Annotated in this window: 43 protein-coding genes and 5 pseudogenes; 25 read left to right on the forward strand and 23 right to left on the reverse strand. The window is 69.2% G+C overall.

The features are described from left to right. Together ABTY98_RS37860 and ABTY98_RS37865 are read left to right on the forward strand one after the other, a co-directional pair. Window positions 1-300, forward strand: a 300-nt coding sequence (locus tag ABTY98_RS37860; RefSeq protein ID WP_352225683.1) for a hypothetical protein, incomplete at its 5' end; no start/stop codon positions are given. A 77-nt stretch (window positions 301-377) separates the two neighbouring features. After that, window positions 378-551 (forward strand): IS1096 element passenger TnpR family protein, encoded by a 174-nt coding sequence (locus tag ABTY98_RS37865; RefSeq protein ID WP_352225684.1) that lies wholly within the window; start codon window positions 378-380, stop codon window positions 549-551. A 105-nt stretch (window positions 552-656) separates the two neighbouring features. On the opposite strand, the pseudogene ABTY98_RS37870 reads toward ABTY98_RS37865, so the two are convergent. Beyond that, window positions 657-1,046 (reverse strand): annotated as a pseudogene (locus ABTY98_RS37870) (single-stranded DNA-binding protein); the annotation flags it as partial. Between the two features lie 463 nt (window positions 1,047-1,509). Between ABTY98_RS37870 and ABTY98_RS37875 the strand changes: the two are divergent. The 3 genes from ABTY98_RS37875 to ABTY98_RS37885 all read left to right on the forward strand — a co-directional run bounded on the left by ABTY98_RS37875 (window position 1,510) and on the right by ABTY98_RS37885 (window position 5,427). After that, complete coding sequence (locus ABTY98_RS37875; RefSeq protein WP_352225686.1) at window positions 1,510-1,725, forward strand: helix-turn-helix domain-containing protein; 216 nt, start codon at window positions 1,510-1,512, stop codon at window positions 1,723-1,725. A gap of 439 nt (window positions 1,726-2,164) precedes the next feature. Continuing rightward, on the forward strand, window positions 2,165-2,476 hold the full coding sequence (locus ABTY98_RS37880; protein ID WP_352225687.1) for a trypco2 family protein: 312 nt from the start codon (window positions 2,165-2,167) through the stop codon (window positions 2,474-2,476). A 71-nt stretch (window positions 2,477-2,547) separates the two neighbouring features. Next, a complete protein-coding gene (locus ABTY98_RS37885; protein WP_352225726.1) occupies window positions 2,548-5,427 on the forward strand; it encodes a trypsin-like serine protease in 2,880 nt (959 codons plus the stop codon). A 130-nt stretch (window positions 5,428-5,557) separates the two neighbouring features. Here the strand turns inward: ABTY98_RS37885 and ABTY98_RS37890 are convergent, their stop codons facing one another. The 4 genes from ABTY98_RS37890 to ABTY98_RS37905 all read right to left on the reverse strand — a co-directional run bounded on the left by ABTY98_RS37890 (window position 5,558) and on the right by ABTY98_RS37905 (window position 10,499). Next, window positions 5,558-5,740, reverse strand: a complete 183-nt coding sequence (locus tag ABTY98_RS37890) for a hypothetical protein (RefSeq protein ID WP_352225688.1) — start codon at window positions 5,738-5,740, stop codon at window positions 5,558-5,560. Window positions 5,741-6,019: 279 nt separating this feature from the next. After that, the gene (locus ABTY98_RS37895) at window positions 6,020-7,588 is read right to left on the reverse strand and encodes an FAD-dependent monooxygenase (protein WP_352225689.1); all 1,569 of its coding nucleotides are present in this window, start codon (window positions 7,586-7,588) and stop codon (window positions 6,020-6,022) included. Between the two features lie 191 nt (window positions 7,589-7,779). Further along, window positions 7,780-10,224, reverse strand: a complete 2,445-nt coding sequence (locus ABTY98_RS37900) for a substrate-binding domain-containing protein (RefSeq protein ID WP_352225690.1) — start codon at window positions 10,222-10,224, stop codon at window positions 7,780-7,782. Between the two features lie 50 nt (window positions 10,225-10,274). Continuing rightward, window positions 10,275-10,499: a hypothetical protein gene (locus tag ABTY98_RS37905; protein ID WP_352225691.1), complete on the reverse strand. Its 225-nt coding sequence runs from the start codon at window positions 10,497-10,499 to the stop codon at window positions 10,275-10,277. 1,011 nt (window positions 10,500-11,510) lie between these two features. Between ABTY98_RS37905 and ABTY98_RS37915 the strand changes: the two are divergent. Beyond that, a pseudogene (locus tag ABTY98_RS37915) lies at window positions 11,511-13,211 on the forward strand (IS1182 family transposase). Between the two features lie 158 nt (window positions 13,212-13,369). Here the strand turns inward: ABTY98_RS37915 and ABTY98_RS37920 are convergent. Next, entirely contained in the window at window positions 13,370-13,951 is a 582-nt protein-coding gene (locus ABTY98_RS37920; protein WP_352225694.1) for a TetR/AcrR family transcriptional regulator, read from the reverse strand. Between the two features lie 121 nt (window positions 13,952-14,072). Between ABTY98_RS37920 and ABTY98_RS37925 the strand changes: the two genes are divergently transcribed. Both ABTY98_RS37925 and ABTY98_RS37930 read left to right on the forward strand, forming a co-directional pair. After that, complete coding sequence (locus ABTY98_RS37925) at window positions 14,073-14,861, forward strand: SDR family oxidoreductase (protein WP_352225695.1); 789 nt, start codon at window positions 14,073-14,075, stop codon at window positions 14,859-14,861. A gap of 202 nt (window positions 14,862-15,063) precedes the next feature. Next, a complete protein-coding gene (locus tag ABTY98_RS37930; RefSeq protein ID WP_352225696.1) occupies window positions 15,064-15,552 on the forward strand; it encodes a hypothetical protein in 489 nt (162 codons plus the stop codon). 74 nt (window positions 15,553-15,626) lie between these two features. On the opposite strand, the gene ABTY98_RS37935 is transcribed toward ABTY98_RS37930, so the two are convergent. From ABTY98_RS37935 to ABTY98_RS37960, 6 genes and pseudogenes are all read right to left on the reverse strand, one after another. Continuing rightward, entirely contained in the window at window positions 15,627-18,767 is a 3,141-nt protein-coding gene (locus ABTY98_RS37935) for a hypothetical protein (protein ID WP_352225697.1), read from the reverse strand. Then, window positions 18,749-20,092 carry a S1 family peptidase gene (locus ABTY98_RS37940; protein WP_352225698.1) on the reverse strand — a complete coding sequence of 448 codons (1,344 nt, stop codon included), beginning with the start codon at window positions 20,090-20,092 and terminating at the stop codon, window positions 18,749-18,751. The genes ABTY98_RS37935 and ABTY98_RS37940 overlap by 19 nt, the downstream gene beginning before the upstream one ends. Window positions 20,093-20,104: 12 nt before the next feature. Further along, window positions 20,105-20,416, reverse strand: coding sequence for a trypco2 family protein (locus tag ABTY98_RS37945; protein WP_352225699.1), 312 nt, complete (start codon window positions 20,414-20,416; stop codon window positions 20,105-20,107). A 393-nt stretch (window positions 20,417-20,809) separates the two neighbouring features. Beyond that, window positions 20,810-21,412, reverse strand: a complete 603-nt coding sequence (locus ABTY98_RS37950) for a recombinase family protein (protein ID WP_352225700.1) — start codon at window positions 21,410-21,412, stop codon at window positions 20,810-20,812. 151 nt (window positions 21,413-21,563) lie between these two features. Further along, complete coding sequence (locus tag ABTY98_RS37955; RefSeq protein ID WP_352225701.1) at window positions 21,564-22,967, reverse strand: FAD-dependent oxidoreductase; 1,404 nt, start codon at window positions 22,965-22,967, stop codon at window positions 21,564-21,566. A 10-nt stretch (window positions 22,968-22,977) separates the two neighbouring features. Then, window positions 22,978-25,958: pseudogene (locus tag ABTY98_RS37960) on the reverse strand (Tn3 family transposase). A 152-nt stretch (window positions 25,959-26,110) separates the two neighbouring features. Here ABTY98_RS37960 and ABTY98_RS42425 point away from each other — a divergent pair. The 3 genes and pseudogenes from ABTY98_RS42425 to ABTY98_RS37970 form a co-directional block, all read left to right on the forward strand. Continuing rightward, a pseudogene (locus ABTY98_RS42425) lies at window positions 26,111-26,296 on the forward strand (IS110 family transposase); the annotation flags it as partial. A 49-nt stretch (window positions 26,297-26,345) separates the two neighbouring features. Beyond that, on the forward strand, window positions 26,346-26,753 hold the full coding sequence (locus tag ABTY98_RS37965) for a hypothetical protein (protein ID WP_352225702.1): 408 nt from the start codon (window positions 26,346-26,348) through the stop codon (window positions 26,751-26,753). 856 nt (window positions 26,754-27,609) lie between these two features. Then, window positions 27,610-27,948, forward strand: coding sequence for a hypothetical protein (locus tag ABTY98_RS37970; protein WP_352225703.1), 339 nt, complete (start codon window positions 27,610-27,612; stop codon window positions 27,946-27,948). 9 nt (window positions 27,949-27,957) lie between these two features. On the opposite strand, the gene ABTY98_RS37975 is transcribed toward ABTY98_RS37970, so the two are convergent. From ABTY98_RS37975 to ABTY98_RS37990, 4 genes are read right to left on the reverse strand one after another with little or no spacing between them, the layout of a single operon-like run. Beyond that, a complete protein-coding gene (locus ABTY98_RS37975) occupies window positions 27,958-28,494 on the reverse strand; it encodes a DinB/UmuC family translesion DNA polymerase (protein ID WP_352225704.1) in 537 nt (178 codons plus the stop codon). 53 nt (window positions 28,495-28,547) lie between these two features. Beyond that, complete coding sequence (locus tag ABTY98_RS37980) at window positions 28,548-28,961, reverse strand: hypothetical protein (protein WP_352225705.1); 414 nt, start codon at window positions 28,959-28,961, stop codon at window positions 28,548-28,550. Continuing rightward, window positions 28,958-29,143 (reverse strand): helix-turn-helix domain-containing protein, encoded by a 186-nt coding sequence (locus ABTY98_RS37985; protein ID WP_352225706.1) that lies wholly within the window; start codon window positions 29,141-29,143, stop codon window positions 28,958-28,960. Before ABTY98_RS37985 ends, ABTY98_RS37980 begins: the two co-directional genes overlap by 4 nt. A 9-nt stretch (window positions 29,144-29,152) precedes the next feature. Continuing rightward, the gene (locus tag ABTY98_RS37990; RefSeq protein WP_352225707.1) at window positions 29,153-29,788 is read right to left on the reverse strand and encodes a TetR/AcrR family transcriptional regulator; all 636 of its coding nucleotides are present in this window, start codon (window positions 29,786-29,788) and stop codon (window positions 29,153-29,155) included. A gap of 329 nt (window positions 29,789-30,117) precedes the next feature. On the opposite strand from ABTY98_RS37990, the gene ABTY98_RS37995 reads away from it, so the two are divergent. The 4 genes from ABTY98_RS37995 (at window position 30,118) to ABTY98_RS38010 (ending at window position 36,725) form a co-directional block, all read left to right on the forward strand. Continuing rightward, window positions 30,118-32,580: a SpoIIE family protein phosphatase gene (locus ABTY98_RS37995; RefSeq protein WP_352225708.1), complete on the forward strand. Its 2,463-nt coding sequence runs from the start codon at window positions 30,118-30,120 to the stop codon at window positions 32,578-32,580. Window positions 32,581-32,616: 36 nt separating this feature from the next. Further along, on the forward strand, window positions 32,617-35,049 hold the full coding sequence (locus tag ABTY98_RS38000; RefSeq protein ID WP_352225709.1) for an ATP-binding SpoIIE family protein phosphatase: 2,433 nt from the start codon (window positions 32,617-32,619) through the stop codon (window positions 35,047-35,049). Window positions 35,050-35,068: 19 nt separating this feature from the next. Next, window positions 35,069-35,503 (forward strand): DUF6207 family protein, encoded by a 435-nt coding sequence (locus ABTY98_RS38005; protein WP_352225710.1) that lies wholly within the window; start codon window positions 35,069-35,071, stop codon window positions 35,501-35,503. Between the two features lie 415 nt (window positions 35,504-35,918). Then, complete coding sequence (locus ABTY98_RS38010) at window positions 35,919-36,725, forward strand: hypothetical protein (protein ID WP_352225711.1); 807 nt, start codon at window positions 35,919-35,921, stop codon at window positions 36,723-36,725. 41 nt (window positions 36,726-36,766) lie between these two features. Here ABTY98_RS38010 and ABTY98_RS38015 read toward each other — a convergent pair whose 3' ends face one another. Then, entirely contained in the window at window positions 36,767-37,093 is a 327-nt protein-coding gene (locus tag ABTY98_RS38015) for a helix-turn-helix domain-containing protein (RefSeq protein ID WP_352225727.1), read from the reverse strand. 440 nt (window positions 37,094-37,533) lie between these two features. Between ABTY98_RS38015 and ABTY98_RS38020 the strand changes: the two genes are divergently transcribed. The 4 genes from ABTY98_RS38020 to ABTY98_RS38035 all read left to right on the forward strand — a co-directional run bounded on the left by ABTY98_RS38020 (window position 37,534) and on the right by ABTY98_RS38035 (window position 39,831). Beyond that, window positions 37,534-37,962: a DUF6233 domain-containing protein gene (locus ABTY98_RS38020; protein ID WP_352225712.1), complete on the forward strand. Its 429-nt coding sequence runs from the start codon at window positions 37,534-37,536 to the stop codon at window positions 37,960-37,962. Next, complete coding sequence (locus tag ABTY98_RS38025; protein WP_352225713.1) at window positions 37,959-38,147, forward strand: hypothetical protein; 189 nt, start codon at window positions 37,959-37,961, stop codon at window positions 38,145-38,147. Before ABTY98_RS38020 ends, ABTY98_RS38025 begins: the two co-directional genes overlap by 4 nt. A gap of 187 nt (window positions 38,148-38,334) precedes the next feature. After that, on the forward strand, window positions 38,335-38,469 hold the full coding sequence (locus ABTY98_RS38030) for a hypothetical protein (RefSeq protein WP_352225714.1): 135 nt from the start codon (window positions 38,335-38,337) through the stop codon (window positions 38,467-38,469). A 1,089-nt stretch (window positions 38,470-39,558) separates the two neighbouring features. Next, complete coding sequence (locus ABTY98_RS38035) at window positions 39,559-39,831, forward strand: hypothetical protein (protein WP_352225715.1); 273 nt, start codon at window positions 39,559-39,561, stop codon at window positions 39,829-39,831. A gap of 77 nt (window positions 39,832-39,908) precedes the next feature. Here the strand turns inward: ABTY98_RS38035 and ABTY98_RS38040 are convergent, their stop codons facing one another. The 3 genes from ABTY98_RS38040 to ABTY98_RS38050 all read right to left on the reverse strand — a co-directional run bounded on the left by ABTY98_RS38040 (window position 39,909) and on the right by ABTY98_RS38050 (window position 42,541). Then, window positions 39,909-40,331 carry a hypothetical protein gene (locus ABTY98_RS38040; protein WP_352225716.1) on the reverse strand — a complete coding sequence of 141 codons (423 nt, stop codon included), beginning with the start codon at window positions 40,329-40,331 and terminating at the stop codon, window positions 39,909-39,911. 714 nt (window positions 40,332-41,045) lie between these two features. Continuing rightward, window positions 41,046-41,690: an NADPH-dependent F420 reductase gene (locus tag ABTY98_RS38045; RefSeq protein WP_352225717.1), complete on the reverse strand. Its 645-nt coding sequence runs from the start codon at window positions 41,688-41,690 to the stop codon at window positions 41,046-41,048. Continuing rightward, complete coding sequence (locus ABTY98_RS38050; RefSeq protein ID WP_352225718.1) at window positions 41,687-42,541, reverse strand: MBL fold metallo-hydrolase; 855 nt, start codon at window positions 42,539-42,541, stop codon at window positions 41,687-41,689. The genes ABTY98_RS38045 and ABTY98_RS38050 overlap by 4 nt, the downstream gene beginning before the upstream one ends. Before the next feature lie 109 nt (window positions 42,542-42,650). Here ABTY98_RS38050 and ABTY98_RS38055 point away from each other — a divergent pair, with 109 nt between their 5' ends. Continuing rightward, window positions 42,651-42,977, forward strand: a complete 327-nt coding sequence (locus tag ABTY98_RS38055; RefSeq protein WP_352225719.1) for a winged helix-turn-helix transcriptional regulator — start codon at window positions 42,651-42,653, stop codon at window positions 42,975-42,977. An 88-nt stretch (window positions 42,978-43,065) separates the two neighbouring features. Next, a pseudogene (locus tag ABTY98_RS38065) lies at window positions 43,066-43,352 on the forward strand (NF041680 family putative transposase); the annotation flags it as partial. A gap of 206 nt (window positions 43,353-43,558) precedes the next feature. Here the strand turns inward: ABTY98_RS38065 and ABTY98_RS38070 are convergent. Then, window positions 43,559-44,194 (reverse strand): IS4 family transposase, encoded by a 636-nt coding sequence (locus ABTY98_RS38070; RefSeq protein ID WP_352225728.1) that lies wholly within the window; start codon window positions 44,192-44,194, stop codon window positions 43,559-43,561. Window positions 44,195-44,404: 210 nt separating this feature from the next. Between ABTY98_RS38070 and ABTY98_RS38075 the strand changes: the two genes are divergently transcribed. Together ABTY98_RS38075 and ABTY98_RS38080 are read left to right on the forward strand one after the other, a co-directional pair. After that, window positions 44,405-44,722, forward strand: a complete 318-nt coding sequence (locus ABTY98_RS38075; RefSeq protein WP_352225720.1) for an FCD domain-containing protein — start codon at window positions 44,405-44,407, stop codon at window positions 44,720-44,722. A 175-nt stretch (window positions 44,723-44,897) separates the two neighbouring features. After that, a complete protein-coding gene (locus ABTY98_RS38080) occupies window positions 44,898-46,265 on the forward strand; it encodes a PucR family transcriptional regulator (protein WP_352225721.1) in 1,368 nt (455 codons plus the stop codon). Here the strand turns inward: ABTY98_RS38080 and ABTY98_RS38085 are convergent. Further along, a complete protein-coding gene (locus tag ABTY98_RS38085) occupies window positions 46,249-47,457 on the reverse strand; it encodes an acyl-CoA dehydrogenase family protein (RefSeq protein WP_352225722.1) in 1,209 nt (402 codons plus the stop codon). The two genes, ABTY98_RS38080 and ABTY98_RS38085, sit on opposite strands and share 17 nt — an antisense overlap. 307 nt (window positions 47,458-47,764) lie before the next feature. Between ABTY98_RS38085 and ABTY98_RS38090 the strand changes: the two genes are divergently transcribed. Both ABTY98_RS38090 and ABTY98_RS38095 read left to right on the forward strand, forming a co-directional pair. Further along, entirely contained in the window at window positions 47,765-48,331 is a 567-nt protein-coding gene (locus ABTY98_RS38090; protein ID WP_352225723.1) for a flavin reductase family protein, read from the forward strand. 321 nt (window positions 48,332-48,652) lie between these two features. Beyond that, window positions 48,653-49,480, forward strand: coding sequence for a transposase (locus ABTY98_RS38095; protein WP_352225724.1), 828 nt, complete (start codon window positions 48,653-48,655; stop codon window positions 49,478-49,480). A gap of 395 nt (window positions 49,481-49,875) precedes the next feature. On the opposite strand, the gene ABTY98_RS38100 is transcribed toward ABTY98_RS38095, so the two are convergent. Beyond that, window positions 49,876-52,401 (reverse strand): DEAD/DEAH box helicase, encoded by a 2,526-nt coding sequence (locus ABTY98_RS38100; RefSeq protein ID WP_352225725.1) that lies wholly within the window; start codon window positions 52,399-52,401, stop codon window positions 49,876-49,878. Window positions 52,402-52,803 lie beyond the last annotated feature (402 nt).

A 52,803-nucleotide genomic window follows, 5' to 3' on the forward strand; every position in this document is an offset into this window, starting at 1 on the left:
CGCGAGCAGGAGCGGCGCCGCGAGGCCGCCCGCATCGCGGCGGAGGCGGAGCTGGCCCGGGAAGCCGAGCGCGCCGAACTCACCGGCCGCTGGGGGCTGGACCGCTACGCCCCGGCCCGGCGCCCGGAGCCGGAGCAGCCCCGCCGCTGGGCATCACGCGAGCCGGAGCACGTCCACGACGCGCAGATGGAGGACCGCCGCCGTCTCGACATGCCCCTGACGCGGTCCCAGGCCGAGGAGTCCCACCGCGCGGCCCTGGCCAGGGCCCGCGCCGAGAAGCGCGCCCGCCGCCGGAGCTGACCGCCGGAAGGCGGGCCGGTCAACGAGTTGACCGAGTCGTTGGAGCACGCGACTCCGCCGCGGCTACGGTGTCGCCCGTGGAGTCGACCGTGCACCAGATCAAGGCGACCTTGCAGGGCATCGAGCCGGCCGTGTGGCGGCGCCTGCACGTGCCCTCCGAAGTCCCGCTGTCCGGGCTGCACGCGGTCATCCAGAGGGTCAGCCGAGATACGGCCGAAAGGGATAGCAGGGCCGTTGAGAGCTGGTCGTGACGGGTACAAGCCGCCGGGGATATGCCTTGGTGATCAGAACGGGTGGGGCTCGGCGTGCACGGAGTCCTGTGCCTGCCCGGAGGCTGGACGCGTAGAGGGAGCGGGCCCGTTCTGCGGGGCGGTGCCGGGGCGGTAGGTCTTGGTGACGGTCGCCTTCGCGTACGTGAGGGAGGCTGCGACCTCCTCGACATCGATCTCCACAGTGGTGCGGCGGACGCCTTCTTTGTCGTCGAAGGTGCGCTGCTTGAGGCGCCCGGTGACGATGACGCGCATGCCCTTGGTCAGGGACTGGGCAGCGTTCTCGGCGGCCTGGCGCCAGATCGAGCAGCGCAGGAACAGCGGTTCCCCGTCGATGAATTCGTTGCGCTCGCGGTCGAAGACGCGTGGGGTGGAGGCGATGGTGAAGCCGGTGACGGGGAGGCCGGAGGCGGTGTGCCGCAGTTCCGGGTCAGCGGTCAGGTTGCCCACCACCGTTGCCAGGGTCTCGCCCGCCATGTCCGCCGCTCCTCACCTGCGCTCTTGATACGCGTCCCACGGTACCGGGCGGTGATGAGGCTTCGTGAATTTCCCCAGTGCTGCTCTTCGTTCCCCAGGTGGTTGCGGTCGGCAACGAGGGCCGGGGCCGCCCGCTCGTGGAGTGTGCGGGCCGTGCCGAGTGGTCAAGGGCGCCTGCGGCGGCGCTGCGCGCTGGGCTTTGCCCACCCTGGACAACTCGCCCCGCCCCTGGACCTGGCTGGCTATCGGCTGGCCCCTCCCGAGTGGCGCCCGTCCGCAGGTCAGCGCGCCGTGGGTGGGGAGACAAGGTGAGCAGGTCTGGGGAACCCCTGAGCACGGGGTGGGGGAAATTCAACGAGCCCCATCAGCGGGCCGTAGCGGGATCCGGCGAACTGGTGGCCCTGGTCACAGGTGCCACGAGATCATGGCGGGGTCTGTTGGTCTCGTGGGAGGAAGCCCCGTCATGTCCAGGAAGTCGCCGGCCCGCAAGCTCATGCCCGGTCCGGAGCGCGACAAGGTCGCCGCGGAACTGAAGGCCCGGTACGAGGCGGGGACGTCGATCCGCGCTCTGGCCGAGGCGACGGGGCGTTCCTACGGCGGGGTTCATCGTCTCCTCGCCGACGCCGGTGTCGCCTTCCGCTCGCGCGGGGGCGCGATGCGCCAACCGACTGAGGTGTGACGGCCGGGCTGGGTGGTCTGTACGGAAGGTTGCCCGGCGGGTGGCAGCATCGGCTGAGATTCTGGGCGCCGCCGGGTCCCTCCAGTCTCGCCTGCTGGCAGTCGTGTGCTGTCGAAGTGCATCTGGCAGATAGCGGCTCGCTGACCTGCGAAGGTGCCAGGTGGCTTGAGAACGCTGGTGGTCGGTGTTCTCAAACCACCTGGCTTTCGCGGAAGTCGCGTTCGCGGTAGAGGCAGAAGCGCCGGTAGAGGGTGTCCTGGACAGGAGCGCCGTCGCCTGCGTGTGGCGATGCGTACCGAGCCGGCAGGTGTTTGCTGGTCCCGGCCCCAGGGGAGATCGGGACCGGATACGGTTCGAACCGAAGCGGGCCGGCGCACGTGTGGCCACGCCCCGCTTTGCGACGTCCAGGCGTCAGGGTCAGTCATCAGGGGGTATCGACGTGCCGCAGGAACCATGGGCCGAGCTGGGGGAGACCATCAGCGCGATTCGTGCCGAGTTGCAGAGCGCCATGGAAGCGGGCAGGGAGGAGTCCCTGAAATTCAGGACCGGGCCGGTGGAGCTCGAGTTCACCGTGGAGGTCAAGAAGGACGGCGGGGCCAAGGCCAAGGTCTTCGTTCTTCCCTGGACGGTTGAGGCCCATGGTGCGGCAAGCGTGGGCCGGACCCACCGCGTCAAGCTCACCCTGCAGCCGGTCGACGGCGACGACAACGATCTGAGGATCTCCGCCGACTCTCCGCAGCGTCCGAAATAGCCGCGAACGGTCCGCGTGGAGAACAGCTCGTCGGGTGAGGAACAGGACGGGGGATGGACCAGGCACGGGTCATGGAGATCTGGAATCCGGTCCTCGGGAAGTCGGGCAGCGGGTACCTGATCGGTGACGACGTGGTGCTCACTGCGCACCACGTCGTGGACGGGGTCCGGATGCGCGGCAGCGTGGAGGTCCGGCAGCTGGATCCGGAGGGCCGCACGGACTGGACGGCTGCCGAACTGGTGTGGCTGCCGGAAGCAGCAGCCTCGGAGGTGTTGCCGGACGCGGACGGTGCGCTGCTGCGGATCACCGGGCCGGGCTGGCAACCGCCGGTGACTCCGCCAGTGCGATTCGGGCGGATCGTGGGCAAGAACCGCGTGCCCTGCCTCGGGCTGGGCTTTCCCGACGCGGTCACACGTCCCGACCACGCACGGGACACCATGCCGATACGTGGCCATGTGGACCCGTTGCACGGCATGAAGTCGCGGATGACCACGGTGCATGTCGACGTGGGCATCGTGCCGAGCCGCTCGGGATGGCGCGGCAGCTCGGGGACCGGGCTGCTGTGCGGACCACACCTGATCGCGGTCCTGACGACGGACAAGAGCTTCGCGCCCGGTGTGCTGGAGGCCGTACCCGTCAGCGTCCTCGCCGAACTGCCGGGATTCGAGCAGACCTTACGGGCCCACGGTGTCCACTTCGTCACCGAGGACATCGGCGAGGCATCTCCCGATCCCGACGACGAGCCGGACTACGCGCCGATTGCCATACCGCCGCCCTCCTCAGGGCACCGCCTGAAGAAGCTGCTGGTGCCCGCCGCAGGAGGGACGATGACGATCTTGGCGCTCTTGGCGCTGTCCCCGACCGCGTCGGGCGTCACTTGGCCGATCGGATCGACGCTGTCCGGCGTTCTGGCCGGATGGGGCATCGATTGGCTCCGTGGCCCGCGGTCGGCAGGGGCCGGCCGGGAAGCTGCAGTCCAAAGGCTGCGCGAGGCCGTCCGGGGGGAGGTAGAGCGACGTCGTTGGCAACTGCTGGGCAACGACAGCAAGGCCATCAACGTCACTTTCGTCACCGTGCCGCAGGGCGGCAGGGACGCAGACAGGGCCTGGCCTCGCGGGGACTTCAACGGCATCGCCCATTACCTGGACGGGCTCCGACCGAAACGCCTGGTCATCACGGGCGGTCCCGGCTCGGGCAAGACGCTCCTGGCTTATGAACTCGTCCATCGGGTGCTCGCCCGCAAGCACTACGACGGTCCGGTGCCGGTGCCGGTCGGCCTGTCGGAATGGGACACCAGCGCGACGTTCGCCGACTGGTTCAGCGCTCGCTTGGGTCAGGAGTACCTGGGCGGTTCCGAGACCAGGGCGCGGGACTTGTTGGCGTCCGGGCGTATCATGCCGGTCCTGGACGGCCTTGACGAGATGGACCCCACAGACAGCAGACGGCCCAGGGGCATCGCCGCGCTGGCCCAGCTCAACCGCTTCGCCGGGCCATTGGTGCTGACCTGCCGTTCGGATGAGCACGCCGAGCTCAGCCGCGCCGATCAGCGTCTGCTGGACTGTGCGACGGTGCAGATCGAGGAGGTCCAGCCCGTCGACGGACGACGGTTCCTGGACGAGCGGACCAGGAACAGGGCCCGGCTCGCCGAATTGAAGGACGATCTCTTCGCAACGGAGACGGCCACGAGAGCGGTGCTGTCCTCACCATGGATGCTCACGCTGGCGTCACTGGCATCGCAGACGGAAGCCGGAACCGCGAAACTCCGCTCCTTCGTCGGGGTACCAGCCTCGGGCGGCCGAGAGCAGGAAGAACTGCACGCGGCGTTGCTGGAGGAACTCATCCCGTCCTTGTGCGAGCCAGATCCGGCCGACCGGCGTCGGCCGTACCAGGCGCAAGCCGTGACTCAGTGGCTGCGGCTGCTCACCGCAAGCCTGCGCGGCGGCCACGCGGCACCGACCGACGGCAGCGGTGCCGTCATACCATCCCGAGACCTGGCCATCCATACGCTGTGGCCGGTCGCCGGGCCGCGCAGCGCCCGCTATGCCGCCGCAGCGATCACCATCGCCTGCTGGCTGCCCGCCCTGCTCTCCTTGGCGATCTGCCTCCACCGCAACCACGCCCTGCCACTGCCTGGCGCAGTACTGCTCGCACTGCTGACCCCTGCGCCGCTGCTGTCGGCCTGGAACGCACGTGCACGATACGTCCAGCCACGCCGAATCCTGTTCCAGCGGCTACGCAGCAGACTCGGCTGGAGCCGGATCGCCCTGGGTGCCACACTGGGCGGCGTCCTCATGCTTCCGCTGACGCCCCTGTTCGGTCCGGGCTTCGCGCTGGCCGCCGGCGCCGGGTTCGCAGCCGTCTTCGGCCTCGGCCTGGCGCTGTCGGTGCGAGCGGACATCGACCGCCGCCATCTGGTGGCGGCCAGCACCCCATCTGCCCTGGCGGTGACAGTGGTGGCCGGGTTCCTCGCCGGCCGACTCGGCGATTTCATCGGTCTCACCGCGGGATGCGGAGCCGGAGCAATCGGGCTGGCGGCGGGGGTACCCGCAGGGCTGCGCGCCGCGCGGCGCAACAACGGCGGAGACCCGGACCCGGATCCGCCCGGGGTGCCCACGCCGCTGTCCCCACTGCGCAATGACACGATGGCAGGGATGGTGTCCGGTGCCGTCGTCGCGGCCCTCACGCTCTACGGGACGTTGAGCGTCGAGTGGTTGCGAGTTTCCTGGCCGCTCGCGGTCATCACGGCCCTGGCCTGCGGTGTGGCTGCCGGGCCCGGTTTTGTCGCGGTCACCAGCCGCCAGTACCTCGGCCTGATCTCGGCCACCCGCGGAAAGCTGCCGTGGCGCCTGGCCGCATTCCTCCGCTGGTGCCATGAACGAGGACTGCTGAGGTCTGCCGGAACCGTCTACCAGGTACGCCACGACGAACTACTTGAGTGGCTCCGGCGTTGACCTCTGCTTGCGCGACATTGCCGCTCAGCATGCGGCGTGATGAGAATCCGCCAACTCGAACGAAAATGAGTGAGAATCAGACAACTTCAATGCGACAGGACAAGTCGGATGTGGCCCTGCGCTCGGGTAGCTACGGCAGAGGGACAAGTATCTCAGAGTGACCGGGGTTGGCGGTCAGCTGGTCGTGCTCGCGCAGCATTCGCATGACGGTGGCGGGTGAGGGGTGCTGGCCCTTCTTCGCGCCGGTGGTGATGACGAGGCGCTTGGCGATGTCGCGCAGGCTCATCTCCTGGTCGCGGAGGTGGAGGGCCATGGAGAGCATGGAGTCGGCGGTCGAGTAGGAACCAAGCAGAGAGTGCAGTTTGGTGTCACATGACTTGACACCCCGTGTCCTGTGCCATCGAACCTTGATCGCGTGTCACCGAAGTTTGATCGGAAAGAGCCCTGGTCGCGAGCGTGCTGGTGCCGCGCCGCGCCCTGGCCCCGCACCCCCGAGGACCCCAGGGCAGCGCCGGATCCGGCTTTGCCGGGTGGGTGCGACGGCCGTGGGTGGGATCGGCTCGTGGTTCGAGTCAGTCAGCAGAGCGGCGGATCAGCCCGGCGTCACCGCACTCTCTGGCACTCCGAACCACTCCTCCAGCGCCTCCGCCAGCCCGGCCTTCGATGTCGGCGCCTGCGCCCCCGCGTCGGCCGCCCAGGCCGTGAAGCCGTCCGGACGGACGAGGACCGCCGCCAGGTCCGGGCGGTTCGGGCAGCCGGCCGTCAGGGTGTCGACGCGGCCGGCATACCCCGCAGCGAGGGCCCGGAGCTCCGGGTCGTCGGTGAGGTCGAGCAGGAGCGCCCGGCCGCCGTGGAGGTGGTCCGCGAGGCGGCCGCCGTCGGTGAGTTCGAGGTCCGGGGTGCTGCGGCCAATCAGCGGGTGCTCGCCCGGCAGCTCGTACCGCACCCCGCCACCGTTGAGCCGCGCGGTGAGGTACGTGGTGCCCACGACCGTCCCCGCCAGGTCACTGACGATCTCGCGCAGGGCCCGGGACTGCGGGTCCGGGCGCATGGCCGCGACCTGGGACCGGGTCCAGTCCAGGACCCACGCACCGACCGGGTGCCGCTCGGAGGTGTACGTGTCCAGCAACCCTTCCGGCGCCCGGCCGCCGATCACCGCGGCGAGCTTCCATCCGAGGTTCATCGCGTCCCCGATTCCCAGGCTCAGCCCCTGGCTCCCGAACGCGGAGTGCACGTGCGCCGCGTCGCCCGCCAGCAGCACCCGGCCCTTGCGGTACTCGGTGACCTGGCGGGCGTGGTCGGTGAAGCGGGTCGCGGTCCGCACCCCGGTGATCGTGACGTCCACGCCGGATACGCGGCGCAGCCGCGCCTGGAGGTCCGCCGCGGTGACCGGCGCGTCCCGGTCGGCCGGCGAGCCGTCGAACTCCACGGTGACGACGCGGCCCGGCATCGGCCCGTAGGCGTACACCCCGGTGTCCGTGGCGGTCCAGCCGACCTTTAGGTCCTCGGCGCCGGTCATCTCCACGACCGCCTGGTGACAGGTGATCTCCGGGTCGGTACCGGGAAATTCGAACCCTGCGAGCTTGCGGACCGCGCTGCGGCCGCCGTCGCAGCCCACGAGCCAGCCAGCGCGTATGGCCCCGTGGCTGGTCCGCACGGTGACGGCCTCCTCGTCCGCGTCGAAGCCGGTCAGCTCCACTCTCCGGCGCACGTCGACGCCGAGCTCGTCCGCCCGCCCGCCGAGCAGCCGCTCGATGTCCTGCTGCGCCACGAAAGCGATCTCGGCGGCGGGTCCGGCGTCGCCGAGGCCCGGTTCCGTACGGTCGACCAGGGCGGCGCGCAGCATGATTCCGGCGAAGTGCCCGACGATCCCGAGCCCTTGGCCCGCGGACCCGCCTCCGTCCCCGCCGTTCCGCTCGCGCATGAATGCCTGGAAGCGGTCCATCGCCTGCCGCTGCACCTCTGCCAGCGCGGGCAGCATGCCCCTGCGGTAGAGCGCCTCGGCGCTGGGCGTGGTGATCGCCCCGCCCTTGATCGTCGGGTTCACTTCGGTGAGGCGCTCCAGGACGGCCACCCGCGCGCCTCCGAGCCGGAGCTCGCAGGCCAGCATCAGTCCGACCGGGCCGCCTCCGGCCACCACTACGTCTACGTCATAGTCCATGGCGCCGACTATGACCGAGGGCCAAAGAGGCCAAAAAGGCGCCGAAGTGTCAAGGACCAGCCCCGCGAGGAGAATGGGGCCAGCACAGTTAGGCCCCGGAATCCCAGCTCGGACACAAGGGGACGCCCCGATGTGCGGGCCGCCGGGCGGCGTGCTCGCGCCGGGCGGCCCGCACATCGGGGCGTGTCGGGTCAGAAGTTGGAGATGACGTTCGTCAGGATGTTGGAGATGCTCTTGGGCTCACGGGCGTTGTAGGTGCGGGCGTGGCTGAGTTCGGCGATCTCCTCCAGGTACGTCTTGCACGTCTTCTTGCCGTCGCGGCAGGAGTCGGGATCTGTCTTGGTGTCGGCGTCCTTGCCGTAGGCGATGGTGAACACGCGGACCGGTTTGCTGGTGTCGGTCAGTTTCTGGCGGAGCTGGGTGAATGCGGGCGGCGCATCCGCGGGGTCGTTGTTGCCGTCGGTGAGCACGACTACGGCGTTGATGGCGTGGGGGTCCCATTGAGCGCGTAGGGAGTCGACGGCGTTGGCGACGGCCTGGTTCAGCGAGGTCGCACCGGCGGCCTGGAGGTCGTCGATGCTGGCCTTGAAGTCTTCGCGGTGGCTGTTCTTGCCCGATCCCATCGCCTGGGGCGCGCTGACTTCTTTCACCTCTTTGGCGAAGGTCCACAGGCCGACCTTGTCCCGGTCCGTGAACCCGTCGAAGAGCGGTCCTTGGGCCTGCTTGACGAGATCGAGCCGGCTCGGTTCATCCTTGGCCTTCTCGCTGGTGCCGCTGCGGACCCCCCAGTCCATCGACCCGGAGGTGTCGATGACCGTGAGCACGTTCGCAGGCTTGCGCAGCTCGCGCCACGCGGCCAGCAGCTTGTCCAGGACGTCCGGGGCGGGCGTGCTCAGCGGTGTCAGTTTCTCGTCGCCCAAAACCCCGTTGTCCGGGGTGAGCTGGCTGGTGGCCTTGTTGGGGGCGGTGCGAAAGCCCAGCTGGGTGAAGCGCTCAAGTGCGGTGTTGGAGGCGAGGAACTCCCGGAAGTCGTCGGCGACCTTCTTCTTGGCCGGCTCGATGCCGTTCAGCTCGATATAGGGGTGGTCGGAGTACAGGGTCTGCGAGGCGGAGCCGTCCGTGGCGGTGGAGGTGGTGTCGGTCGGGTAGAACGCGACAAGCGGGGTCTTGGGCGGCTTGAGCTTGTCCGGGTCGACCGCGCACTGCGGGTCGTTGGACTCGCTGCCGCACGGATAGCCCTTGTTGTAGGCGACGACGGAGTTCTCCTCCACGGTGACGGCGGAGATGTAGGAGGTGGCATCGCCCTCATCGTCGGCACGGCGCAGGTTCGCCAGGAACGTGAGTGTGGTGTCGCCATAGTGGACGGCGGAGTTCTCGATCGACCGCACCACGTTGCGGGCCTTAGGGTTTTCGAGGTCGTCGGGATTCATCTCCCCCGTCGTGCCGATCTCGGTGAAGAATGCGCCGATGGTCGCGTTCAGCCCTGAGGTGGAGTACTCCGGGTTGGTCTTGCCGAGCCTGAAGCCTCCCCACTCCGGGTGTCCCTTGCTCTTCCAGAAGCCCGGCTGAGCAGCGTAGTCGGCCAGCTCCTTCCAGCCGATCTTCTTCTCGGGCCAGCCCAGCGCCTTGGCCATGGGCTGGGGCATGGCGATCGTTAGCGGGCTGGTCATCACCGACGGCCCGGCCGTCTCCGGCAGACGGTTCTTCGCCGCGCCCGTGGCCCGCTGCCGTGCCACCGCCAGCCACACACGCGACGCCGGTGACCACACATCCGGCTCGGGACCGTCATCCTCGCTCCAGCCCCGCGCCAGCGCCTGCATGGCACTGCCTGAATCGATGCTGGAGACGGCCACGTCCACGCACTCCCCACCGGCGGAGCGGGCACCGTACCGGCGGGCCAGGTCCTGCAGAGGCGCGGACTTGTCCGTCGACGCCGCGATGTGCAGCGTCACCGACGGCTTCGTGCAATGCCGCAGGGAACTGGTCGACTCGCTGCCGTCGTCATCACCCGGCCAGCCGGGAACGATCGTCAGGCCGGCAGCCACCACGGCCAGGACCGCGGCACCGATGCCGATGCCGACATACCGTCTGCGCGACGAGGCTGGCTTCCCTGCACCCGGGCTGGCCCCAGCCCCCTCGCCTGGCCCCGTCCGCAGCGCAGGTCCGGAATCCTCGGTGGGCTCCGGGTCGGCGACCTCCGCCGGTACCGGTGCAGGTCCGGGCTTCGCAGCAGCGGTCTCCCACCCCTCGACCAGCTGCTGCGGGCTGTACTCGCGGGCATCTTGGCCCGAGCTGGCCGGAGACAGACGCACCCCGGCCGAGGCACAGCATGCCAGCAACTCCTCGGCGAAGGAGTACAACACACTGCGCTGAGAGCCCTTCCCGGGTTTCAGGGTCTCGTGCGCGGTATCAGCCAGGCCACGCAGGGCCTTCCACGCCTCGGGATCCGGGGCCGCGCACACGGTGAGGTACCGGGCGAGTGTCGGCGCGCTCGGAAGGGTCCGGCCGTTCGTCAGGTTGGAGACCGTGGCCTTGTCGCAGGGGATGGCGTCCGCCACCATCTGCTGGGTCCGCTCCGGGTCACGCACGCGCAGGTTCCACAGTGCACGGGCGAGCGCCTCGAGCGGCTTACGCAACGGGTCCAGGTCGCGTCCCGGGTTCCCCGGCCCTGGCTGCACCTGCGCCATCACGCCCCCCGCACCGGACGCTGCGGGGCGAGCAGGTCCTGGGCCACTCGGGCAGAGACCAGGCCGCCGCCCGTCGCGCAGGCCAACGCGGTCGGCAGGTCATACCCGGCCAGCACCAGGACCACGACCACGATCTGGATGAGGACGAACACCCCCACCTGCCAACCCGGCACCCCCGCTACGCATGCCGCGGCAGCCGACTTCTCGTACTGCTTGTCTCCCACGATGAATTCTCCTCTGGTCCGGACACGTGCACTCGACGGCCACCGGGCCCGCCCAACGCGCCAGGAGCTGCAACTCCCGGCACCGGGCCCTCAGCGACAAGACCAGCGTCGAGCAACACGCGAGCCAGGCAAAGGACTTACCCGCAAACAGCAACGCTGCGCAGCCAGTCCGCAACATCGAAACGCCAGCGTCACCACTCCCGCCAACCCGCCCGCAGCGCGCGGCAACCGCATCCCCGGCACCCCGTTGCACCCCATCCGTCCCGGCACCGCACGCCATCGCATCGCCGCAGGTCACGGCGTGTTGGAATTGTTGCCGATCCAACTCCGCAACCCTGTTCGCCGCACAGGTCCGTGTGGATCACACACACTGGAACAGATCCCTCAAGCAGGGATCAGCGGACGTCCACTGGTCCGGACACCGCACCCCGCGGCCGGTCCGCCGCTGCAACGGCGGACCGGCCGCATCACCAGCCCGCGGCAACAAACCCGAAGTTGGCCCAACGGTTGCCGGATCCCGTACCTACTCGACGGCCCCGTCTGCGGGACCCGCTTCGCCTTCGGTCACGGGCATCGCCGGGCCCCCTACGACCGCGCGTGCCGGATTGCTGGCCCGGGGTGACTTTGAGGAAGCTGACATGAGGGGCAAGGTAGAGAGTTTTCCCAGACTCAGCGGCCCGTGATGCCGATCCATGAAGGGGCGTACGGATAGCCTCCGCTCACCGGGCGGTTCACCGGACGCCCTATATGAGACAGCGTTTCCCCTGGTCGTCGGCCCCGGAGCCGCCTCTGACGGGCTGTGCGGTCGAGGAACCTCTTCCGAACAACCTGGCCGCCCCTACCCTGCCCCTCCTGCCAAGATCCTTAAAGGCAGCCCGCTGTTGCGCGAGTTGGGGTGCCGGTAAGAACCCTGTCACCGATCCTGCTGGTTAATTCCGTGCCGTCCGGTGTGACGGCTCGTTGGCCAGGGTGGCGACCGTTTTGCCGTTCCGGTTGCGGGTGGGGTGCTGGATGTCGATGCAGTCGCGGCCTTGGCCGCAGGTGCCGGAGCTGACCGCGCAGGTGGCTCGCGCGGTCCCAGCCCGTGGGCCGTATCCGCTGGCGATGCGGGTCCGCGATGAGCTGGGCGAGCTGTTCCCGGACACCGAGTTCGCCGAGGCGTTCGCAGAACGGGGGCGGCCGGGCTGGTCGCCGGGCCAGCTCGCCCTGGTGACGGTGCTGCAGTTCGTAGAGAATCTCACCGACCGCGCGACGGCGCATCGCGTCCGCTACGGCATGGACTTCAAGTACGCGCTGGGCCTGGAGCTGGACGATCCCGGGTTCGACGCCTCGGTCCTGTCGGAGTTCCGCGCCCGTCTGGTGGAGCACAGCCTGGAGGAGAAGGCCCTCGACCTCCTGCTGACCGCGCTGAGGGACCGGGGCCTGGTGAAGGCCGGTGGCAAGTAGCGCACCGACTCCACCCGGGTCTTGGCCGCAGTCCGGGACCTGAACCGGCTGGAACTCGCCGGGGAAACGCTGAGGGCCGCGCTGGAGACCCTGGCCTGCGCTGCCCCGGACTGGCTGGCCGATGCACTGCCGGTTCGGGAATGGGCCGAACGGTACGGGCCACGGACCGACTCGTGGCATCCGCCCGCCTCGAAGGCCAAGCGCGCGGAGATGGCCCTGGTCTACGGCCGGGACGGATTCGCACTCCTGGAAGCGGTCCACTCCCCGGCCGCGCCGGTGTGGCTGCGCGATCTGCCGGCGTTACGGATCCTGCGCACGGTGTGGATGCAGAACTACCACCGCACCGTCACCGAGGCGGGGACGGAGGTGAAGCGGCGGGAGAGCGAGGACCTCCCGCCCGGCAGGCTCCGCCTCGCCTCTCCCTACGACACCGACGCACGCTACGGCCTCAAGCAACGCTCCTGGTGGACCGGGTACAAGGTCCACATCAGCGAGACCTGCGACGATCCGGCAACAGACCCGGCCGACGGCGAACCCGCGCCCCGGATCATCACCAACATCGCCACCACCGACGCCACGGTCACCGACGCGGAAATGACCGAACCTATCCACCAGATGCTGGCCGCCCGTGACCTGCTGCCCGCCGAGCACTACCTCGACTCCGGTTACCCGTCGGCCGAACTCATCGTCGCGGTGAAACGCAACTTCGGCGTCGCCCTGGTCACCCCGGTGCTGCTGAACAGCTCGCCCCAGGCCCGCGCCGGTACCGGATTCGATCGGACGGCCTTCACCATCGACTGGGACAAGCGCCAGGCCGTCTGCCCGCGTGGGAGCACCAGCACCTGGTGGAGCCCCGCCAGCCAGCGCGGGACGCCGGCCATCGTCGTCAAGTTCGACAAGCAGACCTGCCAGGCCTGCCCCGTCCGTGACCAGTGCACCCGCTCCAGGACCGGAGGCCGCTCGCTCTCCCTCCAGCCTCGCGAACAGCAAGAAGCCCTCGACCAGGCCCGCGCCGAACAGACCAGCGAGCAGTGGCGCACCAAGTACGGCACCCGCGCCGGCATCGAAGGCGCCATCCACCAGGCCGTGGCGGTCACCGGCATGAGACGCGCCCGCTACCGCGGCCTGCCCAAGACACACCTCGAACACGCCTTCTCCGCGGTCGCGCTGAACCTGCTCCGTCTCGACGCCTGGTGGAACGGCCACCCGCTCGACCGCACCCGGACCGGGCGCCTCGCCCGCCTCGGCCTCTCCCTTGCCGCATAACCCGAAGTAGGTGCAGCTCTCTCGAAGGGATTGGTTGATCCGGGAGGTTGCAGGTCGGATTGCGGCGGGCCCGGCCGATCGCGTCAGCGTGATCGAGGGCGCCCGCTGGCATAAAGGCCGGATGGGCCGACGCCCCCGACCGGCCCTCGCGGCAAGGTCTACAGCGGTGCCCCGACTCCGTGCAGCAGGGTGTCCACCACACGTGCGGCCAGCTGGTCGACGGCGCCGATATCGACGACCTCCCGCCCTTCTTCGGCCGCCTCGTGGATCAGGGCGTAGTAGACCCGGCGGGCCCACTCCAGGTCGGTGTCCGCAGACAGTAGGCCAGCTTCCTGCGCGCGGCGGAAGAGCTGATCGCACTGGGCCAGGACGTCGGTGTGCACTCGCGCCGCCTCGGGGTCGGACGGAGCGGTCCGGCTCATCGCGAAGCTCCAGCCGATCTTCACCTGAAGGACGTTGGCGGTCACCTGGTGCAGGGCAACCAGTGGCGGGGAGGTGAGTGGGCGGGCGGCCTCCACGGCCTGGTGGAACCGCTCGGTCGCCCAGGTCGCCAGCGCTTCGACCAATGCCTCGCGGGTGGCGAAGCGCCGGTGCACGGTGGTGCGGGCCACCCCGGCCGCCGCTGCGATCTGTTCCATGGTCGCCGCCGGGTCGGCGGCCAGCACGCGTTCGGCCGCCTCCAGGATCGTCCGGACCGTCCGCTCCGCATCGGCGCGCAGCGCGCGCCCCCTCGTCTCCATGGACCAGACAGTACATCGGGGACGCCGATCATGGATTACTTGCATCATGAATGTTGCATCTACTAGCTTTACGGCGTCGCTGAAGTCGCGACTGGTTCATTGCCACGACAGGAGTGCATCCATGGATCTGCAGCTGACGAACACCACCGCCGTGGTCACCGGCGCGAGCCGCGGCATCGGACTGGCCATCGTCCAAGCGCTCACCGCCGAAGGCGTTCGCGTGGTAGCCGCCGCCCGCACCATCACCCCGGAGCTGAAGGAGACCGGCGCCCTGGCCATATCGGTGGACCTGCTGACCCCCGACGCCCCAGCCCAGCTGATCGACCGCGCCACCACCGAGCTCGGCGATCTCGACCTGCTCGTCAACAACGTCGGCGGCGGCGACAGCGGAGAGGGCCAAACTGGCGGCTTCCTCTCCTTCACCGACCAGCAGTGGCAGCAGTCCCTCGACCTGAACTTCCTGGCCGCCGTGCGGACCAGCCGGGCGGCGCTGCCCAGCCTGCTGCGCCGCCGCGGGGCGCTGGTCAACGTCTCCTCCAACGGCGCCCGAATGCCGCATGCCGGGCCCGTCACCTACACCACCGCGAAGGCCGCGCTGACCGCCTTCGGCAAGGCACTGGCGGAGGAGTTCGGACCGCAGGGCGTGCGCATCAACACCATCTCGCCGGGCGCGGTGCGTACCGCGATGTGGGAGAGCCCGGATGGCTACGGCGCGGAGCTGGCCCGCTCCATGGGGGTCACCCAGGAGCAGCTGCTGGCTCAGATCCCGGCCGCGATGGGCATGACCACCGGCCGCCTGCTGGAACCGTCCGAGGTCGCTACGGCCGTCGCCTACCTCGCCTCACCGCTGGCGGCCAGCATGTCCGGCACAGACCTGCTGATTGACGGTGGATCTGTCAAGACCGTCTGACACGACGTTTAGGACACAGCCCGGCCCGCGGCTTCCCAGCTCAAGCAGGTCCCTTCAGGCGGGCTACACCCACCTGAATTGGCCAGCAGGATCGGTGACACGTTCGTTAATGGCACCCGAATAAGCCAGCAGGATCGGTGACGGACTTCTTACCGCGACCCCAGCTTGGGCCCGTCGGCCGCGGCCGGGACGGAGGGCTGAGATGGGACGTCTGACAGCAGAGACCCGCACCCGGAACGAAGCGGTGATCCGAGCGGCGATGGACCGGCTGCTGGCCGGAGTGATCCCGCCGGGCGGCGGGTGCGATCTCAAGACCCTGGCGGCCGAGGCAGGAGTGACCCGCACCGGCTTCTACCCGAAGGGAGAACGCCCTGGCCCCTATCAGCACCTCGCGGAGGAGTTCGAACGGCGGGTGAAGGAGGCCCAGGCAGCCGGGATCGTCACGGACCCCAGGGCATCCCAGATCGAGCGGTTGAAGGCCCAGGTCGCCGAGCTGAAGGAACGGGTCGCCGAACGGGACGCGGATCTCGCCGAGCTCATGGCCTTCAAGGCCCTTGCAATCTCCAGGCTGGCCGCCCAGCACGAGGAGATCGAGCGACTACGGGGGCAGACTGCCGCCGGAGGCGGCCTACGCCACCTGCCTGCCACGCGCGGCGGGACGGCCCGGGTGCTTCGGACGGATCGGCCATGACCGGGCGCCGGGCGGGGGCCGTCACTCCCCGCTCAGGGCGGCATCGTTCAGTGGTTCCGTCCGGTTCAATCACATCATCGAGTGCCAAGCGGAGTGCTCGGGTTATCGAAGGGGTTTGCCTCGGCCAGCTGCGCCCAGAAAGGACCGCTGCGCCGCGTCACCTCGTCGGCCAAGTGGCCCCGGCCGACCTCGGCAAGTTGCCTGGCCAGATGCTCCAGGAATTGAGCCAGCTGCATCTGCTGGGTGTGGGACACGGGCGCTTTGAGCCGACGCCAGGCGAGAACGGACTCGATCAGGGCCGTCATCACCTCCTCGTCCCGTCCTCGCTCGTTCAGCCAGAGGGCAACCAGCACCTGTGATGTCGCGTAGCTCAATGTGTACTTGGCCGGGATGAGGTTGGCGAGCCTCCGGTAGCTCTCCACCACCTCTCGCTGACAGGCCAGGGCTTCATCGAGGCTGTCCGCCGTACGCAACCGCCGGGCGAGTGCGGCGATGGCTTGCGCGTACTGGCTCAAGTACGCATCGGTGTCGCTCCCCGCCAGAACCCGGTAGATGGCCACCGCCTCGCGCAGCAGCGCCAGCGATGTCTCGGCATGGCCCATCGCGTCCAGAAGACTCGACTGCGTCTCCAGTGCCTGGGCGTAGTTCAGCTGCACCGGCACCGTGTGATCCATGGTCCGGTACACGTCGAACGCTCTGTCCAGCACGGCGCGCGCGTCCTCGCGGCGGACGCTCATGAGCTTCTTGGCCAAGGGCACCAGAGAGCGGACGTATAGCAGTGTGTAGCGGGCCGGGTCCGCGTCGGCCGCACGCTGATACGCCGCCGTCACCCGTTCGAGCACGGCAAGCGCCTCTTCGTGCCGCTCGGCCTGGCCCAGGCGTTTGGCGGCCCCGTTCAGCGCGCTTACGAGCCGCCCGACGTACCGGGTGACATTTCGCTCGGCAAGTTTTCCGTACGCGTCCGCCCCCTGTACGAAGAAGGGCAGTGCCTCCTCGTTCCGTCCCGCCGCAGCCAGCTTGTGCGCCCTCTTGAGCAGTTTCGGGGCCTGCGACACCAGCTCCGGGTCGGTAGGCGCGGTCAGTGCCTGCCCGTAGGCGGTGACGGCTTGCTGATACGCGGTGAGCGCGTCCTCCTCACGGCCCGTCTGGACGTGGTCCTTCGCTTCGGACTCCAGTGCCTGCGCCCGCGTCACCAGCTCCGGTACCCGCGAGGCCGCCTCCGTCCGGGCGAATGTCGTGCAGGCTTCCTGATACGTCTGGAGCGCCTCGCGGACGTATCCCAGTCCGACCTCCTGACGTGCCAGCATCACCAGATTCGTCGCGTAGATTTCCAGAAAGCTCGCCGGCTTGCTGGCGGCGAGTTGCCGACGTGTGACCATGGCACTGCGCAGGACCTTCAGCGCGTCGTCCCCTCTGCCTGTCTCGGCGTACCACTTGCTGAGCATGGTCTCGGACTCGGCCAGGCGCAGACCGTATTCAGGGTCTGCGGCGCACAGTTGACGGCAGACCTCCACGGCCTCCTCCAGGCAAGCCAGCGCCGCGGGCGAGGGCGCCCTGGTGCCTGATGCGGTGGCGGAGAAGAACAGTTCCCGTTCCAGTTGGGGCAAGTAGCCTGATGGATTAATCCGCGCAAGCCGTCGCCAGATCTCCACCGCTTGCTCACGACTGCTCGTCGCCTCGTCCTCCTGGCCCAGGACGGTCCGGCGCCGGGCGACATCAACGAGCGACTCCGCCAGCACCGACAGGTTCCCGTCCGGTCTCGCGTCAGCGAGGTCGCGCGCGACCCGCGACGCCTGCACAGAAGCCTTCAGCGCCCCCTCGGTGTCCTCGCAACCGTCGAGCACGATCGCCAGCTGGCCGAGCGTACGGGTCAGCGCAACGGCCGTTTCCGACGCGGGGTCGGCCGCTTGCTCGAACAACTGCTGGCAGATGGCGACGGCACGCTGGGTCGCAGCCAACGCCCTTTGATGCTGTCCGGCGTCGAGTAGCCGCTTGGACAACGTCACCAGAGAGTCCGCCAGATATGCCTCGGCGTCCGCGCCGACCAACCGCGCCTGCATGGCCACAGCTCGCTCCACCTGTGCGGTCGCCCGCCCATACTGCCGCAGGTCGACAAGCCTGTTCGCATGGCTGACCAGGTAGCGGGCGAGGCGGCCCGTGTGTGCTTCCGGATCCGACGCGACAAGACGCTCCGCGCACTCCACCGCCTCGTTAGCGGCTTGAGCGGCGCGCTTCGCATCGCCTTGGGACACCCGCACTTTCCGGTCCCGGTCCGCATACCGGTTCGCGAGGCCCGCAAGCGCCTCCGCGAGATGCGGTTCGTAGGTCTGCGGGTCCACTGCGACCAGCTCCCGGTAGCGCAACACCGCGTCCTTCATCGTCCTCACCGCTTCGGCGCGACGGCCCTCCCAGGCCAAGCGGCTCGCCAGCGCTTCAAGTGACCCGGCGTACCGGGCCAGGTCGGCAGGGACGCCTGAATCGGCCGACAGACGGCAGCGGTCAGCGATCAGTTCCGCGATTGCTCTGGCTTGAAGCACCAATCGCTCTGTGGATCGTGGGACGGCTTCGTGTAGCGCCTCCAGTACGTCCAGCGACATGGAATCTGGCTCGGCAAGCACCGCGTCGACCGCTTTCGCCAGCGGCCACGGGTTCTCGGTCGCGGCGATCACCGTAACCGCCGCGACACCGAACCGGCTCACATGCTCCTTGATCAGTTGGGCGAGCACGTCGGCCACATGGTGCTGGCGCACCTCCGCCCGGGCCAGCACGGTGAGCAGGTGGTTGATCTGCCGTCCGGTCGCCACGTTCGCCGCATCATGGAACAGCTGCGGCCTCTCCTTCAGCACCGCGCCGATGAGGTGTTCGCCGAGTCGGTCCGGCTGCAGCGTCGCCCAGAAGTGACTGGACGTCCGGTACAGTTCGCTGATCCATTGCGCTGCCTCGAGGCTGCGGTCCTCCCCCAGGTCCCGCAGGCGGATCACCCTTCCCAGCACGGGCAGAGCCTCAGCCTCGTCGGCGGCGCTCCATGCCGACGCGGAGGCGATCGCGTACCGTCGCGCAGGGGCCCCGAGTGTCAGGCCCCGAGTATTCGCCGTCTTCTCCCAGTAACTCTGTTCGTGCAGGAGCAGCACGTCCTCCGTGCCTGTCGTCGCCGAGGCCAGTGGGCGGCCCGCCTCCAACAAGGCGGCCAAGGCATTCATGTGCAGGGCCAGCACCGAGCGGTCGTGGGTACTCTCGTCCCGAGCGTCGGCCGCAGAGCTACCCGGTCGCGTACGGCCCGCCAGTTCACATGCTGGTGGTCGGGCAGTGACGACAGCGCGTCAGCCAGTGAGCTGACCGCGGCCCGCCACACGGCGTTACGGCCCGTCGGGGTGACCTCGAGTGGCTTCAGGTGCTCGACCGGCGCGGCTACCAGGGATGCCAGGTTCGGCGACATGGCCAGTTGTGTCAGCCAGTCGCCCGCGGACCGGGCGAGGAGCAGCAGCCGTACTGGACATCTTGGCCTTCCCAAGTGGCGTGCCAGTGCGTGCAGTTGCTCCTGTCTGGTCTCGGCGTAGTCAACGACCAGCAGCAAGGGGTGGGACAGCTGCTCAAGCACCTTCAGCGTCTCGGCGGGCGCATCCTCTGCGAGCCGGCCCGTGACCCAGTCCTGGGCACGGAGGCGGTGGCAAAGTTCCACACCGAGCCGCGTCTTGCCCTCGCCACCACCGCCCACGAGCAGCCGCGTCGAGAAGGATCCGGGTTCGAGGCACCAGTTCTCCAGCGCCGCCAAGAGGTCGGTGCGGCCGTGGAACGGCACTGCCTCCACGTCCGCGCGCAGCAGTTGCGCCGGCGAATCGGCCCTCGGCGGCTCCGCGAATAACCGCCGGAGATCCGCCGCCTCGATGACGCAATCCCGGCCGGTATCGGCCTTCAGCAGCGAGCAGAACTCCGGGTCGGCGGCGAGTGCGGAGACGGGCATGGCCGTCAGGCGGCTGCTGGAGAACCCTCCCTGGTCACCGGCGACGACCCCGATGAGAAGGTCGTCGGCGAACAGCGCCGCCCCCGACATCCCATGCCAGGGAGTACTGCTGTTTTTCACCCGGGTCGGCGGATCGTCCACGCCTACCGCGTACCAGCCTGCCTTGATACCCGTCAGCGGGTTGACCCGGCCACTGAGCTGCTCCGTGTCGCGGAACCCGTCCGGATGCCGCTGCACGTCCGGGAATCCTGCGGCGGTCACCGGCGTACCGATCGCGGAGGTCGCCAGCCGCCCCCAGCGGGCATCCTTCCACCGGGACGGCAGGCTCTGTTCGGGATCGCTGACGCGCAGGAGCGCGACGTCGAGATTCTGGCCGTAGCCGTACCACGCAACGGTGCACTCGATGTAGTCGGCGGCACCGAGCAGACGGACCTGCACCGTACGTGCCGGTGCGCCGTCGACCAGCACCACATGGGCCGCCGTCAGCAGCAGGTGTGGTCCCACAACGTAGGCGGAACCACAGTTCCAGGGGCTGTCACCGGTCGTCGCGTAGACCTCGGCGATCAGGTCCGTGTCCATGCCGGTCCCCGGTCAGCGGGAAGGGAGTTCGTTCACCCGGCCCTTGATCTCCAGGGTCTCGCCTTCACCGTCCTTGGGCAGCAGTTCGAGCCGCAGCCTGTGCGTCGCCCCAGAGGAGTACTCGCCCTTTCCCTCGAGGGCGAACACGCCGAACTGGAGCTTGCCCCCGGCGCCCCCGGACCTCCGGGCCTCCAGGCCCAGTTCGACCTCCACCTTGCCGACGGAGAAGGACACCTCGCTGTCTTCGCCGGCGGCCTTGGCGATCAGCAACTGCTCCCGCAGCACCTGGATCGCCTCCGACAGTTCCATCCACTCGTGCGCCATCGACCCCGTCATCCCCTCGTCTCTGAGTGTGGCCAGCATGATAGACCCACAGCCTCTTGACGGTGACATGCCTCACGCTGCTGCTGTTCTTGGCGCCGTGAAACGAGACACCGCCCGTGACGCCAGCGAGACACGACGCCGACTGCAGCCTGTCCTCTAAAGCGACACGACCTGCATGGGACACAGTCTCTGCGGCGACAACGGGCTGGTGCGCCTACGACGAAGGCCGCCACGCCGCCGCCGAACGCCACTTCCTCGCCTCGCTGCGTTCCGCCGCCTCCGCCCACGACCCCACCCTGGGCGCGGTGACCCTCGCCTTCTGGGCGAACCTCCGCTACGCGGCCCCGGAGTCCCAGCCCGGACACCAGGGAACAAGTAACCGGCGGGTAGCTTTCAGGGCTTGGTGACCGTTGTCTTCTTCGGCTGGCGAGGCACGGTTATGGTCTTGTCGAGGTGGCCGTACACGGTCGACCGGCGAACGCCGAACATGTCGGCGATCTGCTGGACGGTCTTCTCCCGCTCGTCGTAGAGCCGTTGGGCGAGCGCGGCCTGATCGTCGGTGAGCTTGGGCCGGCGTCCGCCGACCCGGCCGCGGGCCCGTGCAGAGGCGAGCCCGTCGTTGGTGTTCGCCACGATCAGCTCGCGCTGGAGCTCGGCGAGTACAGACAGCATCCCGAACATCGCCCTCCCCTCCATCGTGGACGTGTCGATGCCCCGCTCGATGACGTGCAGTCCGATCCCGCGCTCGCGCAGGTCCGCGCCGAGGGTCACCAGGTGCAGCACGGAGCGGGAGAGCCGGTCGAGCCGGGTGACCTTCAACGTGTCACCCTCGCGAAGCAGCTGCATGACGAGGTCGAGCTTCGGGCGGGACGCCTTCGCGCCGCTCGCGGTATCGACGTGGACGTGGTCGCGGTCGACGTCGGCCCGCAGTAGGGCGTCAATCTGGTGATCAGGGTTCTGGTCGGCGGTCGAGACCCGCGCGTAGCCAATGAGCATGTGTCGGAATCTATCGGCCGGACCGTTCATCGACGTTGATTGCCGACGCGAGTTGCCGACACTGCCCACCTGCGGGTTCGTGATCACGCGGGCGAGTGTCGGCAGACGACCGCCGACACTCAGCGTCGAAGGTGAGGTACCAGGCAAGCGCTCAGCCTGGAATGAGTGCATCCCACTGATCGCGAGTCGGGCCATCGTGCGTTGGCGAGAAGTCTGGGTGGTCGGCCAGCCAGGAGGTAACGGCTCGGTCCACTTCGTCGGTGCCGTAGGCATCGTCGGCCGGTTGCAGGAGATGGCGTACCTGGGCACGGGCTCGCATGACGACGGGATCGTCAAAGGCACAGGCGGCCAGGGCAGCAGCCCGTCGATCCGAGGGTGGTGAGCTCTCCCCAAGGCGTTGCTCGTTGGCGCGGTCGGCCGTCACCTGCGCGTCGAACAACGGGCGGAGGGCCTGTGTGGTCCAGGTGTGGTAGCCGATGGGGTCCGCGACGATCTGGTCGACATGGGCGGCGAGGTGCTGAGCGGCGCGCAGGCCGAGGGCAGCGCCATGGCCCGAGGTGGGGTTGGTGTGGATGAGGCTGTCCCCGGCGTTGACCAAGCCAGTGACGATAGGTCCGTCAGCGTCGGCGAGGGCGGTCCAGCGGTTGTCCAGGCCGGCCATCGCCAGGACGGCTGTCTGTGGTTCGGGGGCCAGGTCGAGCCAGGCGGCGGTGGCGGGGAAGAGGCGGGCGACGGCCTCGAACACGGCGGGGTCGGTGAGCGCGCCTCGGGTCGGATCACTCGTGGAGAGCACCAGGTGCGCCGCGAAGGTGTCGTTGTCGGAAGGGAAGACGCCGGCGAGGGCGAACGGTGCGGCCGAGCCGGTCTTTACCCGTCCGGGGTCACGCGGGCTGTCGGCGCGCAGGCGGTACCAGCGGCACAGATAAGCGATCCCGGTGCGGTGGCTGTCGATCACGGGCGGGCGGCAGTCGGCCGCGGTCAGCCAGGAGGGGACCGGCGAGCGGCGGCCGGCCGCGTCGATGACGAGGTCCGCCTGGTGCATTTCCGCGCCCACCTGTACGCCAGTGACACGGGGAGGGCGGCCTTCCTCGAAGGTGAGGGCGCGCACCCGGCAGGCTTGCCGCACTTCGACGGTGGGTTCCCGCCGCACGGCCGCGGTCAGGGCGGCCTCCAACACGATGCGGCGGGTGCGCAGGGTTACCAAGTCCTCATCGCCGGCCCGGTGCGGCGGATGCTCATCGAACCAGTCGAAGTCGTGGTATTCCCGGGCTCCGCGTGCCAGCAGGTCCGTGTAGACATCGGGGGTCTCGGTGCGCAACACGGTGCGGACGGACGCGAGAAACGAGTGGGGATGGTTGGCCTGCGGGACTCGGGGCCTGTCCCAGTGGAAGAAGTCCCGGTTCAGGTCGTCTCCGGCCTGCCGTGCAGCCTGCTCGAACAACGTGACCGTATGGCCCCGTCGGCCAAGCATGAGCGCCGTCCCCAGCCCGCTGATTCCCCCACCGATCACCGCAACCCGCGCCACCGATCTCCCCTTCGCGTCGTGTTGCGGCATGAGCCTACTGCTAGACGATCTTCAGTTCGAAATCAGCGTCGTCCGTCGCGGTGCGGGGGCGGGGTATGGCGGCGACCGGTGCCAGGTCGAGCCTCTTGTCCATGTCCAGGCGGAACGTGCCGTACGGGTTGACGTTGGACCAGAACAAAGCGGTCAGTCCGCGCCGATCCTCGTCGGTGAGCTTCTTTGCCCATGCCGGTTCGGCCAGCACCTGCTGGAGCAGCAGGGTGTTGACGTGCACGAGTGCGGACTGCAGCAGGTGCAGCGCGAGCATCGACGTCTCGGCGTGCTCCTTGTCAGGGCCGGTCAAGGCGCCGTCCTTGCCGTAGTGCAGCACGGTGTTCGCGCTGTTCCAGTTCTCCACGACTTGGAGCCCGCTGTGGATCTCGCGGCGCAGGCCAGGACTGGCGAGGTAGTCGCAGGCGAAGATCGTGCGCACCGCGCGGCCGAGTTCTTCGAGCGCCTGGTAGGTGGGGTGCTTGGGACCGCCACGGGTGAAGCGCCGCAGGACCTGCTCGGCCTCCGCAGTGCCCAGGCGCAGGGCGGTGGCGTACTTGACCATCTGGTCGTACTGCTGGGCGATCAGGTCCCAGCGGATCGACCTGGTCAGTGAACCGCCGAGCGCCGGCCAGCCGGGTGGGTCGTCGTCGGGCCGGTACAGGCGGATGCTGCCGATGTTCTTCAGCCTCGGCAGCAGACGGAAGTTGAGCAGCTCGGTGAAGGCGAACCCGACCACGCTCGCGCCGTGCGTGTCCACGTAGTTCGACTCGATCTCGGTGTCCGTGCAGTGCCGCAAAAGCCCCTCGATCATCGCCGCGACCTCGGACGACGAACAGCTCTTGAGCTGGGAGTAGATGCAGACGTTCTTCCGCTCCACATGCCAGTAGATCATCACGCCGTTGTTCCGTAGCGGGCGTGGTACTCGGTCATGAAGTTTGAGGACCAGGACCCGAACTTTTTCGAGTCCGACGCGCACGCGGTGCCCTGGCCCCACCATGCGGTGTCCCGGGCGGCAAAGGTGGCGTTCACCAGCTTCCGCACTGCGGCCCGCAGGTTGTCGACGGTGATGAAGTGCCGTCGCACGTGCCGTAGCGCCGCCTCGCTCTCACCGTGCTCGCCGGTCGCCACGATGGCGCGGATGCCCATGTTCGTACCGAGAGCGAACAGGGCCAAGAGGAGGCGTCGTTGGAGGACGGCGCGGTCGATGCGCTCGTACCCGGCGACCGAGGCGAACTCGTCGGTGAAACCGGTGTCGAAGTCGGCGTTCTTCAGTACGTCCAGGAGGTCGAGCACACCCCAGCGGCGTACCACCTCGTCCTTGAGCGCCTGGAGGCCGGTGGGCTCGTCCAGCTTCTCCAGCTTCGGCACGGAGATCCACGGCTCGCCGTGCCGGGTGGTCACCTTCACTCCGCCCGACGAGCCGTCCGCCAGCGCGGCCGTGAGCCGGTCCAGGCCGTTCGCCATCCGCTGCTTCAGATCCGTGATGAACTCAGCCGCGTCCAGCGGCTGACGGATCGCCGCGTAGTGCACGGTACGGGTGACCTCGAAGTCCCCGGGCAGATCGTCCTCCGGGTTGCGCCACCGGGCCGCGCCCTCGATGTAGATCTCACGGCGCCGGATCGCATCGCGCAGCGCGACCAGGACGCACAGCTCGTACGGGATGCGCTCGACCCTGCCCTTGTCGTCGACGACGGCCTCGCGCCAGTCCTTGCGTACGACGCCGTCCATCGGCACCACATCCGCGGCGTCGTAAAAGCGCATCTTGCCGTCGACCCCGGCGTACTTCTCCAGCAGCGCGAGCGCGTCCATCACCGGCCGGTAAGCGGTGTTGTTACAGCGGAACCCCAGCGTCCGCAGCAGCGGCGGCAGCATCTGCCGGTAGTACGAGCTATAGGAGGAGCGCAGCGTGGTGCGTACCTTGGCCTTGAAGACCTTCTCGTTCGCCTTCGCCTCGGCCACCAGGTCGCGCAGCGTCTTCTCCCCGACCACCGGGTACAGGGCTGTCCGTACGGTCTTGTCGGGCTGGCCGATCGCCGCGCCGGCGAGCCTGAAGAGGATGCCCTCCTTACCGCGGACCTTCTTCAACTCTGCCGTGAGCTGCCTCTCCACCCGCCGCTCAGCCCGCGCGTTGATCTTCTGCACCAGGGCGATCAGCAGCTCTCCCAGGGCGTCGGTGATCTCCGCCTGCCGGGAGGAGCACAGCGCCGCGAGCAGCGTGATCCGTACGTCCTCGGCGGTGTCGCGGAAGTCCGAGGGGTACATCTTGATCGCCCGCGCCCGCCACGCGGCCACCAGCTTCTCCGAGCAGTCCGCGAACAGCCCCTCAGGCAGCCCGAGACTGCGCACGTCATTCAGCTTGTTGACCTCGGTCAGCAGGGAGTCCAGGCCGACCGCACCCGGGTCACGCTTAAGCAGCGCCAGCAGTGCAGCGCCATCCTCGTTGCCCTCCGCGACCAGCGCCAGCAGCCGTGCCACCCCAACCTCACCCAGACGCTCGATGGCCCGCGCGCAGAACACCCGCTCCCACCGGTTGCGGGCCGCGACCAGCACCTTCTCAATCCGGGTCCGGCCCGGCGGCTCGGTACTCCGCGCCCGGCACTCGACCAGCAGAGCCTCCCGCTGCCGATCCTCCACCAGCTCGACCGGGCACACCTCCGTGGCCAGCCACGCGGTGAGCTGTTCCTCATCCTCCAGCGTCGCCGGCCGGAACCCCAGGGCCTCGCGGATCTGCTTCCGGTGACGCTTCGCGCCCGCCAGGTCGTACTTGACAAGCTCCGCAGCCGGCACCTTCACCAGCCCGGCGACGTACTCCACGGCGGACTGCGGGAACTCCTCGATGAACTCCGGGAACCGGGCCTCGATCTCGAAGAACTTCAGCATCAGGCAGAAGCCGAGCCTCGTCACCCCGGTCTTGTTGGCCACGAGCTTCCAGTCGCCTTCCACCAGCGTCCAGCTCGCCAACAGCTCTTCCGGCGACCACTGCTGTCGCACACCCGCCCCTTGTCGTCAGCCCTCCCGGCATTCACCCAGACAGCCCAACGAGGCGTCCTGTCACCGGGAAACGGCAGAGAGCCCCGGAACCTACTGGCGAGTTACTTGTTCCCTAGTGTCCGGGCTAGGACTCCGGGGCCGGGCAGGGCGGCGCCGGCCGCCGGGAGGGGAAGGGCGCCAATGCCCACTACCGGAAACGACGGGAGTACGGAGACTGGCATGCACAAGCCCTGCGGCACCTGTTCAACCGCATGCTTGGCCAGCTTCACCACTGCCTGCAAACCCGGACCCACTTTGACGAGGCCGTGGCCCTTCCCTCACGGGGCCGTGCCACAGCCACAGCCCACCCAGGCGGCGCCAGACAGCTGATCGACTACGCTCCTGGCGATGACCGGCGAGAACCCACACGCAGACCGCTTCCTTGGCGAGTTCAGGGAACTGAAGCACGGGAACCCGGACGGACCTTCCCTGATTGCTGCTGTGCGCAGCGAAGGCGACCCGCACGAAGAGGATCTTGTGCGATACCTACGTGCTGGCAGTGTGATCGCCGCGACCGGATCGGCCGTCTACGACTTCCTCAGTCCCACCAACGAGTTCATCGATGGTCTGAGCCTCCTCACCGACGGTGAGTGGTTCTGGCACACCGACCTTGCCCACTACGTCGAGCGGTACCACGTTCCGGTCGATAGCCGATTCGTCGCTCACGCACGCCATCGTGGATGGGTTCCTCCACAGCTGAGTGACGACCAGCTCGTGCAGATCGCGGATACCTTCTTCACTGACGACGAAGCATGAGATGCCATCCGGCGCCACCTCAGCAGAGCCGAACTTGACGGCTTAGCCGCATGAGGTGTCTTTCTGCGGAAGCCAGAAGAGGTCCACAGAGGTACGGGCAGGGCCGTCAGGCCAGGACGGACAGGGCCCCGTACGCGCGCGTCGGACCTGCCGCCTGGCCCAGTAGCCGCCCCGGCCCCGGCCCGGGCGCAACATTTCTTGCGACTACTCCTGCGGCATCCCGCGCACCATCTCTTGCAACATCTCTTGCGCGAGCCCGGACGATCTTCCCGGATCTGCGCAGGTCACCACGTGTTTCCGGGCGTGGTCGGGGGTCTGACATGCCCCACAGAGCACCCCGCGACCGCCACGGCAGGAGAGGAAGGGCCGGGAGAGGGCGGGGCGCGGGGAGCGCTGCGGGGGATCGGGCGGCCTGGTGTCCTGCTCGCGCGACGGCGGGGCCGCGCGCGCCGGGCCGCAAAGGGGCGGCCCGGTCCCCGGCCGGGAGTGGGAGGTTGCGCTGCAGGTTGCGCGCCATGTTGCGCCGAGGGTTGCGGTAGGAGTTGCGCTGGAGGTTGCGCAAGTCTGGAGGATCTTCCCGGAACCGTGCAGGTCACCACGCGGTTCGGCGTGCGGTAGGCGGCGGACATCCCCCACAGAGCATCCCGCGACCGCCACGGCAGGAGGAAAGGGAGGAAGGGCTGGGAAGAGACGGGGCACGGGTGTGCGCTGCGGGGGATCGGGCGGCACGCGGCCCTGCTCGCGCGACGGCGGGGCCGCGCGTGGGCCGGATAGACAAGCTGCCCGGCCGGTCTCCTGTGTGTGATCTTCGGCGGGTGGCCGTGACCGGCCCGGACCGGGCGGGAGTTGACGGCGTATGTGCCTGACCCGGCGTCTGCTCACCACGGTGGCCGCCGTCGCCGCCGTCCTGTCCGCCGCCGCGCCGGTACCCGCCGCCGCGTCCGTGTCCGCGCCGTGCACGTCGACGTGGGCGGCCGTCCAGCGGGTTCCCGTGCGCAGGCCGGCATGGAATGGGGGACCGGTCGCGATCACGGGTTCGCCGGTCGTGCGCTATCTGCGCCGGGGTGAGCGGGTGACGTCGTGCGTGGTCGGCGTCGGCCGGGATGTCTCCCGTTACCGGGAGTGCGGCGGCGGGAGCCTGTGGCGGGTGGTCCCTGGCGGGCAGGTGCCGGCGCGGTGTCTTGAGCGGGCGTGAGCGGGGCGGTCAGGAGGCGGGGCGGTAGGTGGCGGCCGGGCCGATCGCGCTGGGCCCGAACTTCTCCCGGATCTGGTCGGCGGCCCGCTCGGCGGTGAGGCGGGCTTGTCGGGCGGTGTCGAGGCTGAGCTGCTCGGCGACCTGGTGGGCGTCGGCCAGGTCCTCGGCGCGCAGCGCGAGTGCGGTCAGCCGGCCGCGCTGGAGGCCTGCGGCGTCCATGAGCTGGTAGGTGAGCTGGCGCAGGTCGTCCTCGTGCCCGGACGGTTCGGTCAGGCGGCGGGTCTTTTCCCATGCCGGTCCGCCGGCGAACGTCAGCGTGAGCGTGAGAGCGCGCGCGGCTTGCCCGCGGCGGCGCAGCTCGGCACCGAGCTGCACGACCAAGCCCAGCAGAGCCGAACGCACCACAGTGCCGTCGAGGACGTCGTGGGGGAAGCGGTGCCGGACGCTGACGGAGGTCGGCAGGCGGCGTGGGGTGACGGTGCGGGGGTCGATGCCGCGGGCCCGGTCGACGGCCGTACGGCCGGCTTTGCCGAGCAGGCGCTGCACGGTTGCGGCCGGCAGTGCGGCGAGCAGGCCGACGCGGTCGATGCCGTAGCGCTTCAGGGTGGCGGCCTGGCGGGGCCGATACCGTGCAGGTCCCCCACCGGGAGCAGGGTGAGCCAGTCGGCGGCGTCGGTGGCCTCGATGGCCAGGACGCCGCCTGGGCGCTCAACCTGTGCGGAGGCGGTCGCGGCGACGGTGACGGTAGGTCCGATGCCGACCCGGACGTCGATGCCGTAGCGGGAGACCGTCCGCAGCCGCAGGATCTCCCCCAGGTGGGAGGCGGTCGCCCGGTGGTAGCGCAGCGCGCCGCGCAGGTCGACCAGGGCCGCCGTGGGCGGCAGCGCCTGCACCACCGGTGACAGCTCGTGCAGCTGCTCCAGGACCTGCCGGTAGGTCTCCTGCGGCAGCCGGTCCGGGCAGCGCACATGCATCACCACACCCGGCCGACGCCCCGTCGACTCCGCACTCATCCGGCGCTCACCTCCCCCGCGACGAATCGGCCGTCGTCGAGGCGTTCCAGCGCGCCCACTTCCATCAGAGACCGGGCGAGCCGGAGAGCCCTGCTGCGGGGGATGCTGCTTCGCTGTGCGAGTTCGGCAAGCGTCTGCGCACGAAGGTCAGCGTCGTCGTCCTCAAGCCAGTACGCGGTCACGGGTCCTCTTCAGCTTGCGGCGGGAAGGGGGCGCCTGGCGATGTCGTGGGCCTCGTCCGCGGAGAGGCCGAGCATGTGCAGGAGCGTCTCGGCCATGCTGTCCGAGGCATGGCTGTTGTCCACCTCGGGCTGGGTGAACCACAGCTCCAGGAGCGCCAGCAGGCTGCCGTTCAGCGCGACCAGGGCGAGGACCGGGTCGATCACGGTGAAGCGGCCCGAGGCTATGCCCTGCTCCATGTGGTGTCTCGCGCGCGGAGCCAGTCCGCGGCCGGCGTATATGCGGCCGAGTCCGCTGTGGCACAGGATGCGCATGATCTCCGGGTGTGCTCCGGCCATGCGGGCGCTGAGCCGCACGCCGCCGGCGAGGCGCTCGGCCGGATCGTCGAGGCCGTCCAGACGTTCGTCGATGGCCTGGGCGTACTCCTCCAGGGCGTCGGCCACGGCCGCGTCGAACAGATCCGGCTTGCATGTGAAGTGGTTGTAGAAGGAGCCGAAGCCAACGTCCGCGCGCTCTGCGATGGCCCGAATGCTGGTGCTGGTGTCGCCGGACTCGGCCAGGATCGTCCGCGCGGCGCGGACGAGTGCCCGCCGGGTCTCGGAGCGACGGCGCTCGAAGCGATTCCTGGGTGAGCCTGACATCGTCATCACCCGCTAATGAAAAGCACCATTTCTGACGTTTTCATCATCACACCGACGTTCCCAGCCGTCAAACCCCTGGGCGCCTCCCCCCGCAACGACGCCGGCCGCCACGCACTCGACCGTACAGCTGATTTTTTGATCAGCCCTGAGGGTCTTGACGATGAAGCGCTCGTATCCGATTATTTCATCAAACCTGGGTAAAGTGGCCCAAATCCGACATGCGTCACGCTGTGGGCCTCTCCACCGGACATCGCCCTTCCACCACGGCTGCACATCGGACCCTCCGCGCCACATGCCGGCGCTGTCTCACCTCCGCACCGATGGGATGAACCGCGATGACGAACACCGACCACACCGCACTCGCCGAGCCGGCGAGCTTCCGCGAGATACCCGATGCGGCCATAGCGATGATCGATGCAAAGGGGACCGTGATGGGGTGGACGCTGGCAGCTGAGCAGCTTGTCGGCTACTCGGCCCAGGAGGTGGTGGGCCGGTCCGCCGCACACGTGCTGCCGCCCCCCGAGGACGCCGGGAGGGCTTCGGTGTTCGCCGAGCAGTGTCGTGCCGAGGGTGGCTGGTCCGGCACTGTGGCGGTGCGCCACCGCGACGGCCGCACGCTCACCATGACGCTGCGGGTCTCGTTGCTGTGGGGGCAGGACGCCGACACCCGGTGGCTGGTGTCCGTGACCGACATCGGCACACTGTCCTCGGGGGCGGTCAACGGACCGGTGCGGGAGTCGCTTCTTGCCCACGCACCGATCGGCATCGCCGTTTGTGACCCGCAGCTGCGCTGTGTCTGGGTGAACGACGCCACGGAGCGGTACGACGGCGTGCCTCGTCATCAACGGTTCGGACGCCGTCTGAAGGACTCGCTGCCCGCGGTCGAGGCCGAAGCGCTCGAGGTGGTGATGCAGCAGGTGCTGGAGAGCGGCAGCACCATGGTGCATGAGTTCCGGGCGTGGCCGCCGGGGGACCGGCGCCGTGAACGTGCGTTCTCGTCCTCGTTCTTCTGCCTCCAGGGCGCGGACGGCACACCGGTGGGCGTGTGCTGCATGACCGTGGATGTCACCGGCAACCGGCGGGCGCGTGAGCGTCTTGCCATCCTCAGCGAAGCCAGCACGCGCATCGGCAGCACCCTCGACGTCATGCGGACCGGGCAGGAACTGGCCGACCTCACCGTGCCCCTGCTGGCCGACCACGCCATCGTCGACCTGGTGGAGTCGGTTCCGTTCGGCGTGGAACCCTCGGCACAGACCGGCACGGCAGGCGGCCGCCCGCCGCTGATGCGCCGGGCCGGCCTGGCCTCCCTCGACCTGGGCGTCCTGGAGTTGCCGTGGGTGCGCGAAGAGGTGGTCCACGCCCACCCGGACTCGCCGTTCAGCGCCGCGCTGCGCACGGGCAGGTCCTACCTGGAACCCGTGCTGAACACCCATGCCGGCCCCTGGGTCGAGAACGATCCGGTGCGGGCGCAGGAGGTCCGTGACAGCGGCATCCACTCGTTGATGGTCGTGCCCATCCGTGCGCGGAGCAGCGTGCTGGGACTGGCGCTGTTCGGCCGCTCCGAGGAGCCGACGCCGTTCCAGGAGGACGACCTGCTGCTCGCCGAGGAGCTCGTCACCCGGGCCGCGCTCAGCCTGGAGAACGCTCTGCAGTACGCGCGCGAACGTGCCGCGGCCCTCACGCTCCAGCGCGACCTGCTGCCCCACCGGGTGCGAGGCGGTGTCGCCGTCGAGGTGGCTTCCCGTTACGTGCCGGCTGACATGGACCGCGGCGTGGGAGGTGACTGGTTCGACGTGATCGAGCTGTCCGGCGCCCGGGTGGCCCTCGTCGTCGGCGACGTGGTGGGTCACGGCATCAACGCCGCGGCCACCATGGGCAGACTGCGCACCGCCGTGCGCACCCTCGCGGACCTCGACCTGCCCCCCGCCAAGCTGTTGGCGCACCTCGACGACACGGTCCGGCGGCTGAACGACGAAGACGCCGACGATTCCGACGAGGATGCCACGGCGGTGGGCGCCACCTGCCTGTACGCCGTCTACGACCCGGTCACCCGGCGGTGCACGTTGGCGCGGGCCGGGCATCCGCCGCCCCTGATCATCGACGCGCAGGGCCAGGTCACCATCCCCGACCTGCCCACCGGAGCCCCGCTCGGCCTCGGTCTCGGCCTGGTCCCCTTCGAGTCCGTGGAACTGGAACTGCCCGAGGGGAGTCTGCTCGCGTTCTACTCCGACGGCCTGGTCGAGTCCCGCGACGCCGACATCGACGTCGGCCTGCACCGCCTGGGCGCCGCCCTGGCACAGCCGGGCCCATCCCTGGAGGACCTGTGCTCGCGGGCGATGGAGACCTTGCCGACTCAGGCCCAGCCCGACGATGTCACCCTGCTCCTTGCGCGCACCCGCGCACTCCAACCGGCCCGGGTCGCGTCCTGGGACCTGCCGGACGAACCGGCCACCGTCCCGACCGTCCGGCATCTGGTCGCCCGTCAGCTCAGCGAATGGGGGCTGGAGCCGCTCGTGACGCCCGTGGAGCTGATCGTCAGTGAACTGGTCACCAATGCCATCCGCCACGGCGACGGCCCGGGCCGCCTGCGGCTCATCCAGCACCGGGTTCTGACGTGTGAGGTCTCCGACACCCACACCGGTCGGCCACGCCCCCGCCATCCCCACACACTCGACGAGCACGGCCGCGGCCTCTTCCTCATCGCTCAGCTGTCCCGCAGGTGGGGCTCCCGCTGCGCAGGAGACGGCAAGATCGTCTGGGCCGAACAAGACCTGCCGCCCACCGCTGTTGCGGTGTGACGTCGTCGCCCCGCGATCTTCCAGGGAAGGCCAAAAATGACTATGAACCATGCACATGACACCCATTCGGGAAGCGCCTCCCAAGAGTCGCTGAGCGTCTCCGACGCCCATCCCAGCGGCAGCGCGTACGTCTTCGCGGACCTGGCAGCCGCCGTGCTCGACGGCCGAGGTGCGGTGGTGCGGTGGACCGAGGCAGCAGCGGACCTGACGGGGTTCACCGCCGAGGAGGTCTGCGGCCGCCCCGTGCACGACCTGGTGGCCGGCCCCACGGACGAACTGCACAGGTCTACGGAGATGCCGGAGTCCGGCCGGGTACGGCTGCGGCATCGGTCCGGCGACACCATCGATGTCGCCTTCCGGACCTCTGCGGTGGAAGGCTCCGCGGAGTTCCTTGTCCTGGCGGCACCCGCACACCACGTCTCCGACCACCAGCAGGGCGCAGCACTCCTGCGCGCACTGTCCTCGCAGGACGGGATCACGATCGCTCTGCACGACACGGACCTCGCCACTGTGCAGACGAACGCCGTGCTGGGCACCCTCGACGGCCGACCGGTACGGCCCGGCACTCGGCTGTGCGACGTGCTGTGTGCCGAAGACGCCGAGAGCCTCGAGGCCGTACTGCGCCAGGTGCTCGAAACGGGCGTCCCGGTGATCCGCAGGAACCAAGAAGTGAGCTGGCGGCACGATCCGGCGCGGCAGCAGGCGCTGTCGCTGTCCGCCTTCCGTCTGGAGGACGCGCGAGGACGCCCCACGGGGGTCGTGGCCCTGTACATCGACAACACCGACCATATGCGCGCTCGCCGTCATCTGGATCTCGCCGGCAAGGTGGCCGAGCAGGTGGGAGGATCCCTGGATGTCGTGCGTACCGCGCAGGATCTGGCGGACGTACTCGTACCCGCCTTCGGGGACCTCGTCGCAGTCGACCTCGTGCAGTCCGTGTTCGACGGAAACGAACCCCCGAAGCAGGTGGGCGTTGAAGATCTGAATCTGCGCAAGACGGCCCATGCGCCGGCCACTGCGGTGTGGCCGGCCGGCATCCGGCACGGTGAGCCCGTCCCCTTCCTTCGCGACCACCCCATTCACTGGGAGACCGGCGAGGCAGTCATCCATGACCGTGACGACTTCGTCGCGCTGATCGGCGACCCGCAGCTGGTCGAGTATCTCGTCCCGGAGGATGCCCATTCGGTGATGGTGGCGCCGCTGTACGCCCGCGGCCTCACGCTCGGCGCCATATCGGTCTGGCGTACCGGCCGACCCGACCCGTTCACCGAGGACGAGGGGGATCTCATGACGCAGATCGCCTGGACGGGCGCGCTCGCCATCGACAACGCCCGCCGTTACACCCGCGAGCACCGGGCGGCAGTGGCGCTGCAGCAGAGCCTGCTTCCTCCGGCCACGACCGACACTCCGGCAGCCGAGACCGCCGCCGTCTACCTGCCCGCAGGCGGCGGAGCGGACATCCGCGGCGACTGGTACGACGCCATCGCTCTGCCCTCTCTCCGCCTGGCCCTTGTCTCCGGAGACGTGGTCGGCCACGGCATGCCCGCGACCGCCACCATGGGCCGCCTGCGCACCGCCATCCAGACCCTCGCCGACCTCGAACTCGAACCGGACGAAATGCTCACCCGGATCGCGGACCAGGTCCAGCGCCTCATGGCCGAGGCCCCACCCGACCACCACGACGTGGTCGGTGCCACATGCCTGTACGCGGTCTACGACCCCGTCACCCGGCGCTGCGCCATAGCCAGTGCCGGGCACCCGCCACCCGTCCTGGTCCGGCCCGACGGGACCGCAGAGACCGTCGGGATCGCACCGGGGCCACCACTCTCCATCAGCGACATGCCCTACGAGACCACCACGATCGACATCGAGCCGGGCAGCGTCCTCGCACTCTGCACCGACGGCGTGGTCGAACGGCGCGACCACGACATCGAGCAAGGACTCCGGTACCTGACGGATGCGCTCGCCGCGTCCTGCCGTCCGGATCGCGCTCTGGACGAAACCGGCCGGGCTGTCCTCGCCGACCTGGCAGAGCAGGCGCCGCGCGACGACGCGACCCTGCTGCTGGCCCGCACCCGCACCGTCCCGGCGGAGGACACCGCTCGCTGGGAGATCCCGACCGATCCGGCCGCCGTCTCCGAGGCTCGAAACTGGGCAACCCGCCAACTCACCACCTGGGGTCTGGACGACCTCCTCTTCACCACCGAACTCATCGTCAGTGAACTGGTGACGAACGCCATGCGCTACGGTCGCGCGCCGGTGGAGCTGCGGCTGATTCGCCACGACGTTCTGGTCTGCGAGGTCACCGACGCCAGCAGCACCCAGCCCCGCCTGAGGCGTGCCCGCACGACCGACGAGGGAGGACGCGGCCTGTTCCTCGTCGCCCAACTCGGCGCGCGCTGGGGCTGCCGTCACGGCCAGAACGACAAGACGATCTGGTCCGAACAGCTCATCGAGTGTCCCCACTGAGGCCGCCAGGCGATCCACGATGTTCGGCCGACCCCGCGTCGGCGACGAACTGTACCTGCGCCCGGCGCCCACCCATCGCCACGGCCAGCACGCGCTGGACCGGATCCGGTGCCGTGCCGCCGCCGCTTTGAACTTCCTGCACCCACCGGTGGCGCCGGGACAGGAGGCGCGCCGGCGACTCGGTCGGGTGAAGACCCCAGATCAGCGGAACCCCGCCGGAGATCCGGGCGTGGTGCCGCACATGGACCCGATCCACGAGATGCAGGTGAGTGAGCCCGGTCTGGTCGTCGTCGACGTCGCAGCCGTCGACGAGGAGACCGCCTTCGCCTTCCAGCAGCTGCTCGCCGACCAGTGGGCGACAGCGACCACACAGCGGACGACACGAGATGCGGGCGAGCCCGGTGTACGGCTGCGCTGCTACCTGGACCTGCGCCAGCCGGCAGCCCGCTCGTGATCACCCGGACCAGACGAGATGCGAATGCCGTGCGCTGGGGGCGGTCGTGTGGGAGCGTGGCGGTATCCGGGCCCACCGCTTTCCCCCGTAGCGGTGGGCCCGGCCTGTGTGTTCAGCGGGCGTAGGTGACGGTGACGGGATGGTCGGGCAGGGCCGAAGCGCTCGGCGAGTGCGATCTGGCGAGTGGTCCGGTGCGTCGCGGGATGGCTGGATGTGCCGATGCGTGTGGCTGATTGTTGCTCAAAGTGACGCAGTGCTGCGGTAGTGGGTGACATCATCGTGCTGGCTCGCTGTGGTCTATGTAGAAGGGCTGCTGCGAAAGGGCTGGGCGCGTACACGCCGAGGGGGAGCCCGCCTCACCTTCTGCTCGCTGGCGACGGTCCTGTCTTGTCCGTGTCTGAGCGTGGGGCCCCTGATGAGCTGGTATCAACAGACCTGGTGGACTGCTTTTGTGTTACCGGCCGCAGTGTGCGCCGGGGTGGCCTGGTTCGGGCTGCTGCGTCATTTCAGCGGCAAGGGCAGGCTGTTGGGCAGCCGACGGTCGGCTGGTCTGGCCCTGTCGGTGGTGGCGCTGATGTGCGGTGTGGCGGTCGGTGCGGGGTTGCTGCTGCCGCATTTGGCCAAGGTTCCTCCGGCGGCGGTCGGTTTCGGAATGGGAGCGACCGCGCTGCCCCGTAATAAGAAACGCGACGAGACCACGCAGCCCTACGTGAAGCTGATGACGCTGGGGATCGCCTGGCTCATGGAGCGGCTCGAGTACCGGATCCACACCGACGGCCTGGAGTGGTGCGAGGAGTTCACCGACGGCATGGACCAGTCGTCCCAGTTGCGCCTGCTGGCCCACGGCGTGCAGCAGTTTCTGCTGGAGCGGCACCAGCAGACAGCGCTCGCCAAAGCGATCACCGCTGCCTACGAAGACGCACTGCAGGCGGTCGATGAGGCCCTGGAAGTGCAGACGAAGACGGACCAGGCGTGCCAGGTCCACTCACGCTGGGATCGGCGGGAGCCCACTGACCAGGAAGCGTTCGAGTGCCGGCGTGCTATGGGTGTAGCCCATGCGAAGTGCAAGGACCTGCTCCTGCTGGCCTACCGGCACGGCCGGAAGTCAGAACGTGCAGAGATCGAGGAAATCAGGGCCAAGATCGTTCCCGATGACACCTACCGCGGCGGCGCTGTCCCGTCACAGCGGGGCCGGTTCGGCCGCACTCGCAGTCACCGGTAGAACCTGCTTGCGTGAAGCCCGACGACCGGGCAGTCCCCGGACTAGGGCCGGGAGGCAAGGCTTTCTTCATCTGCCGGGGATGTGGTCCCGCTCCCGTCGCCCTGCCTGTCTGTGAGCTGGGGATGAGCGTAGAACCTGATCTCGACGCCGGCTCCGAGCGCTTCGGCAGCGGCGGCCAGCGTGCGCACGGTCAGGTTGGCGTCGCCGGACATGATCTGGCTGATGCGTCCCGGACTGACTCCCATGGCCTTGGCCAGGTCCGAACGCGACTTGTTCAATCCGGCCAGGAGGCCGGCAAGGGACGCTGTCGCCTGCTGGGCCAGCCGGGCAGCAGCTAAGTCGGTGTTGCTCTCACTGCGAGCGAACATGCTCACGGTGCACCCCCAAGTCTGTGTCGGGCAACGGTTGTTGCTATGCCCCCAGAATGCCACCTTTAGCTGAAGCTAAAAACTCGGTTCCCCTAAAAAACGTGGACTAACCCTTTCCGCCTAACCCCGCAGATTGCTTCTGACCTGCATGTTCGCCTGGTTAGCTAACGAGTTGAGCGAGGTGCGCACATCACTCCATCGGCGGCTGCCCGGCGCGTGCCGGCCAGACGGTGGGAGGACTTCCCGGCCTCGGTGTGCCAGGACAGATACATCGTCACGCACAGTGCAACTACGCTGCGCGGCGGGGACGTGCAGCCGCGGCGACATGTCCGGCGCTCGATTACAGGCTCGTCCGAACACGACGGACGGGCCCTGCGTGTCTGGCGTATGCGTTGTGGCTGCGATGTCAGACGGGGGCTGTCGGCGGAGGAGGGATCGGGGTGGGCAACCGACGCGGCCGATGTCCTGGCGCTGCTCTGCGGCAGCGGCAGGCTGAAGAGGAGCGTGGCCGGGCGCGCCGCCCGCCGGCGCCGGACTGGATCCTCGAACTCAACCGCGCCACGGGGCACCCGCTGGCCGTGCATGCCGGCGACTGCGGGATGGTCGGCCGCCGGAAACGGCCGGTCGGCCAGGACGACGCTCGCCGCCTCCTCACCACCGACGGGGTGCCGGCCTGCCCGATCTGCCGCCCGGACACCGCACTGCACATCGTCGACGGCTTAGCCAGCCCATCCCGTATGGCACCCGTCCACAGGCCAGCACGCCGCGGTCCCCCTTCTCCCACATACCCGCCGACCAGTACCAGGCGGCGCACGGCTGTACGTGCGGGCAGTCCCACGGCCACGCGCCCGTCCAGCAGATCATCGTGAAGCAGTCCGACCCGTGGGCCCGGTACGTCGTCCTGGGCTTCGCTGGCGCGGGGATCGGCCTGGCCGTGTTCGCGAGCATCGTGGCCATGCTCATCGCGGCCGGCGTGTGCGCGCTGTGCGTGGCGGCCGCCTCCTACGCGCTGCAGGGCCTGCTCAGCAGTGGGAAGGGGGCGAAGAAGCCCTAACGCGCCCTGCTCCCCTGACCTCGCGGGGGCGAGCTGCGCGGCAGCACTCCACACCCGCCCCGACGTACCCGAACAAAGAGGCGGCGTATCGATACAGCGCTCCCCACACGAGGGATAGCAGGCCTTGAGTAATCAAACCTGGGGAAGCCCTTGCCGGAACCAACTCGCCACCGTCCAAGGAGACATCATGCTCGAAGCACTGTTCCGCGCCGGCGACGCGCTGCTCAACGTCCCCGTCGACGCGGTCGAGAGGCTGCTCCAACACGGTCCGCACGCGGCGCTGACCGGTCTCATCACATCCGTCGTGTCCACCCTGGGGTAGGAGTCCGAGGCCCGCGAGGGAAGTTCGGAAAGGGTCCCGGCCTATCGGTCGGGGCCCTTTGTCGTGTCCGTGTCGGTACGCTCGCGTCACGGCCCCACTTCCGGGGCGTCTGCGGCACCTCCCGAAGTCGTGAACGTCCGGGAAGCGCCGCCGGTCGTAGTGCCGCCCGAACTGCTGTCGAAACGCTGCTCATTGCCGGGTTCCCACCTCCAAAGCCACATCGTGGATGGGTTCCTCCACAGCTGAGTGACGACCAGCTCGTGCAGATCGCGGACTGACGACGAAGCATGAGATGCCATCCGGCGCCATCTCAGCAGAGCCGAACTTGACGGCTTAGCCGCATGAGGTGTCTTTCTGCGGAAGCCAGAAGAGGTCCACAGAGGTACGGGCAGGGCCGTCAGGCCAGGACGGGCAGGGCAACGTACGCGCGCGTCGGAGCTGCCGCCTGACCCAGTAGCCGTCCCTGCGCCGGCCCGGGCGCAACATTTCTTGCGGCTACTCCTGCGCATCCCGCGCACCATCTCTTGCACCATCTCTTGCGCGAGCCCGGACGATCTTCCTGGATCTGTGCAGGTCACCAGGGGTTTCCGGGCGTGGTCGGGGGTCTGACATCCCCCACAGAGCACCCCGCGACCGCCACGGCAGGAGAGGAAGGGCCGGGAGAGGGCGGGGCGCGGGGAGCGCTGCGGGGGATCGGGCGGCCCGGTGTCCTGCTCGCGCGACGGCGGGGCCGCGCGCGCTGGGCCGCAAAGGGGCGGCCCGGTCCCCGGCCGGGAGCGGGAGGTTGCGCTGCAGGTTGCGCGCCTTGTTGCTCCGAGGGTTGCGGTAGGAGTTGCGCCAGAGGTTGCGCAAGTCTGGAGGATCTTCCCGGAACCGTGCAGGTCACCACGCGGTTCCGCGTACGGGCGGCGGCGGACATCCCCCCCACAGAGCACCCCGCGACCGCCACGGCAGGAGGAAAGGGAGGAAGGGCCGGGAAGAGACGGGGCACGGGTGTGCACTGCGGGGGATCGGGCGGCACGCGGCCCTGCTCGCGCGACGGCGGGGCCGCGCGCGGGCCGGACCGACAAGCTGCCCGGCCGTCGCCTGATGCCCCAAGGACACGGATCCCGCCGCGCCCGTATCGCCTTCTCCGACTCCGCCGCCAAGCAGCTGGAGAACATCACCAGCGAAGCGGACATCCACGCCCTGGACCGCGCCCTGGTCGTCATCTCCGTCGACCCCGAGATCGGCACACCGATCCCCGGCGACACCACCAGCCCCCAACTACGCGAGTACGCCGACGACATCGAAGCCGTCCGCATCCTGTACTTCGTCACCGCCCTGCGCACCGTGGTCGTCGTCGCCTACATCGAGGTCTGATCCAAGCAGCTGCTGCCGTCGTGGCGACCGTCCCGTTCTGCTGCAGTCTTCGCCGCCGCCCGGCGCGGCGGAGCGCGTCAGTGTGCGACGGCGCAGTTCCCCCAGGCGGCGGCCAGGGCCCTCGGGATCTGCGGGATGTCGCCGCAGCCGTGGGGGCTCGCGGGGTAGCTGTCGCTGGCGATGTAGATCCAGTCGGCACCGGAGTCGGCGCGGAAGTACTTCGCGGCGCTGCCCTCATCCTGCATGTTCACGAGTTCCCCCTGGGTTGCGCCGGTGGTGGCCCGGAATTGCGCGGAGGCGTAGCGGACGGCGCCGCACTCACCGTAGAAGAACCGGTGCGGCACCGGCTCGATGTGGACGAAGAGGGGGAAACCGCGTCGGTAGGCCCGCGTCACCGAGGCATTGACCTCGCTGCTGACAGCCAGATTGCGGCAGCCGGGGATGGGGGCGGGCGCCTTTCGGGTGCTGGGAGAGGTCGCGGGGGCCTTGGTCTTGACCATGGGGGTGGCGCTGCGCGAGGGCCTCGGAGTCGTGACGGGCGGCGCAGTGACGGACTGCGAAGCGTCGGGGGAGGGAGCGACGGAACCGGACGCCTCGGCCAACGGAGACACGTCCGGGGACCCGCCTACCAGGGCAGAGGCGTCCGCAGAAGGCGAAGTGGCCGTACCGGCGGCCGAGTCGGACCCGGAGGGATTAGTGCACCCTGTCAGCAACAGGATCCCGCCTAGCAGTGCAGCCGCTATACAGGCACCTCTGATTTCGGACAAAGCCAATCTCCCATCCGGTCGAAGAACGTCATGCGCGCGGCCTGGGGCGACCGAGGCGGCATACGGCCGCCACTGCCGTGCCGCACGGCTGGCAAACCACTCGCCTTTCACGACATTCCGGCACCGCGGGTGGTTGCGGGGATACCCCGTACCCGTGATTGCGATTCGGTATCCTCGCGATCGCCCACACGGGCGCGGACGGCGACATCGCCAGCGGCCAGTTGGCGGGGAGCTATCTGGCCGCTGATGGTCACTGTGTGTAGATATTTTTGGGGATGGAGCGGTCTGGGGGGCACATGGCCCAGCGGTGGTCGGGACAGATCGGGATCGTGAAGTTCAAGCCGACGGACCGCGTATGTCGTCATGCGGAGCAGCCTGTTTCGGAAACCTGCGGCGTGGAGCGGCCCGGCGCGCAAGGGAGCGCGGGGTGCGGCCGTGATCCCTTGGTTAGCGCAGGATCGCGAAGTTGAAGTCCGCGGTGTGGAGGACGCTGCTGAGCGTCACCCAGAGCAGCACGACAGGCTCGACGCTGCGGGCAGCGGACAGGCCGCCTAGGTCGAGGATCTGTTGTTCCGGCCAGCCGAACGACTTGAGCAGATCCGCGACTTCGGTCTTGGCGGCCTCGTCGTCCCCGCACACGAAAACGTTGTGCGGCCCCGACACCCGGGCGGGGTCGGTCATCAGTGTGTTGTTCATCGTGTTGAGCGTCTTGACGACGCGGGCCCGGGGGAACGCCTGCTGAAGCTGCTCGGCGACGCTTCCCGCCTCGGGTACGACCAGCCGGGGCGGGAAGCCCTGGGAGAAGTCCAGCGGGTTGGACACATCCATCACCACCTTGCCGTCGAGGTTGGCGGTCCCGGCGGCGGTGAGGACGTCGAGCGCCACCAGCCCGCCTGTGGCGTTGACGACGAGTTCGCCGTGCGCGGCGGCCTCGGCGAAGGCGCCGTGATGCCCGCCGTGCTCGCGCGCCCACTCGGCGGCGACCGGATTGTCCGCCGTCCGCGAGCCGAGCATCACGTCGTGCCCGAGCCCGGCGAGCCTGGCGGCGAGCCGGCGGCCGACCTCTCCGGTGCCCAATACCCCGATCTTCACTGTTCCCCCTGCTCTGCCGATTCGTGGTCCTCGGCGGCCAACTCGGCGGCGACGGCGTCGGCGCCCAGCCCGACCAGCCACTCCAGACGGGCCTCAGGAGAGTACTGGGCCATGGTCCGCGTGAGCTCCTGCTTCTGATCGTCGGTCAGTCCGAGGCCGCCACGGGCCAGCTGCTTGATCGTCTCCCGATACATCATCAGGTATCGGCGTTGTGCGTCCAGCATGGAGGTGTCGCCCGGCGGGCCGTGACCGGGAAACAGCGGCACCCCTTCAAGGTGACGGGCGATCCGGTCGAGGGCGGCCAGCCACCGCCCCGAGTGGCCGTCGGTCATGTACGAGTGCGTCGAGCCGAACGCCAGATCCCCGATGAACGCGGCGCGCCGGCCGCCGCCCTGCACGACGATGTAGGAATCGGCATGGCTCTCGGCCGCGCCGATGTCCTGCACGGTCAGCCGCAGGCCACCGACCTCGGCCTCGTCGCCGTCCTCAAGCAGCTGCTCGGGCACCCGGTAGCGGTTCGGCCACTGCTCGCCGTACACCGGCTGCCACTGCTGCCTCTTGGCGACGGCGCTGTCCTCGATCACCTTGGCGACCGCGGCGGTGGCGTACACGGGGACGTCCTCGGGGACGATGTACGGCAGCCCGTTGAAGTGGTCGGGGTGCGGATGGGTCACGAAGGCGGCGAGCAGCGGCTTGCGCAAAGCGGCCAGCCGGGCAGCCAGGGCCTGGGCGTCGGCAACCAGCAGGCTCGCGTCGATCAGGACCACGCTGTCGGCCGTTTCCAGCAGGTAGCTGTTGACGAAGATCCCCGGCTCGGCAGCGGTGTAGACATGACACTGAAAGTCCGTCATCGCGTGCAGTTCTCCTCTTCCGTTCGCGGTGCTGTCGAATGTAGGTATCGGGCCCCCCGCCCGACAGAAGGCACTTCGAAGTGCCCTTGACACTCGCCGGAGGTGCTCCATGGCCCTGCTGATCCCCGACGTACTGGAGGAGTCCTGCGCCACCCGCCAGGCTCTGGAGCGCCTGGCGGCCAAGTGGCGGATCCTGCTCGTCTACGCCCTCCTGGACGGGCCGCAACGCCCTGCCCGCCTCCGCCACCGTCTCCCCGGTATCACCCAGAAGGTGCTCACCGAGACACTGCGCGGCATGGAGGCCGACGGACTCCTCACCCGCACCGTCTACAAGCAGGCCGCCCCCCAGCACGTCGAGTACGCCCTCACCGATCTCGGCAAATCCCTGCAGGAACCCCTCGCCGCCATCTGTGCCTGGGCTGCCGAACACCCCTGACCATCAGCCGCATCGCCCCATCCCGAGCCGGCCATCCGGCAGACCGACGACCACGGTCGCACGCCGGGAGCTCACCTCCACGAACGGCTCGCTCTGGCTGTGGTGGTCGGGCACCGCCGCCACCGAGGCGGACCTCGACCGCTGCTGGCAGTCCTTCCTGCGACGCTTTGACATCGAGCACATGTTTCGCCTGTTCAAGCAGACACTCGGATGGACCCGGCCACGGTTTCGCAGCTCAGAGGCGGCCGACCGGTGGACGTGGCTGGTGATCGCCGCCTATCCCAGCTCCGGCTCGCACGCCCACTGGCCGCCGATCTGCGGCGCCCCTGGGAGAAGCCAGCCGAGCCGAACAGACTGACCCCCGCCCGCGTCCAATGGCCATGAGTTAGGCCGGGTCGGGTGTGAGCTGGTGGAGCACGATGGTGCGGGTGACTCGGCGGGTTCCGGGGTCGGTTGAGCTGCGGGTCTGGTAGCTCAGGTGGGGGCGTTTCGTGGTGCGGGGCGCGGTGCGTGCGGGGCGGTCGCGAATGAGCATGTCGGGGAGGTCGGCTATGAAGAAGCGCAGGGCCTTGGCGAGGAGCTCAGGGGGAAAAAGCCGTCCGGACGGAGCTTTTGACGGCATCCAGGACGGGCGGGAAGCTGATGCGGGCCGGGTCGATGCCCGCGATCACGGCGGTCTTCGCGATCAGGGTGCGCAGGGCCTGGTAGACGCAGAGCAGGGCCCACAACTCCTGGCGTACGCCCTCGGGTTTGCCCGAGCGCAGGACGCCGCCGCTGGTCCGCAGGTCGACCTTGACCAGCTTGAACAGAACCTCCACCGACCAGCGCTCCGCGTAGTTGCGGGCCAGTTCCAGGGCGGGGGCCGCATCGGGGTCCAACAGGGTGGTGATCAGGCAGAACACCTCGCTGATCCCGTCGTCGTCGGCCACGCTGTACTCGATGACCCGCACCGTCACGCGCTCCGCGCGCTTGTCGCCGCGCAGTTCGGACAGGTAAGTGCCATCGCTCAGGCGTTTCCTGACCGGCAGAGCGAAGGAGGCCGAGACGCGCCACAGCAGTTCGGCCCCGGTCCTGGCGGCGGCCGTATACAGGTCGTAAGAGGGAAAACCGCGATCTGCCAGCAGCAGCATGCCCGGCCTCAGCCGGTCCAGCAGACGCTCGAACAGGGTTCGCTCGCCGACCGCGATGGAGTCGAAGGCCGCCCCGGCCAGGGCCAGGGGGGACCGGCTCGTCGTCTTGGTCCTCCTACGATCACCGTCCGACTTCCGAAGTACTGCATGAAGGTACGCCCGCCCCGGTCAGGACGACCGGGGCAGCACCTTCTCGACCGCGTCGGCGCGGATCCCGCCGTCCACCGCGAAGGCGACGGAACCGTGCATCGAGGCCATGACCGGCAGGCCGATCCCACTTCGTTCCGCTAGCGGCTTTTGCGCCGTGCTGCCGCCGAGATCGCTCGCCACATTCGGGCCGGCGAGGGAGGGGGCACCCTGCTCCAGGCGTGCGGCAACGCCCGGCTGCTGGCCGCGGCTCTCAGTCTGCGGGACGTGGCCACGCTGTACCGGCGCTGGTCGCTGCCCGTGGGCCGCGACACCGAGCGCGATGTGGCGGGCGAGCACCGGGAGCTCGTCGACGCCGTTCTGCGCAGGGATGCCGACGCCGCGGCCCAACTGTTCGGCCGGCGCATCGATCGCACCTCGCAGGCTCTGCGCACAGCCATCGGGGAGAGCGCCGCCACGGTGGCGTAGCCCGGCAGCAGGGCCGCGCCATGCCGGGCACCGGCCGCCGGGCTCCCACCGACCGTGACCGCCGGCCGGCCCGGCAACGCGGGTCCGCTCTCCATGGCACCGTGTGCCGCAGTGGTCCGGAGGTGACCAGCGGCAATGCAGCGCCTGCTGCTCTCACGACGGTAAGGATGGCGTCATGACGGCTCACCATGGATTCGGCCCGGCCGGCTGGATCTACCAGCTCGCCCCCGAGCGTGGGGACGTGCCACACGCTCCCGCCAACTCGGTGCGCAGCCTCACCGAGGCGAGCGACGGCCTCGGCTCTCGGCCCGTGGCCTGGGCCGTCGCCGTCGGCCACGAGCTGGCCCGTGTCATCACCCGTGAGGTTCCCGAACTGGGAGGCGGGCCGGCGCTGTTCGAAACCCTCCGGATGGGCACGGAAGCCGCGACACTGCACGCGCTGCTGTTGCTGGCCGATCCCGCGACCGACCGGGCGATCCCCGAGGAATCCCTCCTGGGAGACCGCGAGTTCGCCCGGCGACGCCTCGGCTTGGACAAGGTGCTGCACGGCATCCGAGTCGCACACGCGGCGCTGACCCACGCCCTGATGTCCGCGTGCCAGGAGCGTATCGCGCCGTCCGAACGCGCGGACCAGTTCCGCCGTATCTCGGAGCTGCTCTTCGGCCTCGTCGACGAGTTCTCCTCCCGGATGACCGCCGAGTACCTGGCCGAGCACGACCGATGGCTCACCAGCGGCGCCGCGGCTCGCGAGGAAACCGTCCGCGCGATCCTCGACGGGCAACCGGTCCGGGTGGAAGCCGCGCGTGAACTCCTCGCCTACCGGCTGGAGGGCAGTCACCTGGCCGTGGTCGCGTGGTGCGACAGCCCGGCCGCGGACGCTACCTGCGATCTGCAGCGGGCGGCAGCCGAACTGCTGCGCCTGCGCGGCTGCGCATCGGTCCTGGTTGTCCCCACTGGCCGCACCACCGTGTGGGCGTGGGGAAACCCGCTGGCCCCGTTCCCCGTGCAGATGGCCGGTGACCACCCGTACCCGAAAGGTATCCGCTTCGCGTTCGGCTCGGTACGTCACGGACTCCAGGGGTTCCGCCAGTCGCACGAAGACGCCCGGCACACGGTCCGGATCATGCAGCTCAATCCCCACGGTACGGGCCCTGTCGTCGACTACCCGGACGTCGAACTGGCAGCCCTGCTCTCCGCCGACCTGCCCGCCCTGCGCCGTTTCGTCAGCGACGAACTGGGGGCGCTGGCGGCGGACAGTGCGCATGCGGACCAGCTGCGCGGGACCCTGCGCCTGTACCTGCGCAACGAGCGCAGCCTGACGGTCACCGCAGGGCAGTTGCACGTGGCCCGCAACACCGTCACCTACCGGGTCAAGCGCGCTCGGCAACTGCTCGGACACGACCCGGCATTCCGGCTGCCGGAGGTGATGGTGGCCCTGGAGGCCGCGCGGACGCTGGGTCCGGCCGTCCTCCGGCCGGACGAGGACGGCTCGCATGACGGTCCTCCCGCCGCTTCTGAATATCCGCTCAGATCAGGGGAGTGACCTGCTCCTCGACGCCCAGGAGCGCCCGCCCGTACAGCTCGCCGGCGATGGCCGGGTTGATCACCGCGTGCCGACTGCCCGTCTCCTGGTCCCGCCAGATCCGCTGCAATGGGTTGGCCTCGGCGAAACTGCCCGCGCCCTGGATGCTCAGCAGCAGATCCAGTGCCTCACGGGAGCGTCGGGCCACGTAACCGGTGTCCATCCGCACCCGTGCCCGCGTTTCGAACGGCATGTACTCGCCGCGGGCCGCCCAGCTGTCGATGTCGTCGGCGGCTCGCATCAGGTGCAGACGGGCCGTGTCGATCAGCTGGGCGGCCTCGGCCAGCTGAATCTGCGTCGAAGGGGCCTCACTTGCGCGTTCGTAGAAGGTGTAGGAGATACCCTTGCCCTTGGCCAGGGAAGCCATGACCACCTCCATCCCCGCCTGGGCCAGACCCACCAGCGGGCCCGCCAGTACCAGCGCGAGCACCGGGACCAGTGCCGACCGGTATGACGCCTCGTCCTTGTGTTCGGTCGGGTTGATGCCTTGCAGAGCCTGGGTCATCGACAGGATGCGGTGCGTGGGCACGAACACCTCCTCGGCGACGAGGGTGTTGCTGCCCGTGCCCCGCATGCCGGCCACGTTCCAGGTGTCCTCGATCGTCAGCTCGTCCATCGGGACGAGAGCGGAGCCCTGGTCGATCTGCTGTCCTGCTGCGTCCACGACCGGGATACCGAGCACCGCCCACTGGGCGTGCAGGCTGCCGGAGGCGAAACCCCAGCGGCCGGTGACGACCAGTCCGCCCTCGACCGCCCTGCTGGTGGCGCTGGGAGCGAGCACTCCGCACACCCGTGCGTCGGGGCCGTCGCCCCAGACCTCCCGCTGGGCGCGTTCGGGGTACAGGCCGACATTCCAATTGCAGATGTTGATCAGAGTCGTCACCCAGGCGGTGGACCCGCATCCGCGCGCGAGCTCGGAGGTCACTTCGAGGAAGGTCCGGACATCCGTCTCGTGGCCGCCGAGGCGCCGCGGCACGGTCAAGCGGAACAGCCCGGCCTCGGACAGGGCCGCGATGTTCTCCTCGGCCACCTTGCGGTCCGCTTCCGTGCGAGCGGCGTTCTCCCGCAGCAGGGGCACCAGGGCTGCCGCACTCTTCTTCAGCGCTGCGGCGGACACAGGGCTTGTCTGCGGGACGGTTGGGGTCGTGTTCATGGGATCCCTCCGGCGTTGCGCGGCTCAGTGGCGCACCTCACGTCGAGGTGTCGCTGCCGGGATTCCACGCCGGGTAAGCGTCGCTGTCCTTTGTCCGGCACCGCAGAGTTCGTCCCGCCGACTGGGCCGTCAGACCAGTCCGGCAGCCGTTTGGGCTCAGCGCTCAAGATCGTCCGCGCGGCTTGGCCGCCCGGCCCAAAGCCAGGGGGAGGGGACTGTGGATTCACTGAGGAGAAATCCGCGCCGCCGGCGCCGCGGGTCGTGACAGGCGGCGCATGGTCCGGCTCCTGCTTCCCCGGAGGTCGCTGTGTCTGCATTCCCCCTTGCCGCACCAGACCTGCCCGCCACGTCGGCCGACCCCGCGGTGTTCCGTCGTGTCCTCGGCCACGTGCCGACCTCGGTGAGCGTGGTGACCACCACGACACCACAGGGCCCGGTGGGAGTCACGGTGGGCAGCTTCACCTCCGTCTCCCTCGAGCCGCCTCTGGTGGTTTTCTACTGTGGTAGGCATTCGGGCAGCGCGGACGCGATCATCGCCTCCGGACACTTCTGCGTGAACGTGCTGGCCGAAGACCAGCGGCGGGTGTGCGCGGCCTTCGCCGGCCGGACGGCGGACCGGTTCGCCACGGGCGACTGGGACCTGGCAAGCCGGGCGGCACCGCACCTCGGCGGGGCGGTGGCCTGGATCGAGTGCGACGTCGAGGACAGCTTTCCCGCAGGTGACCATGTGGCCGTGGTGGGGCGGGTACGGAGCCTGGCCGCGGCCGACGGGCGCCGCAAACCCCTGATCTTCCACCGCGGCCAACTGGTCCGCCTGGACCGAGCCTGCGGCGTGCACGCACCCACCCGTTCCTTCGACTGGTGGGACTTCTGATCTTGATAGGACATCTGATCTCCGGCCCGCACGCCCTGCCGGCCGGTGATCCGGTACGCCGGTGACGGAAACGGCAATGCCCGCGGCAAAGGTGCGGCATGCCGTGCCGCTGCGTCCGGCTGCGGTCTTTACAGCTGTGTCTCCGCACCTCCGAGCGGGATCGCCCGATGTCCGTCATGCAGGAGCCGGCGGGAAATCGGGCTCTTCGCCCCGATGTGTGGGTCGATCCGCTGCCTGATCGTGTCGTGACACGAACAACGCCGCACCCTGCGTAGTTTCTTGATCACCTACTGATCGGATTCCACGAGACAGGTGTGCGGCGTGTCTGGGACGAACGTAGAGGTTCGGGCGGCGGGGATCGAGCGGACGGTGGTCGAGGAGGTGCATGTTCACCCGATCGACCCCGTCAAGGTCGTCTCGGTGCGGCCGGACCGGCGCTGGCAGCGCCGTCCGCGCTGCGGGGTGTGCCGTGCACGGGCCCCGCTGTACGACCGGGGCCGCCGCAGGCGCTGGCGTTCGCTGGACGACGGCCTCTTGACGGTATTCGTGGAGGCCGACCTGCCGCGCGTCTCGTGCCCGGACCACGGGGTGGTGATAGCGGCCGTGCCGTGGGCCAGGCACGGCGCCGGGCACACGATCCCCTTCGACGAGACCGTGGCCTGGTTCGCCGCCGGGGCCTCGAAGAAGCTGATCGCCGGGCTGCTGCGGATCAACTGGCACACCGTCGGGTCGGTCCTTGCGCGGGTCATGGCGGAACGCGACGGGCAGGACGGCGACCGGCTCGCCGGGGTCACCCGGATCGGTATCGACGAGGTGTCCTTCGCCAAGGGGCAGCGATACTTGACGGTCGTGGTCTGCCACGACAGCGGCCGCCTGCTGTACGTGGTCGAGGGCCGCTCCAAGCAAACCGTGCACGGCTTCTTCGACCTGCTGGGCGAGGCGCGCTGCGGCGAGTTGACGCACGTGAGCGCGGACGGCGCGGAGTGGATCGCGACGGTGGTCGCCGAGCGGGCCCCGGCCGCGGCGCTGTGCCTGAATCGGCTGACGCCGCCCCGACGCCGGGACATCCGGATCACGCGCGCCGGATGTCCCGGTACACGTCGCCGCCCCGCCGCGAGCAGCGTTGGCGGCTGCGTCGGCCTGCTGTAGCTGTTCGAGGACGTGTCCGCTCCGCGCTCGCGGAGGTGTCCCGGTCCGTGACGCGGCGTCGGCGCTGCAAATCCATCACGCAAAGTGACTACCACCGGAAGACACGCTTCCTCCGCACAGCAGCACCTCTAGCCGCCCCCTTCCCACCAACCCGCACCGGCCGGCGTCCAGCCCCCACCCGACGGGAATGCCCAGCCGCCTGCCTGTGTTGTGGAGGGTGTGGTTGTGGAGGGGACAGTGTCCCCGGGCCTCACCTATTGCCCATGAGGATGATCGTTCGGCTGATGCCTCATGGAGCTTTTCGCCGCGTAGGCGACCGCCCTTCACGACCACGCATACATACGGTGCCCGTCCCGAGGTCTCGGGGCGGGCACCGCCATGTCCGGTCGCGCCGGCTACCAGCGCATGCCGAGTTCATCGAGTGCCATACGCCGTTCCGGGCTGAGCTTGGCGGCCCTGCGGCGGGTGTTGTCGAGCCAGGCACCGAGTTTCACGGCCGCCTGCCCTTCGGCCTCCTCGCCGTCGCCGGTGATCTCGACGTGCTGCCGGGGTACGGTCAGGTGCCCCTCGCGGGCGTGGAACTGGCGGGCGGCGGCGAGGTTCGCCTCCCACCGGGCGTCCTGCGACCGAGGCGCACCCTGCACCGGCTCGCCCTCTGCCGGGGGTTCGATCCCGACCGTCTCCAGGAGCCACTGCTGCGCGGGCATGAGCTTGTCCCATCCGGCCCGCTGCCCGGCGACCCAGACACCCAAGTCCTCGCCTTGCACGATCAGTTCACCGGCCTTCGCCGGGAGAGTGCCGCCGGCCTTCACGTGGGCGAGAACGAGCCGATAGATCCGCTGCCAGCTGATCTCCCACGCCGGGCACCATCCCGGGTCGAGATCGGCCAGAGCCGCCATACGGCTCTCTGGCAGCTCCCCGGCGTAGGAGACGCCCGTTTCCCCGTTCTCCCGCCGTTCGGCGTTCTCAGCCGCCTTGCGGGCTGCTGCACGGGCGTTCTTCATGAAGGTCCCGATGGGGAAGTCGTCCCAGACAGCCCCGGTGGGCGGGAGCAGGTGCGAGTGCGTGTCGGCGTAGGAGCGGGCGACGGCGAGGCCGGTCTCCCACGCGGACGTCTGCACCGACCACACCATCCCGAGGTTCTCCAACTCGGTGACACGGGCGGCTTCCAGTGTCCCAGCCGTGTAGTACCGGCGTTGATCCGCCACCCACACGCCCAGCGGATGCCCGCCGGCCCCGCCCCAGTCCTCCGGAGTGACGTACGTGTACGGCACGCGCAGCTCGGTGCTGCCGGTCTCGCGCAGCCACCGGGTGGCCGCCTCGATCCCGCGCCGCCAGTACGCCGCTTCGGGGTCGATGACCCGCAGCCGTACGAACTGCGCGAGGGCGGCCGGGTCGCGTTCCTCGCTGAACCTGAGCACCCCGGCCGCCGCCGCACCCACCCGGACAACGTCCTCCTGGTCGTCGTCCGCGTTGTACACGCCGTCGTGGTCCTGGTCCAACTCGCCGTCCTCGGCTGCCGGACGCGCGTTACGGACACGGGGATCAGCGAGCGCCTCGATTGTGTCCGTGTCGTGCGCCCGCAGCGCTCCGAGGATCTTCGCGAGGGTCCCGTAGGAATCCGAAGTCAACAGTTCGTCCGCGTCCTCGTCCACGCCGAGGAATACCGGCACGACGAGTGTGGCGAGTTTCCCGACGCCCGGACGCATCCGCAGGGCACGCCCGACCATCTGCACGATATCCACCATGCTGCCGCGAGCATCCGCGAAAAGCACCGCATCACATTCAGCAGTGTCGACGCCTTCACCCAGCACCCGAACCGACGAAAGCACCCGCAATTCAGCGCGTACATTCCGGCCCTCAAAACCGGCACCCCCGAGGAAATCAGACGCGAATTCATTCAGAACCTGCTGACGATGTGCGGGGGCGTGCTCGCCATACAGCCACTCCGACCACACCTGCTCGGCAGGCGGGAAGGTCTCGGGGTCGTCCTCAGCGAGCCGGCCTGCCGTCACGGGGACGCCGGCCGCCATCGCCTCAGCCTCCCCGACCCTGCTGTGGAAGCTGAGCACCCGCCGAAACCGCTCCTCCACCGCCGCGCGCATGAGCCCCGTCTGCACCGCCGCGAGCCGGGCCCCGCGGACCGCGTCGGAGCCGGTCGCCTCGCTCGCCATCGCCGCGTACAGCTCGGGGTCCCTGATGTCCAGGCACAGCACCTGATAGGGCGCCACCAGCCCCAACCGGATCGCTTCCGAGAGCTTCAACTTGTAGGCGACCGGCCCGAAGACCTCAGAGTCCTCATCCATCGAGGCAACCAGCCGCGGCCGCTCCCCGTCGGCCTCCCACACCCTCGCCGTGGCGGTCATGTACAGCCGCCGTACGGCAGGGACTTGACCCTGGTCGTGCACAGCCGCCCACGGCTTCAGACCATCCCCACTCACCCGGTGCGCCTCGTCCACGACCATCAGGTCCCAGACAGGCAAACCCGCAGCGTGCGCCCGCTGAAGAGTCCCCATACCCACCGACGCGTACGTCGCGAACACCGTCACCATCTCACCGCCGGCCGTCCACGCGACCAACTCATCCGGATCCGTCGTACACGGCACACCCTGACTGTCCGCACCCCGCAGAGAACACACCCCGACCATCGCCCCACGCCGACCACCCGCACGCCACGCCGCAGCCATCTGCAACAACAGATCCAGCGTGGGCACCAACACCAGCACCCGGCGCGCCGAAAGACGATGCGCCGACTCCACCCCGATCAGAGTTTTACCGGACCCCGTAGCGGCAACAACCTGAGTCCGCAGACCTTCCGGCGGAATTCCCTTGCCCGGCTGCTCAGAAAGATTCCGGAGCACTGAATCCACCGCCTCAACCTGATGCGGACGCAATTCCATGTGAGCCACAAGACCTCGCATTCTCAGAGTTCGGGGGAGGGACTATGGAGTTAGCCCAGAATGGATCCGGGATCCAAAATGACGCAACGACAGATAGGTAACTGACGGGGCATCTTGAGTTCGAATCACCCTCCCCAAGCGAGGGAGCGCAACCATGCCATCATCCCAGAACCAAGCTGAAAACAGAAGTGACGCATAGAGTCTGACCGGAAGTCACCGGAACCGACCGACGGGAGAGTTGACGGCCAGTCACACGCGATCAGCGAGCCCACAGCCCCCTCGCTGCCGCGCTTTTTCGCCTGACTGCGGAGCAGTCAGGCCCCGTACCAGCGCGGAGCGTTGGTACGGCAGGCCGGGCACGGAGTGCCCGGCCTGTCCCGGACGGAGTCCGGGGCTCCGGCGCGCAGCGCCGGGAAGCGTCGC

This window comes from Streptomyces sp. NPDC096040, from assembly GCF_040303265.1.
Classification (GTDB): Bacteria; Actinomycetota; Actinomycetes; order Streptomycetales; family Streptomycetaceae; genus Streptomyces.

What these genes read in the sequence shown, in the direction of transcription:
- ABTY98_RS37875 (WP_352225686.1), top strand. Translation starts at nt 1,510, where the DNA reads ATGTCCAGGAAGTCGCCGGCCCGCAAGCTCATGCCCGGTCCGGAGCGC.
- ABTY98_RS37885 (WP_352225726.1), top strand. Translation starts at nt 2,548, where the DNA reads ATGGAGATCTGGAATCCGGTCCTCGGGAAGTCGGGCAGCGGGTACCTG.
- ABTY98_RS37890 (WP_352225688.1), bottom strand. Translation starts at nt 5,740, where the DNA reads ATGGCCCTCCACCTCCGCGACCAGGAGATGAGCCTGCGCGACATCGCC.
- ABTY98_RS37895 (WP_352225689.1), bottom strand. Translation starts at nt 7,588, where the DNA reads ATGGACTATGACGTAGACGTAGTGGTGGCCGGAGGCGGCCCGGTCGGA.
- ABTY98_RS37920 (WP_352225694.1), bottom strand. Translation starts at nt 13,951, where the DNA reads ATGGAGACGAGGGGGCGCGCGCTGCGCGCCGATGCGGAGCGGACGGTC.
- ABTY98_RS37925 (WP_352225695.1), top strand. Translation starts at nt 14,073, where the DNA reads ATGGATCTGCAGCTGACGAACACCACCGCCGTGGTCACCGGCGCGAGC.
- ABTY98_RS37930 (WP_352225696.1), top strand. Translation starts at nt 15,064, where the DNA reads ATGGGACGTCTGACAGCAGAGACCCGCACCCGGAACGAAGCGGTGATC.
- ABTY98_RS37940 (WP_352225698.1), bottom strand. Translation starts at nt 20,092, where the DNA reads ATGGACACGGACCTGATCGCCGAGGTCTACGCGACGACCGGTGACAGC.
- ABTY98_RS37945 (WP_352225699.1), bottom strand. Translation starts at nt 20,416, where the DNA reads ATGGCGCACGAGTGGATGGAACTGTCGGAGGCGATCCAGGTGCTGCGG.
- ABTY98_RS37950 (WP_352225700.1), bottom strand. Translation starts at nt 21,412, where the DNA reads ATGCTCATTGGCTACGCGCGGGTCTCGACCGCCGACCAGAACCCTGAT.
- ABTY98_RS37955 (WP_352225701.1), bottom strand. Translation starts at nt 22,967, where the DNA reads ATGCCGCAACACGACGCGAAGGGGAGATCGGTGGCGCGGGTTGCGGTG.
- ABTY98_RS37965 (WP_352225702.1), top strand. Translation starts at nt 26,346, where the DNA reads ATGACCGGCGAGAACCCACACGCAGACCGCTTCCTTGGCGAGTTCAGG.
- ABTY98_RS37970 (WP_352225703.1), top strand. Translation starts at nt 27,610, where the DNA reads ATGTGCCTGACCCGGCGTCTGCTCACCACGGTGGCCGCCGTCGCCGCC.
- ABTY98_RS37980 (WP_352225705.1), bottom strand. Translation starts at nt 28,961, where the DNA reads ATGAGTGCGGAGTCGACGGGGCGTCGGCCGGGTGTGGTGATGCATGTG.
- ABTY98_RS37990 (WP_352225707.1), bottom strand. Translation starts at nt 29,788, where the DNA reads ATGACGATGTCAGGCTCACCCAGGAATCGCTTCGAGCGCCGTCGCTCC.
- ABTY98_RS37995 (WP_352225708.1), top strand. Translation starts at nt 30,118, where the DNA reads ATGACGAACACCGACCACACCGCACTCGCCGAGCCGGCGAGCTTCCGC.
- ABTY98_RS38000 (WP_352225709.1), top strand. Translation starts at nt 32,617, where the DNA reads ATGACTATGAACCATGCACATGACACCCATTCGGGAAGCGCCTCCCAA.
- ABTY98_RS38005 (WP_352225710.1), top strand. Translation starts at nt 35,069, where the DNA reads ATGTTCGGCCGACCCCGCGTCGGCGACGAACTGTACCTGCGCCCGGCG.
- ABTY98_RS38010 (WP_352225711.1), top strand. Translation starts at nt 35,919, where the DNA reads ATGAGCTGGTATCAACAGACCTGGTGGACTGCTTTTGTGTTACCGGCC.
- ABTY98_RS38015 (WP_352225727.1), bottom strand. Translation starts at nt 37,093, where the DNA reads ATGTTCGCTCGCAGTGAGAGCAACACCGACTTAGCTGCTGCCCGGCTG.
- ABTY98_RS38030 (WP_352225714.1), top strand. Translation starts at nt 38,335, where the DNA reads ATGCTCGAAGCACTGTTCCGCGCCGGCGACGCGCTGCTCAACGTCCCC.
- ABTY98_RS38035 (WP_352225715.1), top strand. Translation starts at nt 39,559, where the DNA reads ATGCCCCAAGGACACGGATCCCGCCGCGCCCGTATCGCCTTCTCCGAC.
- ABTY98_RS38040 (WP_352225716.1), bottom strand. Translation starts at nt 40,331, where the DNA reads ATGGTCAAGACCAAGGCCCCCGCGACCTCTCCCAGCACCCGAAAGGCG.
- ABTY98_RS38050 (WP_352225718.1), bottom strand. Translation starts at nt 42,541, where the DNA reads ATGACGGACTTTCAGTGTCATGTCTACACCGCTGCCGAGCCGGGGATC.
- ABTY98_RS38055 (WP_352225719.1), top strand. Translation starts at nt 42,651, where the DNA reads ATGGCCCTGCTGATCCCCGACGTACTGGAGGAGTCCTGCGCCACCCGC.
- ABTY98_RS38080 (WP_352225721.1), top strand. Translation starts at nt 44,898, where the DNA reads ATGACGGCTCACCATGGATTCGGCCCGGCCGGCTGGATCTACCAGCTC.
- ABTY98_RS38085 (WP_352225722.1), bottom strand. Translation starts at nt 47,457, where the DNA reads ATGAACACGACCCCAACCGTCCCGCAGACAAGCCCTGTGTCCGCCGCA.
- ABTY98_RS38100 (WP_352225725.1), bottom strand. Translation starts at nt 52,401, where the DNA reads ATGCGAGGTCTTGTGGCTCACATGGAATTGCGTCCGCATCAGGTTGAG.